Source organism: Paenibacillus sp. JT22N15, assembly GCF_059383755.1.
In genome coordinates, this window is record NZ_JBXENV010000005.1 from 403700 (window position 1) to 450182 (window position 46483).

39 protein-coding genes and 1 CRISPR repeat array are annotated in these 46483 nt (G+C 49.5%); of the genes, 26 read left to right on the forward strand and 13 right to left on the reverse strand.

Annotation, left to right across the window (positions count from 1 at the left end; translation table 11 throughout):
- Positions 1-34: 34 nt before the first annotated feature.
- A complete protein-coding gene (gene serC, locus AC50X8_RS12640) occupies positions 35-1120 on the forward strand; it encodes a 3-phosphoserine/phosphohydroxythreonine transaminase (RefSeq protein ID WP_056039606.1) in 1086 nt (361 codons plus the stop codon).
- 81 nt (positions 1121-1201) lie between these two features.
- On the opposite strand, the gene AC50X8_RS12645 is transcribed toward serC, so the two are convergent.
- On the reverse strand, positions 1202-1921 hold the full coding sequence (locus tag AC50X8_RS12645; RefSeq protein WP_046228682.1) for a response regulator: 720 nt from the start codon (positions 1919-1921) through the stop codon (positions 1202-1204).
- A 177-nt stretch (positions 1922-2098) separates the two neighbouring features.
- Here AC50X8_RS12645 and trmL point away from each other — a divergent pair, with 177 nt between their 5' ends.
- The 3 genes from trmL to AC50X8_RS12660 all read left to right on the forward strand — a co-directional run bounded on the left by trmL (position 2099) and on the right by AC50X8_RS12660 (position 4570).
- The gene (trmL, locus tag AC50X8_RS12650; protein ID WP_056039608.1) at positions 2099-2563 is read left to right on the forward strand and encodes a tRNA (uridine(34)/cytosine(34)/5-carboxymethylaminomethyluridine(34)-2'-O)-methyltransferase TrmL; all 465 of its coding nucleotides are present in this window, start codon (positions 2099-2101) and stop codon (positions 2561-2563) included.
- 214 nt (positions 2564-2777) lie between these two features.
- A complete protein-coding gene (locus AC50X8_RS12655) occupies positions 2778-3026 on the forward strand; it encodes an AbrB/MazE/SpoVT family DNA-binding domain-containing protein (RefSeq protein ID WP_046228684.1) in 249 nt (82 codons plus the stop codon).
- A 344-nt stretch (positions 3027-3370) separates the two neighbouring features.
- Complete coding sequence (locus AC50X8_RS12660; protein WP_494879985.1) at positions 3371-4570, forward strand: aminotransferase-like domain-containing protein; 1200 nt, start codon at positions 3371-3373, stop codon at positions 4568-4570.
- A gap of 84 nt (positions 4571-4654) precedes the next feature.
- Here AC50X8_RS12660 and AC50X8_RS12665 read toward each other — a convergent pair whose 3' ends face one another.
- Positions 4655-5479, reverse strand: coding sequence for a DUF2161 family putative PD-(D/E)XK-type phosphodiesterase (locus AC50X8_RS12665; protein WP_494864098.1), 825 nt, complete (start codon positions 5477-5479; stop codon positions 4655-4657).
- Between the two features lie 269 nt (positions 5480-5748).
- On the opposite strand from AC50X8_RS12665, the gene AC50X8_RS12670 reads away from it, so the two are divergent.
- The 5 genes from AC50X8_RS12670 to AC50X8_RS12690 all read left to right on the forward strand — a co-directional run bounded on the left by AC50X8_RS12670 (position 5749) and on the right by AC50X8_RS12690 (position 12620).
- A complete protein-coding gene (locus AC50X8_RS12670; RefSeq protein ID WP_056039617.1) occupies positions 5749-7644 on the forward strand; it encodes a PrkA family serine protein kinase in 1896 nt (631 codons plus the stop codon).
- 270 nt (positions 7645-7914) lie between these two features.
- Complete coding sequence (locus AC50X8_RS12675; RefSeq protein WP_056039620.1) at positions 7915-8925, forward strand: globin-coupled sensor protein; 1011 nt, start codon at positions 7915-7917, stop codon at positions 8923-8925.
- A 248-nt stretch (positions 8926-9173) separates the two neighbouring features.
- Complete coding sequence (locus AC50X8_RS12680; RefSeq protein WP_056039623.1) at positions 9174-10631, forward strand: circularly permuted type 2 ATP-grasp protein; 1458 nt, start codon at positions 9174-9176, stop codon at positions 10629-10631.
- A gap of 97 nt (positions 10632-10728) precedes the next feature.
- A complete protein-coding gene (locus tag AC50X8_RS12685; RefSeq protein WP_494864097.1) occupies positions 10729-11733 on the forward strand; it encodes an alpha-E domain-containing protein in 1005 nt (334 codons plus the stop codon).
- Positions 11730-12620 (forward strand): transglutaminase family protein, encoded by an 891-nt coding sequence (locus tag AC50X8_RS12690; RefSeq protein WP_494864096.1) that lies wholly within the window; start codon positions 11730-11732, stop codon positions 12618-12620. Before AC50X8_RS12685 ends, AC50X8_RS12690 begins: the two co-directional genes overlap by 4 nt.
- A 150-nt stretch (positions 12621-12770) precedes the next feature.
- Here AC50X8_RS12690 and AC50X8_RS12695 read toward each other — a convergent pair whose 3' ends face one another.
- Together AC50X8_RS12695 and AC50X8_RS12700 are read right to left on the reverse strand one after the other, a co-directional pair.
- Positions 12771-14417: an Ig domain protein group 2 domain protein gene (locus AC50X8_RS12695; protein WP_494864095.1), complete on the reverse strand. Its 1647-nt coding sequence runs from the start codon at positions 14415-14417 to the stop codon at positions 12771-12773.
- Positions 14418-14574: 157 nt separating this feature from the next.
- Positions 14575-15288, reverse strand: a complete 714-nt coding sequence (locus AC50X8_RS12700; RefSeq protein WP_056039628.1) for an AAA family ATPase — start codon at positions 15286-15288, stop codon at positions 14575-14577.
- 264 nt (positions 15289-15552) lie between these two features.
- Between AC50X8_RS12700 and AC50X8_RS12705 the strand changes: the two genes are divergently transcribed.
- Positions 15553-15984 carry a hypothetical protein gene (locus AC50X8_RS12705; RefSeq protein WP_494879986.1) on the forward strand — a complete coding sequence of 144 codons (432 nt, stop codon included), beginning with the start codon at positions 15553-15555 and terminating at the stop codon, positions 15982-15984.
- A gap of 57 nt (positions 15985-16041) precedes the next feature.
- Here AC50X8_RS12705 and AC50X8_RS12710 read toward each other — a convergent pair whose 3' ends face one another.
- Together AC50X8_RS12710 and AC50X8_RS12715 are read right to left on the reverse strand one after the other, a co-directional pair.
- On the reverse strand, positions 16042-16440 hold the full coding sequence (locus AC50X8_RS12710) for a RidA family protein (protein ID WP_494879987.1): 399 nt from the start codon (positions 16438-16440) through the stop codon (positions 16042-16044).
- Positions 16441-17076: 636 nt separating this feature from the next.
- A complete protein-coding gene (locus AC50X8_RS12715; protein WP_056039635.1) occupies positions 17077-18513 on the reverse strand; it encodes a SpoVR family protein in 1437 nt (478 codons plus the stop codon).
- A 147-nt stretch (positions 18514-18660) separates the two neighbouring features.
- On the opposite strand from AC50X8_RS12715, the gene AC50X8_RS12720 reads away from it, so the two are divergent.
- The 6 genes from AC50X8_RS12720 (at position 18661) to AC50X8_RS12745 (ending at position 25844) form a co-directional block, all read left to right on the forward strand.
- The gene (locus tag AC50X8_RS12720; protein WP_056039637.1) at positions 18661-19257 is read left to right on the forward strand and encodes a Uma2 family endonuclease; all 597 of its coding nucleotides are present in this window, start codon (positions 18661-18663) and stop codon (positions 19255-19257) included.
- A 151-nt stretch (positions 19258-19408) separates the two neighbouring features.
- On the forward strand, positions 19409-20587 hold the full coding sequence (locus AC50X8_RS12725) for an oxalate decarboxylase family bicupin (RefSeq protein WP_494879988.1): 1179 nt from the start codon (positions 19409-19411) through the stop codon (positions 20585-20587).
- 130 nt (positions 20588-20717) lie between these two features.
- Entirely contained in the window at positions 20718-21629 is a 912-nt protein-coding gene (locus AC50X8_RS12730) for an ornithine carbamoyltransferase (RefSeq protein ID WP_056039643.1), read from the forward strand.
- 205 nt (positions 21630-21834) lie between these two features.
- Positions 21835-23097: an ATP-binding protein gene (locus tag AC50X8_RS12735; RefSeq protein ID WP_056039647.1), complete on the forward strand. Its 1263-nt coding sequence runs from the start codon at positions 21835-21837 to the stop codon at positions 23095-23097.
- A 219-nt stretch (positions 23098-23316) separates the two neighbouring features.
- Positions 23317-24825: an arabinosylfuranosidase ArfA gene (gene arfA / locus AC50X8_RS12740; protein WP_494864089.1), complete on the forward strand. Its 1509-nt coding sequence runs from the start codon at positions 23317-23319 to the stop codon at positions 24823-24825.
- A 110-nt stretch (positions 24826-24935) separates the two neighbouring features.
- A complete protein-coding gene (locus AC50X8_RS12745) occupies positions 24936-25844 on the forward strand; it encodes an ArsR/SmtB family transcription factor (protein WP_494879989.1) in 909 nt (302 codons plus the stop codon).
- Between the two features lie 91 nt (positions 25845-25935).
- Here the strand turns inward: AC50X8_RS12745 and AC50X8_RS12750 are convergent, their stop codons facing one another.
- The 3 genes from AC50X8_RS12750 to AC50X8_RS12760 form a co-directional block, all read right to left on the reverse strand.
- Entirely contained in the window at positions 25936-26409 is a 474-nt protein-coding gene (locus AC50X8_RS12750) for a C40 family peptidase (RefSeq protein WP_056039652.1), read from the reverse strand.
- Between the two features lie 305 nt (positions 26410-26714).
- A complete protein-coding gene (gene odhB, locus AC50X8_RS12755; RefSeq protein ID WP_473762035.1) occupies positions 26715-27968 on the reverse strand; it encodes a 2-oxoglutarate dehydrogenase complex dihydrolipoyllysine-residue succinyltransferase in 1254 nt (417 codons plus the stop codon).
- A gap of 5 nt (positions 27969-27973) precedes the next feature.
- Positions 27974-30847, reverse strand: coding sequence for a 2-oxoglutarate dehydrogenase E1 component (locus AC50X8_RS12760; RefSeq protein ID WP_494879990.1), 2874 nt, complete (start codon positions 30845-30847; stop codon positions 27974-27976).
- 561 nt (positions 30848-31408) lie between these two features.
- Between AC50X8_RS12760 and AC50X8_RS12765 the strand changes: the two genes are divergently transcribed.
- The 4 genes from AC50X8_RS12765 (at position 31409) to AC50X8_RS12780 (ending at position 34947) form a co-directional block, all read left to right on the forward strand.
- Complete coding sequence (locus AC50X8_RS12765; RefSeq protein ID WP_056039660.1) at positions 31409-32119, forward strand: S-layer homology domain-containing protein; 711 nt, start codon at positions 31409-31411, stop codon at positions 32117-32119.
- 287 nt (positions 32120-32406) lie between these two features.
- Positions 32407-32967 (forward strand): HD domain-containing protein, encoded by a 561-nt coding sequence (locus AC50X8_RS12770; RefSeq protein WP_056039663.1) that lies wholly within the window; start codon positions 32407-32409, stop codon positions 32965-32967.
- Entirely contained in the window at positions 32967-33923 is a 957-nt protein-coding gene (locus AC50X8_RS12775) for a 3'-5' exoribonuclease YhaM family protein (protein WP_056039667.1), read from the forward strand. The genes AC50X8_RS12770 and AC50X8_RS12775 overlap by 1 nt, the downstream gene beginning before the upstream one ends.
- Positions 33924-34020: 97 nt before the next feature.
- Positions 34021-34947, forward strand: a complete 927-nt coding sequence (locus AC50X8_RS12780) for an HNH endonuclease (protein ID WP_494864085.1) — start codon at positions 34021-34023, stop codon at positions 34945-34947.
- A 98-nt stretch (positions 34948-35045) separates the two neighbouring features.
- Here the strand turns inward: AC50X8_RS12780 and AC50X8_RS12785 are convergent, their stop codons facing one another.
- The 3 genes from AC50X8_RS12785 to AC50X8_RS12795 form a co-directional block, all read right to left on the reverse strand.
- Entirely contained in the window at positions 35046-35426 is a 381-nt protein-coding gene (locus AC50X8_RS12785; RefSeq protein ID WP_494864084.1) for a DUF4190 domain-containing protein, read from the reverse strand.
- Positions 35427-35570: 144 nt separating this feature from the next.
- Complete coding sequence (locus tag AC50X8_RS12790) at positions 35571-36380, reverse strand: WYL domain-containing protein (protein ID WP_056039671.1); 810 nt, start codon at positions 36378-36380, stop codon at positions 35571-35573.
- Positions 36367-37686 (reverse strand): WYL domain-containing protein, encoded by a 1320-nt coding sequence (locus AC50X8_RS12795; RefSeq protein WP_494879991.1) that lies wholly within the window; start codon positions 37684-37686, stop codon positions 36367-36369. The genes AC50X8_RS12790 and AC50X8_RS12795 overlap by 14 nt, the downstream gene beginning before the upstream one ends.
- Before the next feature lie 221 nt (positions 37687-37907).
- On the opposite strand from AC50X8_RS12795, the gene AC50X8_RS12800 reads away from it, so the two are divergent.
- The 3 genes from AC50X8_RS12800 to AC50X8_RS12810 all read left to right on the forward strand — a co-directional run bounded on the left by AC50X8_RS12800 (position 37908) and on the right by AC50X8_RS12810 (position 41094).
- On the forward strand, positions 37908-39362 hold the full coding sequence (locus AC50X8_RS12800) for an RtcB family protein (RefSeq protein WP_494879992.1): 1455 nt from the start codon (positions 37908-37910) through the stop codon (positions 39360-39362).
- Between the two features lie 368 nt (positions 39363-39730).
- Entirely contained in the window at positions 39731-39952 is a 222-nt protein-coding gene (locus AC50X8_RS12805; RefSeq protein ID WP_494879993.1) for a hypothetical protein, read from the forward strand.
- A gap of 23 nt (positions 39953-39975) precedes the next feature.
- Positions 39976-41094 carry a slipin family protein gene (locus tag AC50X8_RS12810; protein WP_056039679.1) on the forward strand — a complete coding sequence of 373 codons (1119 nt, stop codon included), beginning with the start codon at positions 39976-39978 and terminating at the stop codon, positions 41092-41094.
- A gap of 18 nt (positions 41095-41112) precedes the next feature.
- Here AC50X8_RS12810 and cysK read toward each other — a convergent pair whose 3' ends face one another.
- Positions 41113-42051 (reverse strand): cysteine synthase A, encoded by a 939-nt coding sequence (gene cysK, locus AC50X8_RS12815; RefSeq protein WP_056039682.1) that lies wholly within the window; start codon positions 42049-42051, stop codon positions 41113-41115.
- Positions 42052-42446: 395 nt separating this feature from the next.
- On the opposite strand from cysK, the gene AC50X8_RS12820 reads away from it, so the two are divergent.
- From AC50X8_RS12820 to AC50X8_RS12830, 3 genes are read left to right on the forward strand one after another with little or no spacing between them, the layout of a single operon-like run.
- Positions 42447-43238 carry a nucleotidyltransferase domain-containing protein gene (locus AC50X8_RS12820; protein WP_494879994.1) on the forward strand — a complete coding sequence of 264 codons (792 nt, stop codon included), beginning with the start codon at positions 42447-42449 and terminating at the stop codon, positions 43236-43238.
- Positions 43239-43296: 58 nt separating this feature from the next.
- Complete coding sequence (locus tag AC50X8_RS12825) at positions 43297-44715, forward strand: RtcB family protein (protein WP_494880003.1); 1419 nt, start codon at positions 43297-43299, stop codon at positions 44713-44715.
- Positions 44716-44718: 3 nt separating this feature from the next.
- A complete protein-coding gene (locus AC50X8_RS12830) occupies positions 44719-45294 on the forward strand; it encodes an RNA 2'-phosphotransferase (RefSeq protein ID WP_056039686.1) in 576 nt (191 codons plus the stop codon).
- A 227-nt stretch (positions 45295-45521) separates the two neighbouring features.
- A CRISPR array of direct repeats spans positions 45522-46363; the repeat unit is 33 nt; unit sequence GTCGCACTCCGTATGGAGTGCGTGGATTGAAAT.
- Positions 46364-46483: the final 120 nt, after the last annotated feature.

Sequence of the window (46483 nt, forward strand, 5' to 3'; positions counted from 1 at the left end):
TATCATGTTAATAACTAAAGGTGGTTATCCGAAGATGAAGAGAGCATTCAATTTTAATGCAGGACCGGCCGCTTTACCGCTCGAAGTACTTGAGCAGGCTCAGCAGCAATTCGTGGAGTATCAAGGCGCTGGCATGTCCATTATGGAAATGTCGCACCGCAGCGAGCTGTATGAGCAAGTTAACAATGAGACACAGGCTCTTTTTCGCGAAATTTACGGCATTCCTGACAATTATCATGTTCTGCTGCTGCAAGGCGGCGCAAGTACGCAGTTTGCAACCATTCCAATGAATTTCCTTACCCCAGGCAAAGTCGGCGCTTATGTAATGACTGGCGCATGGGCAGAGAAAGCAATCAAGGAAGCGAAGCTTCTTGGCGAGACAGCCGTAGCTGCTACTTCCGAAGCTCACAAGTTCAACCGCATTCCGGCACTTTCCGACATTCAGCTGCCAGATCAAGCTGCTTATTTGCACATTACGACAAATGAGACCATTGGCGGCACGCAATTTGCTGAATTCCCGCAAACGGGCAATGTTCCACTAATCGCGGACATGTCGAGTGATATTTTGAGCCGTCCGGTAGATGTCAGCCAGTTTGGTCTGATTTATGCAGGCGCCCAGAAAAACCTCGGTCCTTCGGGTGTGACGGTTGTCATCGTTCGCGATGATCTTATTAAAGAAAGCCCTAAGACGATTCCAGCTATTTTCCGCTATGATACCCATGCGAAAGCAGGCTCGTTGTACAACACGCCGCCTTCCTTCTCGGTTTATATGGTCAATCTGGTGCTGAAATGGATTAAAGCAAGAGGCGGAGTCGCCCAAATCAATCAATACAACCGCGACAAAACAAAGCTCATTTACGATACGATTGATCAAAGCGGCGGTTTCTATTATGGCTTTGCTGCTCCAGAGAGCCGTTCGCTTATGAACATTACATTCCGCTTGCAGGATGCAGAGCTTGAGAAGAAATTTATTAAGCAATCCGAAGCAGAAGGTTTTGTTGGCTTGAAAGGACATCGTGATGTTGGCGGGCTTCGCGCTTCGACTTACAATGCGGTTCCACTGGAAAGCTGCAAGGCGCTTGCTGAGTTTATGGCAGAATTCCAAAAAAACAACGGCTAATTGCGGCTGTCCGTAATTAAAAGATAGAAAAACCGCCCGCTCCTTTCGCTTATGAAAGGAACGGGCGGTTCTTTCGTGTAATTAGGCAAGGGTTTGCTCCAGAGCGCTTGGGCCATGCAGCTTATAGCCTACGTTACGAACGGTCATAATATATTCGGGGGTCCGGGCGTTTTTTTCGATTTTATCGCGGAGATGGCTAATATGGACGTCTACGATACGGGTATCGCCGAGGAAGTGATAGTCCCATACGCCATGAAGCAGCTGCTGGCGGCTCAGCACCTTGCCTTTATGCTTGCAGAGGAAGACGAGCAGCTCGAATTCCTTCGGCGTCAGCTCGATCAGCTTGCCATCAATCAGCACTTCTCGTTCATCGGGACGTACCGACATGCGGCCAATGTCAATGGCGCTTGACGGTGCTGCGCCAGGCAGCGATTGCAGTCTGCGGAAAATCGCTTGGATGCGCGAAATCAGCTCCTGCGGGCTAAACGGCTTGGTCATATAGTCGTCAGCGCCATTATCGAGGCCAGCAATTTTATCGGTAACATCCTGCAGGGCGGTCAGCATGACGATGGGAACGGCGTTGTTTTGCTTGCGCAGCTCGCGGCACACTTGAATGCCATCCATCTTCGGCAGCATTAAATCGAGAACGATGAGATCTGGCCGAAAGGGGCGCAGCATATCAAAAACGGCTTCTCCGTCATCTACGCATCTGACGTCGTATCCGGCTAGCTTCAGGTTGAATTCAATCAGCATGGAGATGGAGGGCTCGTCATCGACGACGAGAATTTTCTTCTTCAACATGTTGTCTTATTAAGCCTCCCTTATCCTAAACATGTCTTTGCTCATGACTACATTATGAAGTTAGACGTTCAAGTAGGGATTAAGAGTACGTTAACGGGATGTAAAATTTCATTCCTATTTTAAATAAAATAGTAATTCATGTATAATAGGCAAGGGACAAGGGGTGACAACAAGAAGATGGCATTTCATATTGTGTTAGTAGAACCGGAAATACCCGCTAACACGGGCAATATTGCGCGGACATGTGCGGCAACCGGTGCGCATCTGCATCTGGTGCGTCCGCTGGGCTTTCAAACGGATGACAAGACGCTGAAGCGCGCAGGCCTGGATTATTGGCATGCGGTTCATGTCGAGTACCATGATTCCTTTCAGGAGCTGCAGGAGCAGTATGCTGATGGGCGGTATTTCTATGCCAGCACGCGGGCGGTCAAAGCCTATAATGAGTTTCAATACCAGGATGGGGATTTTTTCGTATTCGGCAAGGAAACGAAAGGTTTGCCTCAAGAGCTGATTGAAGCTAATTTAAGTACATGCATTCGGATGCCAATGACGGATAAGGTCAGATCGCTTAATTTATCCAATTCGGCGGCAATCATCGTGTACGAGGCGCTTAGACAGAACGATTTTCCAGGACTGTCTTAAAATAGAGGCGGCTTACGAACAGTTTTAGTTCTAGCAGATTCAAAGCTTGGCGGCAAGGTGAAGAATTTACTTAAGGGTTTAATTTAGGAATTACTTAAAGCATTACCTAAAGAGAGAAGCAGAATGGGGAAACAGAGGCAGAGCGTTAAAGAAATGAACTGTCGGGGTTTCACGAAAAAGGCTTGCAAACTAGACACAGGAGAGGTGAACAACGATGAAACCAGCAGGTGTAGTAAGAAAAGTAGATCAACTCGGACGTATCGTTCTTCCAAAATCGTTGCGTAAACGTTACCAGATGAATGAGGGAGATCCGGTTGAAATTTTAGTGCAGGGCGACCATATTATTTTGGAGCGTTACCGTCCGAAATGTGTGTTCTGTGGTTCTATGGAAGAAGTCCGCGAGTTTAAAGAACGTTTTTTATGCGGCGTTTGTGTGGCTGAAATGAGCCAGCTCGCCCGCTAACCTCATACATGCATAATAGGTGGTATCAAAAAGAAGCTTCCCCATGGAGCAGCCTTAGCTGCATTCCTTCGGAGAAGCTTCTTTTGGTGCAAGCTGATAGTTCAGCTTACAGGCCTTTGGTTTTGTCATCGTTGTAAGAAGACGTGAACATAGCCGTCAAGAACAAGACGAATACAGTCATTACAATAATGAATGTGATGGACATTAATGGCACCTCCAAAATCCTCATGCAACTGTTTTCATTATACCCAACCTGCCCGAAAAAGAAAACTTTAAATATGGGCTGTACCTTGATAACATAGAACTATAAGCGTTAAAGCTTGTATCTTAGGAGGAGTCGAACCATGGATTACCGTTTTTCATCACGAGTGACCGCTCTCAAATCATCGGTCGTAAGAGATATTCTCAAGCTGACGCAGGGCAAGGATATGATTTCATTCGCTGGAGGGCTGCCGGCCGAGGAGCTGTTTCCGGTGCAGGCGATTCGCGATGCTGCCGATCGCGTGTTTACGAAGGGCGCAAGCGCTCTGCAATACGGATTGACCGAGGGCTTTATGCCGCTGCGTGAACAGCTGTGCGAGCGTATGGGACATAAGGGCATGAACGTACGCCCTGACGAAATGCTGCTGACGACAGGCTCCCAGCAGGCGATCAGCCTCATTGTTGAAGTGCTGACCGAGCCTGGCGATACGATATTGGTAGAAAGGCCGACATATCTCGCTTGCTTGCAGGTGTTTGAGATGAATGGCTTAAATGTCATTGCTGCGGACAGCGATGAGCATGGCATTGTAGCGGAGGATGCGGAGCGGCTTATTCGCGAGCATCGTCCAAAGCTAGTGTACGCCGTGCCTACCTTCGGCAATCCGACGGGGCGCGTCTGGAGCACGGAGCGCAGGCAGCAGCTGCTGGCGCTTTGCAGCTCTTATGGTGTGCCAATCTTGGAAGATGATCCATACGGGGAAATAAAATATGATGTAAATGCTGTTTATCCGACATTGTTTGCGCTTGACCAGCAAGCGGGCCGTTCAGGCTCGGTTATTTATACGAGTACCTTTTCGAAGACGGTTGCGCCAGGGCTGCGCACAGGTTGGGCAATGGGTCCAGCGGAAGTCATTGCTATGATGGCTAAAGCGAAGCAGGCGGCAGATTTGCATTCCAGCGCGATTGATCAGCAAATCGTCAGCGAGCTGCTGGATAACTTCCCGCTCGATGAGCATATTAAAGTTATCTCAGCTTCCTACGGGGAGCGGATGCGCGAAATGCAAGGGCTGCTTGTGCAGCAGCATATTGAAGGATTGCGCTGGATTGAGCCGAAGGGCGGCATGTTCCTATGGGTGGAGCTGCCGGAAGGTCTTGATGCAGAGGCGCTTCTCCGGGCTTCCGTTCAGAAGGGCGTTGCTTTCGTACCCGGAAGCTCCTTCTATGCTTATGACCCGCAGCGTAATACGGCGAGGCTTAACTTTACCTATAACATCGGAGCCAAGACAGCACTCGGCGTAGAGCGCTTTGCGGAAGCGATCCGCGAGTTTACGGCCCGCTCCTAACCTTGCAGCTCGCAGAAGCATCGAGTTTGCGGTTGCATGCCCGATGCCAATATGCCCAGTACATGATGCCCGATGTCTTGGCCATTAGCGGGACGATGAACGCCGCTTGCTAGGACGGCGAGGAGCACGGGAGACCAAAGCTGCCTGCGATTCGCCAGGTGCAGCAGTTGTGCTTGGCCCCGCTTGATTGCTTGGCAAAGCGGCCACCCAATCGGCGATGACTTCGGCGTATTCGGTCAAGGCGGCTGCTCCGGCAGGCAGCAGGCGGTATTTACCGCGCTGCTGTCGCTCAAACCAGCCATAGTAATTGTCGCGCAGCACAGCGCCGCTGCGCGGGAAGCTCGTCAGCGCAGCAACCTGGCTAGGCGAGTGCGCCTCTCCCAGCTGCTGGAGCGCGTAGGCGCAGCGCAGCGCCTTCTCGCGATAGGCGGTCACCAGCTTGCGGCCGGTACTGCCGCCTACATTATAATCGCCGCTGCGCTCGCGAAATTCAAGAAGCAGCCTCGCCTGCTTCTTGCGGCGCGTTCCGCGCTGCGGCGCCTCGCCGGGCTCGCATAGCACATCAATGACAGGCGCCTTCGTCTTGAAGAAGGTGACGGTCATAAGGCCGATGCCGAGCATGCGGCACAGCTCGGTAATTTCACCGAAGCGCTGGTTGTGCGCGCCGTTTTTTTTACGATTGCGCTCGACTACGAGCACAACCTGATCATTTATACGAAGGCGTTCAATCCCCTGCAGCAGCAGGGCGAGATTGAACGTCTTTTTCATTTCCACGATAATGGTTTCTTCGGTATCCGCGTGCATCGCGACGAGATCGCAGTGCAGCACCTCGCTTTTGACGACGAAGCCGCGCGCTTCATAATAAGCTTTTACCGGGCCGTAAAGCTCCTCTTCCTTACTGACTGCCACGTGCATTCCCCCACTTTCTTCTAACTATTATAACAAAGGATAGGGAGTGCGGGCAGATCGAATCTATTTGTCCAAGCAAACCCGCGCTGCAAGCGTATTTGTCGCAATATGCATGATTACCGCCTAAAATAGTGGTCAATTTCCACGCGGAATAAGCATAGACATGTAATACTTCAATAAAGTTAGTTCCACTCGCTGAGGTTCTTGCAAGCAAATGCCGAGCGAAGTGAAAAATTGCGTATTGCGGAAGCGATGGGAGGAGGCACGGCATGGACATTTTCAAGCGAATATCGGAATATCAAGCAGAGAGTGAGAAGCTGGCCTGGAGTGGATCTTTCAAGGATTATATTGAACTGCTGAGACAGGATCCAACCCCGGCCATGACGGCGCACGCGCGTGTCTATGAAATGATTGAATCCTATGGAGTCGAGGAGAGGGATGGGAAGAAGCGGTACAAATTTTTCGAGCAGGAAATTTATGGGCTGGACCGCTCTGTTGAAAAGCTGGTGGAGGAATATTTCCACTCCTCGGCGCGAAGGCTTGATGTGCGCAAACGGATTTTGCTTCTAATGGGTCCTGTCAGCGGAGGGAAATCGACGCTGGTTACGATGCTCAAAAAGGGGCTTGAGAAATATTCCAGAACGAAACGCGGCGCCGTCTATGCGATTAAAGGCTGCCCGATGCACGAAGAGCCGCTGCATCTCATTCCGCATGAGCTGAGAGGCGAGATTGAGCAGGAGATTGGCGTTAGGATTGAAGGCAATCTATGCCCCTCCTGCCAGATGAGGCTGCAAACCGAATACGGCGGCGATATTCAAAATGTTCAGGTGGAGCGCGTATTCATCTCGGAGGATAACCGCGTGGGCATCGGTACGTTCAGCCCATCTGATCCAAAGTCGCAGGACATTGCCGATCTAACCGGCAGCATCGATTTTTCCACGATTACAGAATTTGGCTCGGAATCCGATCCGCGTGCTTATCGTTTTGACGGCGAGCTGAACAAGGCGAACCGGGGGCTTATGGAGTTTCAGGAGATGCTGAAATGCGACGAGAAGTTTTTGTGGAACCTGCTGTCCTTAACGCAGGAGGGCAATTTTAAAGCGGGGCGGTTTGCGCTTATTTCCGCTGATGAATTAATTATTGCCCACACGAACGAGACGGAGTACAAATCCTTCATTAGCAATAAGAAAAATGAAGCGCTCCAGTCTCGGATGATCGTCATGCCGATTCCATATAACCTGAAGGTGTCCGAGGAAGAAAAAATTTATACGAAGCTCATTGGCCAGAGCGACATGAAGCATATTCATATTGCTCCGCATGCACTTCGCGCTGCTGCTATTTTCTCCATACTTACCCGTCTGAAGGAGACGAAGAAGCAGGGCATGGATTTGGTGAAGAAGATGCGGATGTACGACGGCGAGGAAATCGAAGGCTTCAAGGATGCCGATCTTAAGGAAATGCAGACCGAATATACCGAGGAAGGCATGTCCGGCATCGACCCGCGTTATGTCATCAACCGGATTTCGAGCGCGCTGATCAAGCAGGATATGCAGTGCATTAATGCGCTCGATGTGCTTCGCGGCTTGAAGGACGGCCTCGACCAGCATCCATCCATTACGAAGGAGGAGCGGGAGCGTTATTTGAACTTTATTTCGGTTGCGCGCAAGGAATACGATGGCCTGGCCAAAAAAGAAATTCAGAAGGCATTCGTCTATTCCTATGAGGAGTCGGCGCGTACGTTGTTCGAAAACTATCTTGACAACATTGAGGCTTATTGCAACTGGGCTAAAATCAAAGATCCGCTCACCGGCGAGGAGCTTGATCCGGATGAGCGCCTGATGCGTTCCATTGAGGAGCAGATTGGCGTTTCTGAAAATGCGAAAAAAGCGTTCCGCGAAGAAATTTTGATTCGCATCTCGTCGTATTCCCGGAAAGGGAAAAAATTCGATTTCACCAGCCACGAGCGGCTGCGTGAAGCGGTGGAGAAAAAGCTGTTCACCGATCTTAAGGACATCGTGAAAATTACGACCTCCACGAAGACGCCGGATGAAATCCAGCTCAAGCGGATAAACGAAGTGACGAAGCGGTTGATTGATGACCACGGTTATTGCCCCGTATGTGCTAATGAGCTGCTGCGTTATGTAGGCAGCCTGCTTAATCGCTAACGATCCAAATAAGAGAAGATCAAGAAGTTCGGTGGAGCAGCTGCCCGCCGAACTTCTTGTCGCTGTCTGGGTGAAAATAAAGCGCGAATAAGCTAGAATAGGTTAGGAGGACTGGAAAAATGGGACTATGGATTCAGCTTTTTCGGTGAATTTTGTAGAGATCTCAACAAATTCTCTTGAATTATTAAAGAAATGTCTACCTTTATGAAGCTGAATGCCGATATACTTAATATAGCAGTTGGTATTTATTTAGAGACTGGGGGTTGTTCAATGATTAATGTCACAGTAGAACGTAAGCGTCAGTTGGACTATACAGGAATCAAGGAACAGGATTTGCAGCTGCTCGCGGAGTGCAGGCCTATTTTTAAGCAGGTAGTCGACGAGGTTGTTGATCGTTTCTATGATAATGTGGGACTCTATCCCGAAATGGTAGCTTTAATGAAGAAATTTAGCAATGTGGATCGTTTGAAAGGGACGCAGCGCGAATATTGGCTGTCTCTTGCGGACGGCGTTATTGATGAAGCATTTATTGAAAACCGGATAAAAATCGGGCTTGTGCATTCCCGGATTGGCCTGACAACCGACTGGTATTTAGGTACATACATGACTTACTTGAACATTGCGACGGATGTATTTGAGCGTGTGCTTCCAGATGGATGGAAGCCGGTTATTCACTCCTTGTCCAAAATGTTCAATTTGGACTCGCAATTTGTGCTTGAAGCGTATAACCGCGCAGAGCAGACGAAGGTGCAGGAGCTGGCGGATGAGCGTGCAACGATGCTGTCGACTGTAACGGAAGCGGTGCAGCAGCTGGCTGGTTTAATGGTTGAGCTGGAAGAAGGCGCCCAATCGATTGCAGCTACAGCATTGTCTACTTCAGATTCACAAGAGAAAGCGCATTCTTTGCTTGGCGAGCTGCAGGGCGAGCTGGATGGCATTACAGAAATGGGTACGATGATTCGGGAAATTGCCGATCAGACGCATTTGCTTGGGCTGAATGCGGCCATTGAAGCAGCAAGAGCCGGAGATCATGGTCGGGGCTTCGAGGTTGTTGCCAATGAGGTGCGCAAGCTGGCTGCATCGTCACGAGGAGCACAAGAAACGATTCAAAATAAGCTTAGTGAAATTGAGAAAAAGGTTAATTCGGTTCGGAGGGAGTCCGATCAGACTTCGGCGGAGGCGCGTAATCAAGCGGCAAAATCACAGGAGCTTGCTGCTTTTGTGAAAATGGTCGATGATGTCGCCAAAGATTTGAACAAGCTTAATGCAACCTCTTCATAGGCCGCATTTTATAGTAGATAACATTAAGAAGAAGCCGAAATTCTCGCGTCTGAGGATTTCGGCTTTTTTGTATGATATATAAGTTGACATGAATATTCGGTTTTAGTATGATTGAGCTACAGAAATGGACGATTTTATGAAATTTAACGTCATAAAAACTAACATTAATCTGCCGTTGGATCAAAAACGATCATTATTGTTACAGGATTTACATGTGAGGTTGAGCCATCTTGGAGGAGGCGGTTGGCATGTCGACGGCCAGACAGTCGCAGTCGCATTTTTACGATTCACAATCTTTTTATGATGAAATGTTTGAAAAGGATTTTTCAGTTCGTCCCCACTATGAAAGCGTTCATCGCATGTTCGGAAAAATGAAGCCCTCTGAGCTAGGTATTCGCCAGCATGCTCTTAATCAGCGAATGATGGAGGAAGGTATTACCTTCACGCTGTACAGCAGCAATCAAAATGAGCCTCTGGAGCGGACGATTCCGTTCGACTATATTCCCCGTGTCATTCCCCGGCATGAGTGGGACAATATTGACCGCGGCGTACGCCAGCGCATCCGCGCGCTGAACGCCTTCACCCATGACATCTACCACCAACAGCACATTGTAAAAGATGGCGTTATCCCCCGCAAAATGATCGTGTCCAATACTTATTTCCGCCCGGAAATGGTGGGGCTGGATGTGCCGTCAGGCGTGTACATTACAGCTTCTGGCATCGATTTGATCCGAGATGAGAAGGGGCGTTATTTTGTGCTGGAGGACAATTTGCGTTCCCCTTCCGGCTTCTCTTACTTATTCAAGGGCAGAACGCTAATGAGCGAGCTGTTTCATGACCTGTATTTGTCCTCGTCTGTCCAAAGCATCGAGCGCAGCCTCAACTGCTTCCTCAGCTCGCTTCGCTCTCTTGCGCCAAGCGGCAAAAGAGATCCTCTTATAGTGCTGCTTACGCCGGGCTCCTACAATTCGGCCTATTACGAGCATACTTTCCTCGCTCAGCAGCTTGGCATTCATCTTGTGGAAGGCCGCGATCTCGTTTATAAGGATCACAACATTTATTTGCGGGACTTGCGCGGGCTTCGCAAAGTGGATGTTATTTATCGGCGGATCGATGATGAGTTTATAGATCCGCTTGCTTTTCAGCCGGATTCCCTGCTTGGGGTTCCAGGGCTGATGAATGCGTATCGCGCAGGCAATGTGGCGATTGCTAATGCCCCGGGTACCGGCGTTGCTGACGATAAGGCGGTGTATGCGTATGTCCCGGATATGATTCGCTATTATTTGGGCGAAGAGCCGATTTTGCATAATGTGCCAACCTATATTTTGTCGCGCAAGGAAGAGCGGGAATACGTGCTGGACCACCTCGCGGAGCTGGTTGTCAAGGAAACCTCGCTTTCCGGCGGCTACGGCATGTTAATTGGCCCTAGCGCGACGCCAGCGGAAATCAAAGCGTTCGCTGAGGCGATTAAGCTCGATCCAGAGCGGTATATCGCCCAGACGACGATGAGGCTTTCTCGAGCGCCGGTAATGATGGATGGCATTATGGCACCGCGCCATATCGATTTAAGAGCTTTTGCGTTGATGGGCGAGGAGACGCATGTCATACCGGGCGGGCTGACGCGTGTGGCAATGACGGAAGGCTCGCTCGTCGTGAATTCATCGCAAGGCGGCGGGGTTAAAGATACGTGGGTGCTCAGCCGCTAGGCCCATATATTTCGAAGCCTCTAAGCGGTAAAGCTGCTAAGCCGGTAAGCCGGCACGGAACAATGAGGCGGGGAGCCTAATAATCGGAGGGATGGCTATGCTTAATCGGAATGCGGAGGCGCTGTTTTGGATTGGACGCTACATGGAGCGGGCGGAAAACCATGCGCGATTGATCGATGTTCACTATCATTTGCAAGCGGAGGATGGCGCAGAATCGGAGGCGGCCGAGCAAGGGCAAGGAATGGCAGCTCCGACCTGCAAATGGTCGCGCATCGTAGATGCGCTGGGCAGCAGAGAGTCCTATGTCCAGCAATATGGCAGCTACAGCGAGCAGGATGTGCTGCGGTACATGACGCTTGACCGCGACAATCCGAATTCGCTTGTGTCCTGCGTCAGCCATGCGCGGGGCAATCTGCGCACGCTGCGCGAGAAGGCGCCGAGCGAGATGTGGGATGCGGTCAACGGCTTTTATTTGTGGCTGCGGGAGAAGCAGCCCGAGGATTTAATGTCGGAATCGCCGCATTTGTTTTTCGGCAAAATCAAGGAATGGACGGCGCTGTTCCAAGGCATCAGCCAGTCCGTCATGCCTCGTGAGAATGAGTGGCATTTTATTGAATGCGGCCGTTATTTGGAACGGGCTGAAAATACGCTGCGAATTATTAAAGCCGCTTATAATACGGTTCTTGCGAGCGGCGAGAGCTGGAGCAATGCGTCTGGCGCATACTCGTACTTGCAGGCTATGCTGCGTTCGCTGAGTGGCTATCAGGTATTCCGGCGCTATTATGCCGATGGCATGTCGGTGGAGTCCATTGTTGATTTTGTCATCTTAAATGAAGTGTTTCCAAGGTCCGTGCATTTCGCGCTGCATACGCTCGATGAGCATATGCGTTATATCCGCTTTCAGGATATGCAGCTGCGCTCAGCGCATGACAAGGTTATTCGCCAAGTAAGCAAGGTGAAGGCGGATCTCGCCTGCCTGGATCGGGAAGATATACTGCTGGACCGCGAAGGGGCCATTGTCGGTCATTTGCTGGAGGCTTGCCAGACGCTGGGCGGCACCTTCGCCAAAACCTTTTTTCGCATGGGGGAGGCCAGTGCATGAAGCTGAATATTTCGCATGTGACGCAATACGATTATGGGACGCCGGTTACGGACAGTGTCAATGAAATTCGTCTGACGCCGAGTACAGATGAACGCCAGTCCTGCTACCAGCAATCCATTGCGGTAGAGCCGAATGCGCCGCTGTTCAGCTATGAGGATTTTTTCGGCAATCGGGTGCATTCGTTTTCGGTGAACGGCTCGCACCGGAAGCTGACGATCCGCTCGCAAATGACGGTTGTGACGAAGGAGGCTCTTACACCAGAGCAGCAGGCAGCTGCTCTGAATGGCGGCGGAGCGGCTGAAGTCGCTTGGGAATGGCTGCAATCAGAGGATGCGGGTAATCGTTTCGTAGAGTTTCTGCTGCCTACTGCTTACACGGCGCTCAGCCCGGAAGTGGAGACATATGCAGTGGGCGTAGAGGATCGGAAAAACGACGGCATGAGCGTATATGGCTGGCTGCTAGCGCTATCCCAAAAAATCCGCAACGAGTTCGTCTATGATCCGGATGCTACAACGGTGGATACGAAAGCGAGCGACATGTTCGAACGCAGGCGCGGCGTCTGCCAGGATTTTGCCCATCTCATGATTGCCTGCTGCCGCTCGCAGCAGGTTCCGGCCCGCTATGTGAGCGGCTACCACTTTGTTGGCGATTTGCAAGGCGGAACGGCAGATTTTGAGCAGGCGTCCCATGCATGGGTGGAGGCTTACGTGCCGTCGCTTGGCTGGTGCAGCTTCGATCCGACGAATGAAGCTCCTGTCGGCGAGCGTTACGTCAAGCTGGGCCATGGACGCGATTATAAAGATATCGTTCCGGTAAAGGGCGTGTATCGTGGTAGCGGGCAGCAGACGTTGAAGGTGACGGTGGATGTGCGCAAGGTAGAGGAATGAAGCGGAATATCCATCAGAAATTCAATGAAAAATTCAATGAGAAAAAAAGCCCTTCGGGCGCTGGCTGGCTGCTTAAGCTTTCATGCAGCTGCACAAGTGCCTGAAGGGCTTCTTTGTTGTATTTTGTTGTATTTCCTTGGGAGGCTGGAATTACTGGACGATTGTAAAATCGTCGAAGTTCAAGCGGCTGCCGGATGTGCCGGCAACTACAATTTTGAAGCGTACCGCTGCGGTTTCATTTACAGTAATCGTCTGCTCCGTCAATGACTGGATGCTGGAGTAGGTGCTTCCGACATCCGTCCAGGTGGAGCCGCTATTAAGCGACTTTTGAAGCTTCCATGTCGCTCCCGTGTCGCTGCCAAAGCTCGCATGCTTCACCTTGACGGTAGTCGCGCCGCCTGTCACATTGAAATTCATATAGATGGAGCCTGCCGCTCTGACTCGTGCGGATTTGGTGCCATTTTTCTTGTCTGTAGATAGATCGCCAAGCAGCGCATTATCGAAGGTCCACGAGCCTGAACCGAGCGTAACCGAAGCGGCTGTATAGGCTGCTTTCGTGCCTGTCTCGAAGGTTTCGTTTACAGCGCCAGAGGTTGGCGGCTGCGACGTTGAGGCATAGCCGTAGGAGCCTTGCTTGAAGGTGGAGCTGTCCCACCATTTGTATCCGGCCGCTGGTGCTGCCCATGGCTCAGCTTGCGGTTGGGTTGACGTTTGTGGCGATTCTATAGCAAGCAAAGCTGTTGCATTGTCAAGCGTAAGGCCGCTTACTTGATTCAGTGCCGTGTAGCTTTCTTTAACAGCAAGCCAGTCCACTAGTTGTACGAGCAGTGCGCCATTGCTCGCTTCTGTAAAGCCGTCGTACGTCGTTTTGGAGCCGCCTGTTTCCTCGCGCAAATATTTAGGCGTGCTGTCTTCGACAGGGGAAGAGTCGCCGATCACGGCTACTTTGCCAAGACTATTCTTGCCGATCGCGACATAAGGTCCTTCAGCAATTCCTCCACCATTATAGACGCCCTGATCCACCGCATTGCCCCAAGCGGCAGAAGTCTGCTGCATGTATACGATTCCCTTTGCCTTAGTCGGGTCTGTAATGGCGATGGTCGATCCGGCATGCATCGTCACGGAAGTAACGCCGCTAGTAATGCCGAAAGATTGCGAGGAAGGAACGATTGTTCCTGAGTTTACGTTGCCTAGTGCATTGTAACGGATGCGCATGCCGAAGTTGTTCGACAGCCAGTCGGAGCTGGCTACACCCTGCATAGCAGCTGAACTGGCTTCTTCTGTACTCATGCCCAGCGCGGGATTCGACCAAGCTCCTCGTCTATAGCCGTTGAATACTTCAGAGGAATCCCATCTGTTTTTATTTCGATCTGCGTTATAGTGGTCTGCGATGAAGAAAATGCTGCCTCCGCCCTGCACATACGAAAGCATAGCCTGCTGCTCGCTCGTCTTGAACGGCACGTTCGCTTCAGGAATAACGAAGACGTCATAGCTGCTTAAGTCTGCCAGCGTAATAGGGCCGCTTTTGCGAAGCTCCTTGACGTAATAGCCTTTGCCTGCAAGAGCTTGTCCAAAATCGGAAAAGCCGCCGTCAATGACCCAATCTGCCGCACCTGCTGTTTGGGCATGGGCGTTGTCGAACAGAATTTTTTTGCCATTGGCGCTTCCTGCGGGCTGTAGGACGGGAGCCGGATCAGACGGCCCCTCCGCTAAGGAAACTGCTGTGCCTGCCGATAAAGACATTGCAAAGATGAGTGCTCCTGCCGTCAATCGCTTCAAAAAATTACCCTTCATCATCAAACCTCCGCTTCTAGTAGTTGGTTTAATTAGAGTGGCTTCCTTGTTTGGAAGCACAAGGCAATTGTACTATTTTTTCTAAATAATAGAAATAGATTCGCGTAAGAAAACCAGTACATATAGTGTTAAGTTTATGTAAGGAATATTGAAAGAGTTGCTAGTCGTTGCTGAACAGCTCGTTCAATACATTTTTTCTGTTTTCGAGAAAGCGTCGAGTTAGCTGGTAATGTGCTGTGTCCTCGTAGCGAATTTCTTCAACGGGCTTGGCGTCAAAATTGTAAATTTGCGCGTTCGGATATCCAAGCAAAATAGGCGAGTGAGTCGCAATAATGAACTGGGCATCGCGCTCCAAATCTTTAATGACGCGAAGCAGCGCGAGCTGACGGGCAGGAGAAAGCGCGGCCTCGGGCTCGTCGAGCAAATAGATCGCTTTTTTGCCAAAACGGTGCTTGAACAACGATAGAAAGGCTTCGCCATGCGACTGCTCATGCAGCGATTTGCCGCCGTAATAGGGCAAGCTTTCAGGCACTGTATCGAGGTAAGAGGCGAATTGGTAAAACGTTTCTGCGCGCAGAAAAAAGCCGTTCGTGAGCTTGGGCATCCAGGAAAGCCGAACGTAGGGACCTAGTGCAGATTCAGAGGCATCTACGTCGTAGCTGTTGTTGCGCCCTCCGCCAGCAGTGTTAAAGCTGCATTGATAGGCTATAGCTTCTAGAAAGGTGGACTTGCCGGAACCATTTTCGCCTACAAAGAAGGTGATATGGGTATGGAAATGAAGCTTGCTCATTGACTGGATGACAGGAATGGAAAAGGGATACTTGCTGTAATTGGGAATGCGCTCCTTGAGCAGCTCTGCACTCCGTAAATACAAGGCGTTCAGCTCCTTTGGCAGAAGAGGTCGTTTTTTTTATTTTAACATGTGGAATGTTTGGGCGCATGTGGAGTGGGAAGGGAGAGGAGCAATTTGCGACTTATTGTGATAGTCCAAGGTCTGGCAAACATATGACCTAATAGAGGTGCAAGAGTATTTGGAGGTGTGGGGAAGCATTGAAAGCAGCGATAGTGCCGTTACCCATATTAGCCTTACCACGAGAAATATGAACAAGCGATTTTGTATTATGAAAAATTTCTTACGATGGGCGAAGGGTGGGTGGAGGATAATGCTGCGACATGCGGCAAGCTGGCGGATTGCTCTAACCGGCTTGGAGATACAGAGCGGGAGCTTGAATCGATATTAAGATCGTTTCAATATGGCAGTCCGCGGGCGGAATTTTGCTGCCGGCTAGGGTATTATTTTTTGCAGCAAAAAGATTTCGAGACGGCTGGTTTCTGGTATAACCTCGCAATTGAGCGTGGGCAGTCCGACCAACGGCTGGGCTTTGTCAATATGGCCTGCTCCACCTGGCTGCCGCATCTTCAGCTATGCGTCTGCTACGCTCGTCTAGGTGAATACGAGCTGGCCTATCGGCATAATGAGGCTGACCGAACTTTCCGTCCAGAGGACCCCAGAGTGCTGCAAAACAAAGGTTATTTGGAGTCATTACGGCAAAAAGCGGAATTACCCTAATCAAATATAAGAAAACAGCAGCGGACTAAGTATAGCCTTAGTCTGCTGCTGCTGTTTTTAAGCTTTAGCCGCCCATAGTTCAATTTCTATTTTTATTTCTGGCAGCCCTAATTCCGAAAGATAACCAATCGTCATAGATGGATAGTGAATGCCAAAAAGTTCCGCCCATTTTTCGTAGAAATGCTCCCAGTCTATTTTTTCAGTGGCCCATATGTTCACCTTAATAATATGATCGGAGGTTAATTGTTCGGAGTTCAGTAAAATGTTGATATTAGCAAACGTATTGTTGATTTGTTCATTTAAAGTATTCGGAATGCTGCCGTTTTGGTCTGTTCCGATTTGGCCAGAAGTAACATACAGCTCAGCGTTTCTCGGAATTTTAGTAAGGTGGCTGTAATTCCCTACTGGACTAGGCATTCCTGCTGGATTTTTTCTAGTGATCCCTAAATTGTTCATGCATCTTCGCCTCTCATTTTAAGATTTCTGCCATTTTCATCCAACTATTTTGGGCACACTTCACCCGTTAAATGGATTTTAGAAAAAAACAGCAGTCGAGTATCCGTAGCCGGAGGATATGAAATGCAAGGATCTTTTCTTCATGAACGGACACTCCTTTCTCTTAAAATTAGGAAGATGTAATCTATGGTAAAGTTTAAGCGAAACAAAATACGAAGTCAAATTCCAGTGATCTCTAAAGCCAAATCAATCTATCTGCTGTTTAATAAATCCGGAATAATAGAGGGCTACAGAGGGGGAGGGTTCCCCTTAGCTCAGAAACGCGAATAGGATAATTGCAAATAGGTTAATGGCCTGCTCGAGAAAGGTTTTTTATCTCCGATGTAAGGAGCGACGCTCGTTCTGAGCTAAGGGGATAACCTGCAAAAGCAAAACGAATAGGTAAGAGAAAGAGAAAGAGAAAGAGAAAGTTCTGGTTATGGGGATAGGTATAGATAGGGGCAGAGGAAATAGGGGAGAGCCGACGCGCGGTCGGACTGAGCTTTCAATTTATAAAAAAAGGCGGGAAGCTGCCCCAAAGCAGCTTCTCGCCTTTTTGCTCCCAAACGCCATTAAACGCCATTAAGCGCCATTAAGTTACACAAACTTGCGGCTCGTTTTTTTGCCGTCGCAGCTGAATACGATCTTTTTGTCCTCGACGACGGTTTCGAGATGGACCGATTTGCCCCAGAGATGGACGACATGCGGCAGCGTGCGCTCAACATATTTCAGATCGAGCTCCATGCCCTCGTACTTGTGAAGCAGGTAGAGCTCGCCTACACGGTTAAAATCGCCATCTGTGACGAAGAGGCTGGGGAAGCCGCCGTTTACTTTAGAGTAAACAAGCTGGTCGCGGATATTTTCCCACGATTTATCGGTTATTTTCCACTCCGGCCCCTTCTTCTCGAAAACATACAGGTCCAAATCCTTGACCAAATCCTTGGTCAAATAGTTGCGGAGAAACGAAATATCCGAATCGAGCTCGCGCACCTCGAACATTTTTTCCCGGCCTTTGCCCGGTACGCGCCCGAAGCGCCGCTGCTCTTCTATCGTTGGCTTATCCCAGCGCTTCTCAATATCCTCGAAAATTTTCAGCCCCAAATAATACGGATTCAGCGTATGCCGGGAAGGCACGACGACGGAGGAGTTCAGCTTGGCAAATTCAATCGTTTCCTCGCTTGTCAGGTCAAGCTCGCGAATAATGCGCTGATGCCAGTACGACGCCCAGCCTTCGTTCATAATTTTCGTTTCCAGCTGCGGCCAAAAATAAAGCATCTCATCGCGCATCATCGACATAATATCGCGCTGCCAGTCCGTAAGCTGAGGCGAGTACTCCTCAATAAACCAGATCAAGTCCTTTTCCGGTGCTGGCGGAAAATGTTTTGGCGGCGGCGTTTGATCCTGACGATTGGCATCATCCGGGTCAAGCCCCCATAGATCCTCGTATTCGGAAGGGATAGCCGTGATGACCGAACGGTTCTGCTCCGTCGTCAGCATTTCAATATAACGGGTTTTATCGAGCTGGTATGGCTTAATAATCGCGGAGTCCACATGCTCCTGAATGGCAAGCACGGCATCGATAAATTTTTCGACGGCTTCCAGGCCATAATCCATTTCATATTGCTGAATGCGTTCAGCTGTAGCGGACATGCTCTCGACCATATTGCGGTTGGAAGTGCTGAAACGAGCGTTATTTTTGAAAAAATCACAATGGGCGAGTACGTGCGCGACGATCAGCTTGTTCTGAATAAGTGAATTGCCCTGCAGCAGGAAGGCGTAGCAGGGGTTGGAGTTAATGACGAGCTCATAAATTTTGCTAAGGCCAAAATCATATTGCATCTTCATTTTGTTGAAGGTTTTCCCAAAGCTCCAGTGGCTGTAGCGCGTCGGCATGCCGTAAGCGCCAAACGTATAAATAATGTCGGCTGGGCAAATCTCATACCTCATCGGGTAGAAATCGAGGCCAAAGCCTTGAGCGATTTCCGTAATTTCATCGATGGACCGCTCCAATGCGCGGATCTCATCCTGGTTCATCAGCCATCCCCCCGTACTTGATAATACCGTTCATACCATAGGTATGTGCAGTGGGCCAAGTTTATGACGGGAAGGGGGAGATGCTTGTAAAGATGGATTTTGGTTAGAGCCGGGAACATGCTACAATACTAATATAGGAAAGATATAATGAACGTTTTAGTTGAGGGGGCGAGTATCTTGTCACATCCGGATGAGAAAAAAACGCATACCTACGAGGATTGGCTAACTTGGGATGGATCATGGGAACTTATTGATGGGAAAGTCTTTAATATGTCTCCGGCTCCGACCTCGCTGCATCAATATATTGTCGGGGAGCTTTATTTTGCCCTTCGTACGTTTTTTCAAAATCGGAACTGCTATGTATTTATGGCACCCTTTGATGTGTTTTTCAGTGAAAGCGGGGATTTTCAATCACCTGATCATATCGTGCAGCCGGACCTTTCAGTCGTTTGTTCCAAGGACCAAATTTCAAAGAGGGGTTGTAATGGTGCTCCCGCATTAATCATTGAGGTGCTGTCACCATCAACCGCATTGAAGGACTTTAATGAAAAGTTCAATCTCTATCAAAAATTTGGGGTGCAGGAATATTGGATTGTCGACCCGGGAAACCGGACGGTTCATGTTTATGCGCTGCAGGACGGCAGCTATCAGGTGCGTCATTTGTTTACGGAGCAGGAAGTGGTTCAGTCCAGTGTCTTTAAAGATTTACAAGTGCCGATGAACAAGCTGTTTCATATGGAGTAATTTATAGTTAAAACCGGTTGGAGCTGCGCTAGCCGGTTTTTTTTTGCCTACAGCGATTTTATTGAAAAACTCATAATTTCAGTCTCCAAGCATATATTGGCAGATAGTGACTGCTGGTGCAGTCTACCTATGTACAGGAGGATGGTCATTAATGAGCGAATCTGAAAATACGAGACCCAAATACCCGCACATCCCTCAGCCGATTCGGAGTGACGGTGCTGGAGGTCCGGATTTAGGGCCGCGCGATGTGATGCGGGATTTGGAAAATCCGGATATGCTAGTTCCGCCTGTAACGGATGCAGGTCTCGTTCCCAATATGAAATTTTCATTTTCGGATGTCCATATGCAGTTGAATCAAGGGGGTTGGTCTCGTGAGGTGACGGCTCGAGAGCTGCCGATTGCAACAACGCTGGCAGGAGTCAATATGTCGCTAATAGCGGGCGGAGTCAGGGAAATGCATTGGCATCAACAGGCAGAATGGTCCTACATGCTGCTTGGAAATGCAAGGGTTACAGCGGTGGACCAGAACGGGAAAAATTTCATAGCTGATATCGGGCCGGGCGACTTGTGGTATTTTCCACCGGGCATTCCTCATTCCATTCAAGGGCTGGAAGGGGGCTGCGAGTTTCTGCTCGTGTTTGACGATGGGAATTTCTCGGATTTAAACACCTTGTCGATTTCCGATTGGTTTGCCCATACGCCGAAGGAAGTGCTGTCGGCCAATTTTGGCGTACCTGTTAGTGAGTTTGACCATATTCCCGATGATCAGGTTTATATTTATAAAAGCGCGGTTCCCGGTTCCATAGAGAGCCAGAAGGTAGAATCTCCATACGGAACAATCCCGCAGTCCTTTAAGTTTGAGTTGTTGAAGCAGACGCCTATCCTTACGCCAGGAGGCAGTGTAAGAATCGTCGATTCTTCCAACTTTCCAGCATCCAAAGCGATTGCAGCAGCACTTGTAGAAATTAAGCCTGGCGCTATGCGCGAGCTCCATTGGCATCCGAATAACGACGAGTGGCAATATTATTTATCGGGCCAAGGCCGAATGACTGTATTTACCGGCAATGGAAATGCACGAACGTATGATGTGCGGGCTGGCGATGTGGGATATGTGCCGTTTGCCTGCGGTCATTATGTGCAAAATACCGGAAACACAACTTTATGGTTTCTGGAAATGTTCAAAAGCGACCGCTTCGCCGACGTTTCCCTTAATCAATGGATGGCGCTCACTCCAACCGAGCTTGTAAAAAGCAATCTCAACGTAGGGGACGCGTTTGTATCCAAGCTGCGCAAAGAGAAATGGCCAGTGGTCAAATATCCCGGCTTTTAAAGTCGGACTAGGGCTGGACTATGTCCGGTTGAGCTTGGTCTATGGAAGAGGCTGGACAAAAGCAAGCAAACTCGCTATTATGAATAATAATTCAAATTTATGAATATTTATTCACAAAGGAGTGTTATGCTTGCAGCATTTTTTATCTTTTGAGCACATAACGAAGGAGCAGCTTCAGAGTATCATTGAACAGGCGGTTGAAATAAAGCGCAATCCGCAAGCCTACAGCAAGGCGGCCGACAATAAGGGGCTGCTGATGCTTTTTCAAAAAAGCTCAACAAGGACGAATCTTTCGTTTCAATCCGGCATGAACCAGCTTGGCGGCTATGTCGTTCCGATGGACTGGAACAGCAGTAACTTCAGCCTGTCGCCCATTCAGTACGAGTCGCGCTACGTCTCAAGAAACAGCGATATCATTATGGCGCGGCTCAAAAATCATGTCGATTTGCTGGAGCTGGCACGTTATGCAACCGTCCCGGTCATCAATGGCTGCTGTGACAAATATCATCCATGCCAGGCTCTGGCTGATCTGATGACGATCTATGAGGTGGCGGGTACGTTTTCTGGTGTAACGCTCACCTATGTGGGGATTCACAACAATGTGGCCAATTCGCTTGTGGAAGGCTGCATGCTGCTCGGCATTAAGCTGCTGCTTGTTACTCCGATCATTAATGAACCATCGTGGGATCAGTTGCTGATGGATAACGCGCTGCAAAGCGGCTGGGTGGAACGGCTCGACAGCTTGCAGGATGCAGCCGCACAATCACAATTTGTATATACAGATACATGGATTGATATGGAGTTTTATCAAGAGGAATTTTATCAGGAGGAGAAGCGGCGCCGAATTAAGGTGATGCTTCCGTATCAATTAAACAGCAGCACTCTTGCGGGCTGTACGCCTTACATTATGCATGATATGCCGATTCATCCGGGCTTTGAAATATCAGAGGAGCTGGTAGAATCGGAGCATTCGGTCATTTACCAGCAGGCGGAAAATCGGATGCATGCTCAAAAAGCGCTGCTGCTTCATCTCCTTCCATAAGTTTCCGGCTTCGCCAGCGGGACATGCCTTCAAATAAAGTTGAAGGGCATATCCTGCTGGCGAGCCGGATTTTTTTGTAATTGAAACAAGCTGCCATTGGCAATGAAAGGTTATGTATAGTAATATAAAATTGTGATCTTATCAAATTTTTAAATACAATTTTTGTAAGAAATTATTATATGAGAGAGAGTATGAGGATAAAATTGTGCTTCATCTTACGTTAGAATCAATCGTTCACGGGCTGTTGTATATTATGGCGGCTGCACTCATGTTTATTGTTTTTACCCCTAGATCGCTGGCCTCTACATTGAAGCGGAGGCTGCTTTTTTTGGGACTGCTCGTCGTATTTACAACGGTATTCCTGAGCTTGGAGGAAATTGACTCCCTTGTCTATGCGCTGCATCTGACCTCCGTCTCTCTGGCGCTCGCTGTGCTTTATGAAGGATTGCTCCAAGGCGTAGTTACGGGAATGGTGTTATTCTTTGGCGGTACTTTGCTCTATGGCAACCACTGGCTGCCAACAGGAATAGCTATCACTGTGCTGCTGCTGACAGGATTGCTGTTCCATTTTAAAATAAAGCCAAATACCCAGCAGAAGCTAAGCGTTGTTAATCTGTTCCTAGTCTTGTTATACATGCTGGCTTATATTGGTGTTTCTCTAGCGCTTGGACATGCTTTAAATGTGCTGCAGCTCAGTATAATTGCTGTTGGGGCGGCTTTTTCATCTTTACTGATCAGCTTTATTTATTTTAATGTGAAAAATCGGGAATGGTACGAGCAAATGCTCATCATCTCCGAAAAAAATCAAATCGTTGGCCAGCTCGCTGCCTCTATTTCGCATGAAATCCGCAACCCGCTTACTACGACGCGAGGTTTTCTGCAACTAATGAGCAAGGAGCCGCTCGACCGCGAGACGTTCGAGCGCTACCGCACCTATGCTTTTGAAGGGATCGATCATGCCAATGCCATTATTACCGACTATTTGAATTTTTCGAAGCCTAGTGAAGAAGAGCAGCGGCTGCTGAATGTGAAGGATGAAATCGACGGAGTCATTCCTTGGCTGAAGCCTTATTCGGCGCTGTCGAACATATCCGTTGAGGTGTATCATTTATCGAAGGAGCCGCTCATTATTTGCGGCGAGGTCAAGAAATTTCAGCAGTGTATGCTCAACATCATGAAAAATGGCATTGAGGCTATGCCTGAAGGAGGCAAGCTGACGGTGCAGACCGAGCTGGTGCGCAATAAAATTCAAATTCTCGTCCGCGATACGGGCTGCGGGATGAATCGCTCCCAGGTTAAGCGGTTAGGCTTGCCCTATTATACGACGAAGGAGCGCGGCACCGGGCTCGGGCTAATGGTTGTCATGAATATGGTCAAGGAAATGAACGGCAAAATTTTTTTCCACAGTAAAATGAATCAAGGCACGATATGCGAGCTTCAGCTCGAGCGGGCTGCTGCTCCTGAATGATGAAGCAAGCAAGTTTGGCAGGAAGCGAATAACGGATAAAGACGGTTGAAGGAGGCTGCGAAGGCAGCTCTTTCAACCGTTTTTTCATAGGGACAAAAAGGTTGGAAGCGTTATGAATTCGTGCTTGCGTTCTGCTGCTGCATAGTGTTTAATGAAATTATACATTGTAATTTTATTAGTCGGTTAATAAAAACATTAATCTTATGAGGTGAGCTGAACATGTCCAAACAAGCAAAGCTGATCGTTGATAAGGATTTTGTAGTAGGTGAAGTCGATAAAAGAATTTATGGCTCGTTTATCGAGCATTTGGGCCGGGCAGTATATGGCGGTATTTATGAAAAGGACCATCCGCAGGCGGATGAACAGGGCTTTCGCTCCGATGTGCTGGAGCTTGTAAAAGGGCTGGATGTGCCGATTGTGCGTTATCCCGGCGGCAACTTCGTCTCAGGCTACAACTGGGAGGATGGCGTAGGCCCGCTTGATCAGCGTCCGCGGCGTTTGGAGCTTGCTTGGCGCACCATTGAGCCGAACTGGATCGGCTTTAATGAATTTATGGACTGGTGCCGCAAAGCGAATACGGACGCGATGATGGCGGTCAATTTGGGGACGAGAGGCCCTGATGAGGCGCGCAACCTGCTCGAATATTCCAATCACCCGTCAGGCACGTATTGGAGCGATTTGCGCGTGCAGCACGGCTACAAGGAGCCGCACAACGTCAAAACCTGGTGCCTCGGCAATGAAATGGACGGCCCTTGGCAGATCGGCGCTAAAACCGCCGTCGAGTATGGACGTATCGCCAGCGAGACTGCAAAGGTTATGCGCTGGGTTGATCCAACGATCGAGCTTGTCGCTTGCGGCAGCTCAGCGATCGGCATGCCGACCTTCCCGGATTGGGAAGCGACGGTGCTTGATTTAGCTTATAATGACGTGGATTATATTTCACTGCATCAGTATTACGGCAACCGCGAGAAGGATACGGCGAATTTCCTTGCGCAATCCGTGGGAATGGACTCCTTCATTAATACGGTCATTTCGACAGCTGACTTCGTACAGGCGAAGAAACGCAGCAAGAAAAAGATCAACCTTTCCTTCGATGAGTGGAACGTGTGGTTCCATTCCAATGAATCGGACAAAAAGCTTGATCCTTGGCAAATTGCCCCTCCACAGCTGGAAGATATTTATACGCAGGAGGATGCGCTGGTCGTTGGCTGTATGCTGATCAGCCTGCTCAAGCGTGCCGATCGAGTGAAGATGGCTTGTATCGCGCAGCTCGTCAATGTCATCGCTCCTATTATGACGACGAACGGCGGAGACGCATGGAAGCAGACGATTTATTATCCGTATATGCACGCAAGCCTGTTTGGCAGAGGCGAGGTGCTAGTGCCGCTCATGAGCTCGCCTAAGCATGACACTAAAGATTTTACAGATGTGCCTTATATTGAAGCTGTAGCGGTGCATAATGAAGAGAAGCAAGAGGTTACCGTTTTTGCGGTGAATCGTCATCTGGAAGAAAGCATTTCGTTCGATATCGACCTGCGCAGCTTCGGTCAAGGACGCATTTTGGAGCATATTGTTTTGGAAAATGAGGATTTGTCCGCTTCCAATACAGCAGATGCGCCTAACCGCGTAACGCCGCACACGAATGGCAGCGCGACATTAACGGATAAAGGCCAAATCCAAGCTGTACTGAACAAAGCGTCATGGAATGTCATTCGAATTAAACTGTAAAGGCTAATGGGGAACAATCGCAAGCTTAGCTCGGGTGAGACGGGCTAATCAGGCGGTTGTTCCCTCTCGTTTCATTTTATGCGATGATAAGAGGAAGGAGGGGGAACACAATGATTAAAGCCAATACAGATATAGCTTGGCTGCCGCTCTATGAGGCGCTGTCGAGCCATGTGCGGCTTCATATTATAGATTTGCTGGCAGTAAGCCCGATGAATGTCAAAGAGCTTGCAGAGGCGCTGGGGCTCAGCAGCGCGATTGTAACAATGCATATCCGCAAGCTGGAGAAGGCGCATCTCATTGAGACGAAGATGGTGCGCAAGCAGGGAGGCACACATAAAATATGTACGCTCGCCGAGCAGCATATTGAAATCGAGCTGCCCCATCACACACGCGAAGTGAAAAAAATGCATGAGAGCATGGTGCCGATTGGACATTACACCGAATATGAAGTGCATCCGACCTGCGGCATCGCGACGGTGGAGAAGGCCATTGGCCAATTCGATGACCCGCGCTTTTTTCTAGAGCCGGAGCGGATGAATGCGGGCATTTTATGGTTTGGCCGAGGATACGTCGAATATAAAATCCCTAATTATTTGCTGCCGGGGCAGCGCCCGAGCGCATTCGAGCTTGTGCTGGAGCTGGGCTCCGAGGCTCCAGGCTATAATCCGAACTGGCTGTCTGATATCAGCTTCAGCCTGAATGGAACGACCATTGGCAAGTGGACAAGCCCTGGTGATTACGGGGGTACCCGCGGCAAGTTTTCTCCTTCCTGGTGGCATAGCAACCTGAATCAATATGGCTTGCTCAAAGTCATTCGCGTGCAGGAGGATGGCACCTTTGTAGATGGGCAGCAGGTAAGCGACACTAGCGTGCAGCAGATTACACTGGATCGCAATCACTGGACGCTGCGTATCGCGGTAGATAAGGATGCTGCGCATGTAGGCGGCCTTACCCTGTATGGCAAAGGCTTTGGCAATTACAATCAGGATATGATGTTTCGGGTTTATTACGAGGAATAAGCAAATGAATAAAAGCCGTATCGCAGTCAGGTTGGGGGAAACGCTGACGATTGCGATACGGCTTTTATTATTAGAGGCGTTTGTGATTGTGCTAAAGCACGCGACGTGCAGTTGCGTAATTTTTGCTCCACCAGCTGGAGCTTAAACTCGTAACGGTCACTCCAGGAGCGCCGTATGTATGAATGATCTGATTATTGCCGATATAAATGCCGACGTGATGAATAGGGGAATAGAAGAAAACGAGATCGCCAACCTTCAAATTGCTTCGAGATACGAACGAACCGACTTTCGATTGATCCTTCGAGCTTCTAGGCAAAGAAACGCCAACCTTAGCAAAAACATATTTGGTGAAGGAAGAGCAGTCAAAAACGCGAGTCGAACTAGTGGGAGCGCTGAATTGATAAGGAGTTCCCATAAAGCCTTTTGCCACTGACACGATTTTGGATTGGGTGGAAGCGGATGCCGCATAAGCTGCCGGTGCTTGTGTAAAAGGAACAGCAGATAAAGTAAGTGATGCGGCAAGTGCAAGGGATGCAGCCATTTTGCCAAAACGAAGTTTTTTCATGATGTGAATGCCTCTCTTCTCTGGGTTGATAGCTTGTCTATTCATATGTTTATAGCTATACAATACCACAATTAAAATTGAGAGTAATTTCCTCTGAGACCATAAAACTAGATTTAATGGTGTTTTGATACCAATTGTTAAAAATAGATGAGAAACTTCTCATTCAATTCCAGGCTAAAATGAGAAGGGAAATGAATGATTACGCATTCATTAGTTATTTTTTGTAAGTAAAAAATAACCCCCAGGACCTTTAAGGTCATGGGGGTTATGCGTGTTTTCCTTTATTCATTCACCGCTTCTGCTTATTAACCTTCAAGCAGAAGCGTTTCTGGGTCTTCAAGCATGGCTTTCACTTTAACGAGGAAGCGTACCGCTTCAGCGCCGTCTACGATGCGATGATCGTAGGAAAGGGCAATGTACATCATTGGACGGTTCTCGGAGCGCTCAGCGTCGATCGCAACTGGACGAAGCTGGATTTTGTGCATGCCCAGAATACCAACTTGCGGTGCATTAATGATTGGCGTGGACAGCAGCGAGCCGAACGTGCCACCATTCGTAATTGTGAATGTACCGCCTTGCAGATCAGACAATCCGAGCGAGTTCGTACGGGCTTTGCCAGCAAGGTCAACGATCGAGCGTTCGATCTCAGCGAAGCTCAGGCGGTCTGCATCACGGACAACCGGAACAACAAGACCTTCCTTAGCTGATACGGCAATACCGATATCGTAGAACTGCTTCACAATAATATCTTCGCCTTCAATTTCAGCGTTTAGCAGCGGGAATTCTTTCAGTGCGCCAACGACAGCTTTCGTGAAGAAGGACATAAAACCAAGACCAACCTCATGCTTGTCCAAGAACGATTGTTTCCGGCGTTTACGGATGTCCATAATTGCGGTCATATCCACTTCATTGAACGTTGTCAGCATAGCTGCTGTTCTTTGAGCTTCAACCAGGCGATTCGCAATCGTTGCCCGGCGACGCGACATTTTTTTGCGCTCGTAAGGCTTAGCCGATTGGAATTTAGGTGCAGCTGGCGCTTTAGCAGCAGGAGCAGCCGGTGCTTGCGGCGCTGCCGGCTGAGTGCCGTGCGAGCGAACATCATCGGAGCTAACGCGGCTAAGCGGATCGCGGGATTGAACCTGCGTCAGGTCGATTCCTTTTTCTCTTGCAAGCTTTCTTGCAGCAGGGGAAGCGGCAACTTGACCGCCTTTGCTGTCTGCTTCTGCTACAGGAGGCGCAATAGGTGCCGCTTGCGCTGGAGCAGCCGCTTCAACAGCAGGAGCTGCTTTCGCTGGCTCAGCTGCAGGGGCGGACGGAGCCGCTCCGCCTGCTGCAATGGAGCCAATAGCTTCGCCGATTTGAACGGTATCGCCTTCGCTGCGTGTAATCTCTTGAATCGTGCCATCCTGCTCGGCGCTGATCTCGATGTTGACTTTATCTGTCTCAAGCTCCAGCAGCACATCGCCTTGCTTAACCGAATCTCCTACCTTAACAATCCACTTGGAAATCGTGCCTTCCGTAATCGATTCTCCCATTGCGGGTACTATAATTTGTTGCACAGTGGCTACCTCCCTGAGTTGTATGTCAATGACGGACTATGTTTCAATGTTTGCAAAATAATATGCTGCTGCTCAAAAGCGTGTACTTGCTGGAAGCCGCTCGCTGTGCTGGAACGCTCTGGGCGTCCAATGTAGCTTACGCTTGTACCTTCTGGCGCAATCGCACGGATGCGCGGATCGGCATAATGCCACGAGCCCATGTTTTTCGGCTCTTCTTGAACCCACACAATTTCCTTCAGTTGAGGGAAGCGGGCGATAATTTCAGCAATTTCCTTCTCAGGGAAAGGATACAACTGCTCGACACGAATAATGTGCAGCCAATCCAGGTCTTTCCCTTGCTCCTTCTCGATTGCATCTTCCAGATCGATTGCAATCTTGCCTGTGCACAAAATCAGGCGCTCTACGCGCTCCGGCTTGCTGCCGAGGCTCGGCTGCTCAACGACCAGCTTGAACGAGCCATTGCTAAGCTCGGAAGCGCTGGAAGCGACGCGCGGGTTACGAATCAAGCTCTTAGGAGCCATAATAATCAACGGACGTGCAGCTTCGCTTTCCGTAATGGAAGCTTGGCGGCGCAAAATATGATAATACTGCGCAGCGCTCGTCAAGTTGGCAACCGTCCAGTTTTCTTCGCCTGACAGCTGCAGGAAACGCTCCAGACGCGCACTGGAATGCTCAGGTCCTTGACCTTCATAGCCATGCGGCAGCAGCATAACGATGCTGGATTTTTGCGACCATTTCGAACGGCCTGCGGAAATGAACTGGTCAATAAGCACTTGCGCGACGTTGGTGAAATCGCCATATTGCGCTTCCCAAATAACCATCGTTTCCGGCGCGTGTACGTTATAGCCATATTCAAAGCCTAGAACAGCAGCTTCGGAAAGCGGGCTGTTATGGATGGCGAACGATGCTTTCGCCTGCGGCATTTGGTGCAGCGGGCAGAACGTTTCGCCTGTTTCAGCATCATGCAGCACGAGATTGCGGTGAGCAAATGTAGCGCGCTCGACATCTTGGCCGCTAAGTCTGATCGGCTTGCCGTCAGCGAGAATCGTAGCAAAGGCAAGCGTCTCCGCATGGCCCCAATCAAGCTTCTCGCCTTCGTTCAATGCATTTGTGCGGCGCTCCAAAATCTTCTGCAGCTTCGGATATACAGTGAAGCTTTCAGGGAAACGAAGCAGCTCGGTATTAATCGATTGCAAGGTTTCAATGGATACAGGGGAAACGGAAGTCGTGTTATCCTTTTCTCCTTGCAGTCCTTGTGTCTGATGAACAGGCTCTTGGCCATCACGTGCCTTCACTTCGTCATAAGCAGATTTCAGGCGGTCTACGACGCCTTGCTTAAGCTCCGCTACTTCAGCCTCTGTAATAGCGCCAGCTGCAATCAGTCTATCAGAGTAGATTTTGCTTACCGTTGCGTGAGCCCGTACTTTCTTATAGATAAGAGGTTGAGTCGTTTCCGGATCATCCGTCTCATTGTGTCCATATTTACGGTAGCCAATCAGGTCAACTAGGAAATCCTTCTTGAAAAGAGTACGGTATTCGCTGGCCATCCGCGCTGCAAAAATACAAGCTTCAGGATCATCAGCATTAACGTGCACGATTGGAATTTCATAGCCTTTAGCCACATCGCTTGCGTATTGCGTCGAACGGGAATCATGGCTTTCTGTAGTAAATCCAATGCGGTTGTTGACGATCACATGAAGCGTACCGCCGCTGGTATAGCCTCTCAGCTGAGCGATATTCAAGGTTTCCGCTACGATGCCTTCGCCAGGGAATGCTGCATCACCATGCATAACAATAGAAGCAGCTGTGTCCAGGTTCGTTACCGGATAACCAGGCTTGCTGCGATCATCCTGTGCTGCACGAGCAAAGCCGCCGACAACCGGGTTGACGAATTCAAGATGGCTCGGGTTGTTCGCAAGCGTAATGCGAGTTTCAACCGTTTCGCCAGTCTTGAACGAACGATTGGCGCCCAAGTGGTACTTCACATCGCCAGTCCAGCCGTAGTTGATGCCGATCGAGCCTTCGGACGGAATAAGCTTCTTGTTCGGCGAATTGTAGAACTCGGAGAAAATTTTGGTATATGGCTTGCCCAGTACATGCGCCAAAATATTAAGGCGCCCACGGTGTGCCATGCCCATCGCAATTTGGCTCACACCGTCATTGGACAGCTCGTGAACCAATTCATCGACTATGGCTACAAGCACGTCGTTGCCTTCAACGGAAAACCGTTTTTGACCGACGAAGGTGCGCTGCAGAAAATCTTCAAATTGCTCTGCTTCGAATAGCTTGACGAGCAGCTTCTTGCGTTCTTCCTTGTTGAGTGCGGCAGAAGGCAGCTCGCGCTCAACGCGCTTCTTGAGCCAAGCGCGCTCCGCTTCATCATGCACATGGCTGAATTCGAAAGCAAGCGTACCTGTGTAAGCTTTAAGCAGCTTCTGGATGGCTTCCCATGCATTAGCAACATCGGAAGGGGCATTCGTCCATACGAGCTCGGCAGGCAGAGCCAGCAGATCCGTCTGAGTGATGCCATACGTTTCCGGGCTTAGCATCTTCGTATTTGATTTAGGTCCGATATCGAGCGGATCAATATCAGCCGCCAAATGACCGAAAGCGCGAATGTTCCATACAAGCTTGCCGGCAGCGACCAAATTTTGAAGCGTTTTCGCATCGATTGAAGCAGCGCCCACCGTTTGAGGTGCAGCGGCAGTTTGACCTGCATAAGCAGGCGGCTCGCCAAAGCGAGCAAATAAATCGCGGTATTCAGATGTTACGGTTTCAGGGTTTTGTTTAAATAGCTCATATTGTTCTTGGATGTACCCATAGTTGGGGCCATAATAGCCTTCCCACGGGTTTGGGTTAGTTTCATTGCCAATCGACATTTTCGACAGATACCTCCGTCTTTGAATTTTGTAAGTTTATGGACGGAATCAGAACTAGCATATGACTTCATTATAGTACAGAACGACATGGAAACTTAAATAACGATTATGTATCATAACTATCTTGAAAATAGATCAATCGGTGAGCCGCTAGTCCATCTTCTCAGTCTCTCCCATTTATCGGTTATTCAAAACCGATTGTTAAGGGCTTTGAGCAAAAAATGTATGCCCTTTCAATTTATACGAAGCAGCCTGCCTAAAGTTTCAATTGTCCATTCTTAGGGGCAGCGGTAAATTTCTCTTTTGCCGGTTATCCCCTTAGCTCAGAAAAGGGTGGGACGATGTGGGTTTTTGTTAACGTATCACTATCTAATCAGAGCTTTATTTCAGATGGCGTTTAGGCGTTTTGGATGGTTTGCGCTGCTTGTGCTGCAAGCGGCGAGCTGTTTCTGAGCTAAGGGGATAATGGCTCAAAGCGAAAGGAAGAGGCTGCAACCTTTTTGAAACAGGCATCGTTTATAGGAATAGAACGCGTTCAACAACTAAAGGAGATTGATTCTAATGAAGAAACGTATCGCAACAGCATCTATTTCTGCTGCCGTAGCTCTATCGGTAGCGCTGACAGGTCAGGCTTTCGCAGCAAGTTCATTTACGGATATCGCAACCTCCCCGCAAAAGGCGCAAATTGAGACGCTTCAAGGGCTCGGAATTGTAAATGGCGTATCGCAATCGCTGTTCCAGCCGGAAGAAAACTTAACAAATGCACAAGGTATTTCGCTTATTGTAAAGACGACGCAAATTAGCCTTGCCGCCATTTCATTTAATAAAGCTCCAGAAGCAGAAGGCATTTTTAGCAATGTGAAAAATAATGCCTGGTACGCGGACAGCTTCATCATCGCGCACTACAACGAACTCGACATTCCAGCTGATATTGACCCGAATGCCCCAATGACACGCGAGCAGTTCACGCATTACCTCGTGCAGGCGCTGGAAAAGACCGGACAATACCCGCTGATCAAAATGTATGTCGTCATTTCGGACGAGAGCGACATTACGACTGAATATCAAGGCACCATTCAGCGCGCTTTGCTATACAAGCTTACTGCATTGGATGATAAAGGCGAATTCCATCCACAGCAAATTTTAAACCGTGCTGAATCCACAGCGATGCTGTACAATGCGCATCAATTTATTAAGGAACATAACGAGCAGCTTGAAGGAGAGACTGGTGACCAATCTCTAGAAGAGCAAGGGGTAAAGCCAGCACAGTAATAAACGTTTAAATGCAGCATAGAAACCTCCAACCCTACTGTAAGTAGCGGGTTCGGAGGTTTTTTTTCGTTTATGCCATGAAAACGCTGTTTTATTGACGGATTTTTTGGTTCAGGCCTAAACGCGTGCTTGTTTGCATATACAGGAAGATGCTAGACTAAAGTTGTAGGGAATTTATCTGAATAACTCCGGCTTTTCAAACATAAAAAATCAAAAGCAGCTTGCGTGAAATCACGATGCATCTATAGATAAAAGCAGGACGATCTTGAACCTGGAGGTGTACATTCATGAGCCTGATTCAAAAAGCAATTGATTATGCAGCGGTGCTGCATGGGAATCAGCTTCGCAAAGGGTCAAATATTCCTTATATTTCACATCCGTTCGGTGTGGGTATGATATTAATGGAGGCGGGTTGCCAAGCGGAGTGGGTGGCTGCGGGCATTTTGCATGATACGCTCGAAGATACGGAGGCGACGGAGGAAGCGCTGCTGGAGCTTTTTGGCCCGGAAGTGACGCGAATTGTCGTCGGCTGTACGGAGCCCGACAAATCCTTGTCTTGGGAAGAGCGCAAGCAATATAAACTGGATTATTTGAAAAAGGCGCCGCTAGACATCAAGACGGTAGCCTGCGCAGATAAGCTGCATAATATGGGCTCGACGCTTGCCGCTTATGAGCGGGAGGGCGAGAAGGTATGGGAACGCTTCAACCGCGGCAGGGAGCAGCAGGAATGGTATTACAAGGCGGTGGCGGACAGCCTTGGCCATGAAGGCAGCTTTCCGCTGCTGGACGTTTTAAATCAAAAAATTGAGGCGATGTTTGGTCAAAGGGAAAGCGGGGACAGGGCATAATGACATTGATTAACCAACTGGTGAGCGGAGACGATTTTACCGGATTTTATTTGCTTAGAGAGCTGGAAGTGAAGCAGACGAACGGGGCAACGCCGAAAGATTATTTTGACATCGTATTATGCGATGCCAGCGGCCAGCTTTCCGCTAAATATTGGGACGTATCGAGTGCGGATAAGGAAACCTTTTTCCCAATGGGATTGGTAAAAATCCAAGGCAACGCTCATACATACCGGGAGAAGCTGCAAATAAAAATTTCGCGCATGCGCAAGGTTACGGAAGAGGACGGGGTAGCGCTGACGGATTTCATCCGCTCGGCGCCGGTTCGTCCAGTCGATCTCGTGCATACGATTAAACAGGTAACGGAGAGCATTGCTGATCAGGAAATTAGAACCATCGTCACGTATTGCGTTGATAAGGTCGAGGACAGACTGATGCATTATCCGGCTGCGAAAACGCATCATCACGCTTATTTTGCCGGTCTTGCTTATCATATTGTACGGATGCTGGAAATAGGCGCTTTTATTTGCAAGCAGCGTCCATTCTTGAATGCCGATTTAATCAAGGCAGGCATTGTGCTGCATGATATTGCGAAGCCGGAGGAGATGGTTGCCCAGCTAGGGATCGTATCCGAATACAGCCTGTCTGGCAAGCTGATGGGGCATATTTCGCTCGCATCCAACTGGATTACGGAAGCGGCTATTCGCTGCGACATTGATCTGGAGTCGGAAAAGGTGCTCGGTCTGCAGCATTTGGTGCTCTCCCATCACAATTTGGGTGAATGGGGCAGCCCGGTGCAGCCTCAGACAGCAGAAGCGGTCGCGCTGCATCATATTGATGCCATGGATGCCAAGCTGCAAATGGTCGAGGATGCGCTGGACACGACGCCGGACACGGAACCGTGGACACCCTTTATTCGCGGGCTCGAAAATAAGCCTATTTATCGGATGAAGCTGTAACTCTGCTTAGAATAACAGGGAACAAACATATCTATAAAAATTTGAGGTGACAATAACGGGTACGCAGGCTCATGCTTGCCAGGCCCGTTCAATACCAATGGCAGAAATCATACAAACGCCGATTAAGCAGTGCGCGTACTGTAACGAAGACAAGCCGCTTGGCGATTTTTTGCGCCGTACCGGCCGGCGCTCGGGCCCTGACTCGCGGCGCGGCGCCTGCCGCTCCTGCAGGAAAGAACGGGCGAGCTCGCAGGCCGCGCCAGCAGCTGTTGTGGAGGCGCCAGTTGTACAAGCAGGCGCCGCGGATGAGTCTAGGCTGGAAGCGGCGGCTGCTGGCGTCCAGAAGAAGTCCCGCCGGAAGCGCGGCGGGAGAAGAAGGCGGGCGAAGGCCGCAGCGGCAGTAGCCGCCGCAGCTGAGCAAGCGGCGAAGGAAACGGGCGGCAGGGAAGCGGCGAAAGCCAGCGCAGCTGCCCCGAGAGCAGCCGCCCAGCCGCCAGGAACGGATTCAGCAGTGGCGGCAGTGGTGCAGGAAGCCGGCGCAGTTAGCAGGCCAGGCGTCGTTCGCAAGCCGGAGAAGAAGGCGCCGCGGGCGAAGACGGCTGCCCGCTCGCCGAAGCAGCGTCCTTTGCCGAAGCCGTCTAATCATTCGCCGACGGACCCTGCCTATTTGCGTCCTTCCGGGCAAGGCACGGTATGGATGAGAGGCAAAACCGACAAGGGCAGGCAGTGGTATCAGGAAATTGAACTAGAGCTGGCCGTTATACTCGTTAACGAGCATGCCGCCGTTGTCGTGAATCGCCGGACGATTCGCAGGCTATTCAGCAATAAAGATTTTCGTAAATATATTTTAACGCGGGATAATTATACTTGCTTTTTCTGCAAGCAGTATGGCGATACGATCGACCATATGCTTCCGCGCGCCAAGGGCGGCCATACGACGCCGGACAATTGTGTTTGCGCTTGCCATATGTGCAACCAGTCGAAGGCAGACAAAAACCTGGAGGATTTTATGCGGGAAGTATAGTCCCATTAACAAAAAGCGCCAACATACGAGCGGGCAGCCATGCTGCACGGTATGTTGGCGCTTATTTGTGTAGGAAAAAGTTAGACGTGGAACAGCTTCTACAAGTTCAGTGCGTTGACAAGCTGGATCGAGGCATTGTAGTAGCCTTCGTTCCAGCCATAGTTATACATGCTGTCCTCGTAGCTCATGATGCCAATTATAAAAAGTAAAAACACCAGCAAGCTGAGGAATAGGCTAATAGCTCCGCAAATGAGGCCGGCTATCGCCATGCCGCGTCCTTGCTCTCGCGTTTTTGGAATTTGGTTAAGCGAAACGATGCCCATTACGACAGCGACAATGCCTAATAGTATACCGATGAACGGGATGAAGGATGTAATGCCGCACACGAGCGCGGCAATTGCAGCACCGTTCGTCTTCTGCACTGGTGGCTGGAATGGCGCATGGTTTTGATAATTATGCCCATTGTTATAGTCGTTCAAGGATGGTTCCTCCTAAGCTTGGAAATATGATGAAATCAGGGTTTCCATTATTATACGTCTCTTTTTACCCGAAGGCTATACATTACTTGGTAAAGAGAGGGACATCTAATCCGTTTTTTGAACCAATCGAACGATTTGGAGTGCTTACTGATCTGGCGACGCTCCATATCTTGCGAGCGCAAGGGACGATGCCTCACGCATGCGGCGCTGCAAATAATCGCCTTCGGTCACTTTAATTCGCTTGCCGAGGAAGCGGATTTTTGACAAAACATATTCTGCTTCATTACTTGGAAACGTCAGCTTAATCGTATAACGGTTGAGCTGGTCATCGTAGGACACAACCTTCTCAAAGCAGGAAAAAGCGTACAAAATTCGCGACAGCTCCGCATTATACGTTTCCATAACCTGAATGACTGCACTCGTGCTGCGCTTAGTGAGCAGCGCCTCAATAGAGGCGGAAAGCTGTACATAACGCTCAGGCTCACAAGGCATATCTTGAATGGCGAGAATCGTTTGCAGCTTCGTGCTCATTAATGTCCTGTGGCGCTGGTGATACCAGAGCAAATACCATTCTTTTTTCACCATGGAATATTCCAGCTTATAGGGCACGCCGGCTTGTTGTTCGTGCTGTCTGCCGTTTTTGATCATGTAGCTCAGCTTGATTTGGTTGCGATGCATAATTGAGCGTCTAAGCTGGCGCAGCAGCGGGTGGTACACTTGCAGCTCTTTGCTGGCGGCTTTCTGAATGAGCGGACCGGCTGTTTCCATAACGCTGTCCTGCTCAAGCAGGCTTTCAAGCTTCGCGAGTGTTCCGGGCGCAAAAGCCTGCACCGCTTCAGGATGCTGCAGCATCGCCTTGAGCCAGCTTCGTTCATTCCCCGTCACCATAAAGGTGCCGGAGTCTTCAAGGCGGGACATGAGCTGATAGTTGAATATTTTCTCAAACGGATTCATAGTAACCAGCAATCTCCTTCCATTCGTCAATCATCTCATTGCGCAAACGGAGAGGCTCCAGCACCTCGCAGCTTGAACCGAAGCTGCGCAGCCAAGGCCTGATTTCGAACGTGCCGTTCACTTCGATTTCATATATGAAGGAATCTACGCCAGCCTCCTCGATAATGCGTCCCCACTGGCCTTGCAGCAACACGCGTTCCTTAATGAAGTTGTGCGGTGCCCCTACAGGGTGAAAGAAACGGGCACGCACCGTAACGGTTCTTCCCGTATCAATGAGCCAGCTTTGCGCCGTGCGCGCTTCGAGCTGTGCCAAATGCTGCTCAAATTGCTCCTGCGGCACAGCCTCGCCCTCCTCAATTTGCGTCATGCCCTCCATCCTGTATTTCACAATCACTTTGTCTGAACGAAAGCCGAGCAAATACCAGCGTCCATACTGGTGGTCATATACGACTTTAATCGGAATGGCGACCTCTTCCTTGCCCGTTGTATCGCGCTCGAACAAAGGGTTCGTGTTGCGAGAGGCATAGCTGGTTTCTTTTTTCGGTGAAAAATAAAGAAATTTCACCTTCCGGCGCTGGCGAATGGCGGCCAGCAGGCTGAATAAATGAGCTTCATCCAGCAGGCGGGAGTAAAAGTGATATTTATATAAAAAAGCGTCCAGCGTGACGTTGTCCTCCTGCGTGCGCTGCAAATGTTTTTTCAAGCTGTCGCGCAGCATGTAGCCCTGCACGGATGGAACATGCGTATTTGCCATGACGTCGGCAAAATCGTATAAATCCAGCAGCTCCTCCTCCGTCAGCTCCTGCACCAGCTCGTTTGCCAGCCTGTAGCGGTACGGGCGAGGCCCCGGTTCTTTGCGGATGACGCCGACCTCTTCCAAATATTTCAGATCGCTGCGCACCGTTTTCTCATCCGGTGGCGCCAGCTCAGCGGGCATATTGCCGCAGCAAGCGTCCATCAGCTCCATGGCGGTCATGGCACTGCCGCTTTGCAGCGTCTCCAGCAGCAGGGAAATACGCTTGCTCTCGGTTTCCTTCAGCGACTTGGCGCGGAATAGAAAGAGCAGCATAGGATCGGCGGAATCAAAATAGCTATAACGAACGGTCTCTGCAAATTCCTTGCCCTGTTCCTCAGGAAGCTGCTGGTAGACGGCGTTTACAATTTCCTTGAGCTTTTTAATCGTTTTATCAAATGTATGAATGGAGATGCCGAGTCGATCTGCGAATTGCTGCCGATTATAGGCTCCGCTTGTTAACACAAGCATGCGCAGAAACTGAATCTCTTTATCGAAACTTTCTTTAGCCAACGGTGGTCCCCTGCCTTCCAGCTTACTCTCGCTTTCTATTGTTTTATTCTATGAAGGATTAGTAGCGTTGTCAAAAAAGACCATAGGCGTGAAAAAAGTTATATTTTTCCTGGTCGTAATACTTTCGCCATGTTCGAGGGGGGATTTTTAAGGCAAAATCAGATCCATAAGAGCGGCTACGGAGCGTCAGTGACGCAGGGCAGAATGAAGGAGGAACAGCAATGGCCAACACAATGAATGACATGACAAAACAAGTACTGCAGAAGACGATTCAGCTTAAAGGAACCAATCACCGCGAGCTCAGCCTTCCAAACGGAAAGCTGCATGTATACGCAAATGATGAAGTGTTTGCATCACTTGAGCCTAATGTATATCAAATGGCTGACAACAATTTGCGCATTCCGCGCAATCAATATATGGGTTATACGCCGGATGCGCATATTGGAGTAGGAACGTGCATTGGAACGACGGCCGTCTGGAATATGAAGGATGGCTTTATCTCGCCGTCGATTGTGGGATCGGATATCGGCTGCGGCATGAGGGTGCATACAACGCCGCTGCATAAGCGCGATATTCAGGATAAAGAGGTGCGCCGCGCACTAATTAGAGCGATTGAACAATACGTGCCAACCCACGAGCGGACGAATACAAATTACGCGGATATCGATATTATGAGCGTTGTGCAGCACGGGCTAAAAGGGCTTCCGGCCCAGTATGTGCCTAATGAGCAATGGCTGACGCATGTCGAGCAAGCGGCATTCGCCTTCGACCATGCTGCGCTGGAGCATTTGCCGCCCCGTATTATGCGTAATGCCCATGGGCAGTTGGGATCGCTCGGCAACGGCAACCATTTTATTGAAATTCAATATTTGGACATCAACGACGAATACGGCGAATTGGCGGAAAAATGGGGCTTGTTCGACGGCCAGGTCGTCGTCATGATCCATTCCGGCTCGCGCTCCTGGGGCGCTGCCGTTGGCCGTGAATATAACAAGGTCATCAAAGAAGCGATGTACCAGTGGGGAATTAGCAACCCTGATCCAAATCTGGTGTATGCACCGATTGAAAGCCGCGAGGGACAAATGTATTTGAATCTCATGTATTCGGCGCTGAATTTCGCCGTCAGCAATCGCCATATGATTGCGTTTGGCGTCCAGCAAGCGTTCCGGGATGTTTTTGGCCCGGAGATGCAGCTGCCTGTGCTTTATGATCTGATGCATAATTACGCGCTCAAGGAGTTTCACCGCAAGCAGCCGATGCTCGTTCATCGGAAGGGTGCGACGCGTGCGCTGCCGCCGAACCATTTTTTAAATACGCCTGCTTATAAGGAGACGGGGCATCCTGCCCTTATTCCAGGCTCGATGGGAACGGCATCCTATATTATGGTCGGCAAGGATGAAGGGGTGAAAAACTTCTATTCCATCTGCCATGGGGCGGGGCGCGCCAGATCGAGACGGGCGACGAAGGAACTCGTCACCGTCGATCAATTTGAGCAATCGCTGCGTGTCGGGAGCGACGATGAAATTTTGGTCAACCACCGCTCATTGAAGGATATTCTCGATGAATGTCCGCAGGCTTACAAGGATGTGGATCAAATTATCGATAGTGTGGTCGGCGCTTCGCTTGCCGCTGTCGTTGCCAAATGCCAGCCGATGGCTGCCATTAAAGGCACTTAGAGACTGCGACGAAATAAAGTACCGCTAATTTCCTCGCAGCTCCTTAACTTTGCTATTTAAGATAACTTCAATAATAGATTGGGCTGCATAGCTTATGGCTTGCCATGGCATGGATTTCAGTATGATCCAGCAGTACGGGCGTACACTGTGCGCTTGTGTGCTGCAAAGCGCATGAAGCTTGGGCCCCACCAGCTTTAGAATCGGGTTCGAATCCCAACCGTTTTGATACGGAGCATTGGAGCAGCTGTAGCTACGCTATAGCACACACATCAAAACTCCCTTTCAAGGAGCAAAAAAATGAGAGACTCTTGCAGCAGGAATGCTCATGCCGGCCTTTACGGCGGCGCTGCGGCACGGCTATGCAATCGGTGGATACCGAGCAGGGAAAGCGGGTAAATTTTGCGGTTAGCAAAGCGAAGGATCGGCCTGTTGAAGTTGAACACGGCCGCTATGCTTCGCAGAGCACCGCGCAGATTGCTGCGCTTGATGATGCTCTTAAGCCTGATTCCGCTTTAACCGCAGGAAGCATTCCTGATTGTAAGAATCACAACGACTCAAATGACAAATCAATCAATCAATCTAACGTTTAACTAACCTGAATGAGGTGGCTTATATGACGACTAAATTTAAAAATCCATTGATTATACAGGATGATGAGCGCGCGCTTCTGTTCCGTAAAGGCGGATATATCAAGCTTTTGCAGCCAGGCAAATACCGGTTGTCCGCATGGCGCGAGGAAACGGCGACTGTACTGAATGTGACGAAGCGTTTTCAAGTTACGGGCAAGGATGCCGATATGTTTCTGCATGATCAGGAGCTGCTCGCCCAGCTTACTATCGTTGAGGTGCAGGATTTTGAATATGTGCTGCATTATGTAGATGGGAAATTTAATTCCTTGTTGACGGCAGGCAAGCATATTTTCTGGAATGTGCTGAAAAAGCATACGTTCGTTCATGCGGATATTCGCCAGCCTGAGATCGGCAAGGACATTAATCTCGCGATTATGTCTAAGCTTAATGGCTACTACCAGTGCGTGGAGGTCGCGAATTATGAGACAGCGGCACTGTTTTATAACAATGTGATGCAGCGGGAGCTGGCGCCGGGCAAATATTATTTCTGGAATGGCCCGACGACGGTGCTCGTCCGCAAGACGGATTTGCGCCAGCAGCAGCTTGATTTGACGGGACAGGAAATGATGACGGAGGACAAGGTAACGCTGCGGCTTAACTTCGTCTGCCAATACAAAATCACCGATCCGATTAAAGTGCTGATGATTAAATCGTTTGAAGATCAGGTGTACATTGTGCTGCAGCTGATTTTGCGGGAATATGTCGGTACGCTGCGCCTCGATGATTTGCTGAAGATGAAGCAGGAAATCGCCGCATTCGTGCTTTCCCGGCTCAATGAGAAGGGCGACGATTACGGCGTCCAGTTTCTGTCGGCAGGCGTGAAGGACATTATTTTGCCAGGCGATATTAAGGATATTATGAACACGGTGCTCATTGCGGAGAAGAAGGCGCAAGCCAATCTCATCACCCGCCGCGAGGAGACGGCTTCTACCCGCAGCCTGCTGAACACAGCGAAGCTGATGGATGAAAATACGACGCTGTACCGCCTCAAAGAGCTTGAGTTCATGGAAAAAATTTGCGAGAAAATCGGCACGATTTCGCTGTCCAGCGGCGGCAACATGCTGGAGCAGCTCAATTCGCTGCTGAGTGCAAAGCAAGAATGATAAGGTGAAGCCCTTTTACTAATCGATAGAAGGGAATAGCGATGTAGATAAATAACGCTCTCCGCTGTCTGGAAGCAAAGCGACGATGGTTTTGCCAGCATTGCTTGGCCGATTGGCAATTTGTGCTGCTGCATATGCAGCGGCGCCGGAGGAGATTCCGGCCAGCAGGCCCTCGGTTCTTGCAAGCAGTCGTGCAGTTGCAAATGCATCTTCTTTTTTAACTTTAAAAATCTCATCGACATATTGGCTGTGGAAATTGTCTGGAATAAATCCGGCTCCAAGTCCCTGAATAGCATGTCTACCCGGATTGCCTCCAGACAATACAGGCGAATCGTAGGGCTCGATCGCAATGATCTGCACAGCGGGCTTGCGTTCCTTCAAGAGCCGTCCTACACCAGATATGGTACCGCCTGTTCCTACACCAGCGATGAAAATATCAACTTCACCGTCCGTATCGCGCCAAATTTCTTCTGCGGTTGTGCTTAGGTGAATTTCCGGGTTGGCAGGATTGTTGAACTGTTGGGGGATAAAAGAATTTGGCGTCTCGGCAGCAAGCTGCTCGGCCCGTCTAATGGCGCCCGTCATGCCTTCCGCTTCCGGTGTTAAAATCAACTCGGCACCAAGCGCAAGCAGCAGCTTTCGCCGTTCAATGCTGAACGTTTCAGGAAGGGTAATGATTAGCTTATAGCCAAGAGCTGCGGCGGCAAACGCTAGCCCGATTCCGGTATTGCCGCTCGTTGGCTCGATAATGACCGAGTTTTTATGAATGAGACCTTTTTCTTCGGCATCTTTAATCATGGCAAAGCCTATACGATCCTTTACGCTTCCAGCTGGATTTAAATACTCCAGTTTTGCGATTACAGTTGCTTGCAAGTTTTGTGAATTTCTAAAATTAACAAGCTCAAGCAGCGGCGTATTTCCAATTAGTTCGGTTAAGTTTTTATGAATATTAGCCAATTTTTCTCCTCCTGCTTTGTTTAATCCTACTGTTTAACTGTGATTTAAACAGTACTAAATAATCAAATGATTTGCAATAGAACAGTATCGATCGTGAATTAGTTAAAAATGGGTTGACAATTGCTGGGTACGCGAGTAAGATGAACGAAATAACTTGAAGGGAGGCCGAAACAAATGTCCGTAAATATGATGATTATCCGACAAACCAACTTCATAGCTAACGTCCATGCGGGTCGGCCTCAGCGGAACCAACTGCTGTAAGTCGAAGGATTATAGGTCAGCTGTGCGCTGTCTATACTGACTTGCAATAGCTCTAATTACTTAAGAAGCTATGGACGATGCTCGAATGTCCGTAGCTTCTTTTTTGTTGCCAAAAAAACAAAGGAGGGCTTCGGATGAGCGATTATAAAGCTAAAATAGCAGCGGAGCTGCGCAAAATAGAAGCGGAGGAACGCGTGCGTATCGTGTATGCCTGTGAGTCAGGCAGCCGCGCATGGGGCTTCCCGTCGAAGGACAGTGATTACGATGTAAGATTTATTTATGTACGGGAGACAAATTGGTATTTATCGATTTTTGAGCAGCGCGATGTGATTGAACGCCCAATCAGCGACATGCTCGATATTAACGGCTGGGATTTGAAAAAAGCGCTGAATTTATTCCGCAAATCGAATCCGCCGCTGCTGGAATGGCTGCAGTCGCCAATCAACTATATGGAGGAGACGACGGTAGCGGAGCAAATTCGCGAGGCTGCTCCGGCGAGCTTCTCGCCGCGCTCCAGCATCTATCATTATTTGCATATGGCGAAAGGGAACTTTCGCGAGTATTTGCAGGGCGACCAAGTGAAAATTAAAAAATATTTCTACGTGCTGCGCCCGGTGCTCGCCTGCCAATGGGTTGAAGAGCGAGGCACCGTACCTCCTCTGTCATTTGAGGAGCTGGTGCATGAGCTGCTGCCGGATTCTTCGCTTAAACGCGAGGTGCTCACGCTGCTTGAACGCAAGAAAGCAGGCATCGAGCTGGATTTGGAGCCGAAAATCAGCGTAATTAACGATTTTCTCGCGAGGCGTATCGCCTATTACGAGGAAGTGGCAAAGCAAGCGCCAGCTTCGGGGCAGAAGCAGGATCAAGCACTGGATGAACTATTTCGCTCGGCACTCCGGGAAGTATGGGGACCGGGCACGGAATAGAGCGGCAGGCAAGGCGGCAGGGCGCAGCCGCAGCATAAGAAACGAGGAAATTTAATTGATGTTACACAACTATTATCAACAAGTGAAGCTGCCATCGGGGCAGGTGCATGTATATGCGGGGCCGGAGCTGTTTGCTGCGCTGGATTATAAAGTTTTTGAGCTTGCCAACAACAATTTGCAAATACCGAATCAAGTTTATATGGGCTACACGCCTGACGTTCATGTTGGCGTAGGTACGTGCATTGGAACGACTGCAGTATGGAATATGGAAGACGGCTATGTCTCGCCTTCCATTGTCGGCAGCGATATTGGCTGCGGCATGCGGGTTCATTTGACCAATTTGCACAAGGATGAATTGAAGGATGTGAAGCTTCGCCGCAAGCTGGTGAAGGCGATTGAGAAATATTTGCCGATGGAAGAGCATGGGCGGGGCCATTTTTCAGATATTCGCTTAGAGCATGTTGTGAAAAAAGGATTGCACGGCTTGCCGAAAAAATATATTCCGGATGCTTATACACCGCGCAAAGCGACTTCGCTGACGCATGTGGAAAGCAGCAATTTTTATGTGGATGGCGGCGCGCTGGGCTTATTCCCGGAACGGGTATGGCATCGCTCGCATCGCCAGCTCGGCACGCTTGGCGGGGGCAATCATTTTGCTGAAATTCAGGCGATTGAAATTCCTGAGGAAAACCGCGAAATCGCGGATGCTTGGGGCTTGAAGGACGGTCAGGTCGTCATCATGATTCATTCCGGCTCGCGCGCATGGGGTGGCTCGGTAAGCCAATATTGCAGCAGCAATATGACTAAAATGATGAAAGCCGAAGGGCTGGGCACCGCTGATCCCAAGCTGGTGTTTGCGCCGCTTGCACATCAACTGGGCAAAGATTATGTAGAGCTGATGTATTCCGCTCTGAATTATGCGGTCGTCAACCGCCATCTCATCGCTTATGCGATTCGCGAGGCGGGGAAGGATGTTTTTGGCAGCAAATTTGAAATGTCGACGCTCTATGATCTCATGCACAATTATGCATGGGAGGAAGAGCATGACGGGCATTCGTATTTCGTCCATCGCAAAGGGGCGACAAGAGCGCTCCCTGCACAGCATCCGGATAACCCTGAGCCATACAAGGAAACAGGGCATCCGGCGCTCATTCCCGGCTCGATGGGCTCCTCCTCCTACATTATGGTTGGCAAGGCGGGTGGACGCGACAATTACCACTCCATCTGCCATGGCGCTGGTCGTATCCGCTCGCGGAGTGCGAGCAAACGGCTCATTACAGTTGAAGAGTTTGCCGCATCAATGCGGGTAGGGATGGAGGACGAAATTGTTCTTAACCAGCGTTCGCTAGAGTCGATGGTCGACGAGTCGCCGCAGGCGTACAAGGATGTTGATCAAATTATTGAGAGTGTCGTTGGAGCCGGACTTGCCGAGGTTGTGGCCAAATGCAAGCCGCTGGCGACAATTAAGGGGGCTTAAGCGATGTTAACGGATAAAAGGGAAAAAAGCCTCAGCAAGATGATGACCAAAATATTGCGGCATGCGCCCGAAAAGTTCGGCATCCTGCTCGATGAAGCGGATGGCTCCTGCTTGCTTAGCGAGCTGCTGGCCGCCATTAATCGGCAGCCGGATTGGAGCAGCATGACGGAAGCGCATATCCGCTATGTTGTGGAGCGCTCCTCGAAGCAGCGCTTTGAGCTTGCAGACGGGCGCATCCGCGCCCGTTATGGGCATAGCGTGCAAAAGGTGAGCTATCCGGCTGCGGTGCCGCCGGAAGTTTTGTATCATGGCACGAATGAAGCGGTGGTGGCGGCTATTTTGCGCGAGGGCATTCAAGCGATGGGCCGCCAGTATTGCCATCTGTCGGAGGGGCTGGATTTTGCAGCCCTTGCGGGCAGCCGAAGGGGCAAACTTGTGATTTTGGCAGTGGATACGCAGCTTGCCGCGGAGCTCGGGGTTGTTTTTTATTATGCTGGCAATGAGGTGTGGCTGGCTGAGGAAATTCCGGCGGCATGCTGCCGGAAATATGATTTGCCGATTGATACGGTGAAAAATTAGGTAAAAGAATTACAATTTTCGCTGAGGTAATCGCAGCCATTTTTTGGTGCGAATGTGAAGCTCCCATGAAATCCCTAGGGGATTCGCACCTCAGAAAATGTCGATACGTGTCGAATTTGAATAACTCTCTAAAATGTCAAGGTTTTAATCATATACGCTTAGCATTATTGTTCTTGAAAAGATCGTGAATTGATGCCATGATTGGATCAATTGTATGTAATTTCGCTGTCGCACTCCGTATGGAGTGCGTGGATTGAAATCTTTAGCCCAACCAAAGGCAAGTGTTTTAGTTATGTCGCACTCCGTATGGAGTGCGTGGATTGAAATACACGGCAACTGTCAACAATCGCACGGTTACGGAAGGTCGCACTCCGTATGGAGTGCGTGGATTGAAATGAGTGCAGGGAATTGGGGGACGTGTATCTCAATGTCGCACTCCGTATGGAGTGCGTGGATTGAAATAACTATATTATTAACGTCTTGATCTGCCAGTTTTACGTCGCACTCCGTATGGAGTGCGTGGATTGAAATCAAGTTGACGCACCATAGTCCACGCCGTCATTGGCGTCGCACTCCGTATGGAGTGCGTGGATTGAAATAGGCGTGATTGATTAACTCCGATCTACCCTAATCGTCGCACTCCGTATGGAGTGCGTGGATTGAAATAGACGATGATTAATACCTTTGGGACTGCTGGTACGTCGCACTCCGTATGGAGTGCGTGGATTGAAATTTCTGAGAATTTTTTTCGTGCTAGCGCCTACTACGTCGCACTCCGTATGGAGTGCGTGGATTGAAATAAAATGAGGATAGTCCTTGAACGATGTCCAATCGGTCGCACTCCGTATGGAGTGCGTGGATTGAAATATGCTTGCGAACGTGGACAGGCTGGTCGTCGGCGTCGCACTCCGTATGGAGTGCGTGGATTGAAATTCCTTGCTAATCTCCGTGTCATGAAGATGGGCGAGTCGCACTCCGTATGGAGTGCGTGGATTGAAATCAATTACAGACGTCGAGTATCCTACATCTATACCGGGTCGCACTCCGTATGGAGTGCGTGGATTGAAATGCACTCTACTGTTGTTAGACTAAAAAGTAGACACGTAGAACCGAGAATCGGATAAAATAGACCTATCCAAATTCGAGGTGAACGAAGTGACAAAGAAACATTATGATCAAGCCTTTAAAA

What these genes read in the sequence shown, in the direction of transcription:
- AC50X8_RS12810 (WP_056039679.1), top strand. Translation starts at nt 39,976, where the DNA reads ATGACGACTAAATTTAAAAATCCATTGATTATACAGGATGATGAGCGC.
- AC50X8_RS12670 (WP_056039617.1), top strand. Translation starts at nt 5,749, where the DNA reads ATGGACATTTTCAAGCGAATATCGGAATATCAAGCAGAGAGTGAGAAG.
- AC50X8_RS12720 (WP_056039637.1), top strand. Translation starts at nt 18,661, where the DNA reads ATGAACGTTTTAGTTGAGGGGGCGAGTATCTTGTCACATCCGGATGAG.
- AC50X8_RS12690 (WP_494864096.1), top strand. Translation starts at nt 11,730, where the DNA reads ATGAAGCTGAATATTTCGCATGTGACGCAATACGATTATGGGACGCCG.
- AC50X8_RS12790 (WP_056039671.1), bottom strand. Translation starts at nt 36,380, where the DNA reads ATGAATCCGTTTGAGAAAATATTCAACTATCAGCTCATGTCCCGCCTT.
- AC50X8_RS12655 (WP_046228684.1), top strand. Translation starts at nt 2,778, where the DNA reads ATGAAACCAGCAGGTGTAGTAAGAAAAGTAGATCAACTCGGACGTATC.
- AC50X8_RS12725 (WP_494879988.1), top strand. Translation starts at nt 19,409, where the DNA reads ATGAGCGAATCTGAAAATACGAGACCCAAATACCCGCACATCCCTCAG.
- AC50X8_RS12685 (WP_494864097.1), top strand. Translation starts at nt 10,729, where the DNA reads ATGCTTAATCGGAATGCGGAGGCGCTGTTTTGGATTGGACGCTACATG.
- AC50X8_RS12830 (WP_056039686.1), top strand. Translation starts at nt 44,719, where the DNA reads ATGTTAACGGATAAAAGGGAAAAAAGCCTCAGCAAGATGATGACCAAA.
- arfA (WP_494864089.1), top strand. Translation starts at nt 23,317, where the DNA reads ATGTCCAAACAAGCAAAGCTGATCGTTGATAAGGATTTTGTAGTAGGT.
- AC50X8_RS12645 (WP_046228682.1), bottom strand. Translation starts at nt 1,921, where the DNA reads ATGTTGAAGAAGAAAATTCTCGTCGTCGATGACGAGCCCTCCATCTCC.
- AC50X8_RS12695 (WP_494864095.1), bottom strand. Translation starts at nt 14,417, where the DNA reads ATGATGAAGGGTAATTTTTTGAAGCGATTGACGGCAGGAGCACTCATC.
- AC50X8_RS12800 (WP_494879992.1), top strand. Translation starts at nt 37,908, where the DNA reads ATGGCCAACACAATGAATGACATGACAAAACAAGTACTGCAGAAGACG.
- serC (WP_056039606.1), top strand. Translation starts at nt 35, where the DNA reads ATGAAGAGAGCATTCAATTTTAATGCAGGACCGGCCGCTTTACCGCTC.
- AC50X8_RS12715 (WP_056039635.1), bottom strand. Translation starts at nt 18,513, where the DNA reads ATGAACCAGGATGAGATCCGCGCATTGGAGCGGTCCATCGATGAAATT.
- AC50X8_RS12780 (WP_494864085.1), top strand. Translation starts at nt 34,021, where the DNA reads ATGGCAGAAATCATACAAACGCCGATTAAGCAGTGCGCGTACTGTAAC.
- AC50X8_RS12765 (WP_056039660.1), top strand. Translation starts at nt 31,409, where the DNA reads ATGAAGAAACGTATCGCAACAGCATCTATTTCTGCTGCCGTAGCTCTA.
- AC50X8_RS12775 (WP_056039667.1), top strand. Translation starts at nt 32,967, where the DNA reads ATGACATTGATTAACCAACTGGTGAGCGGAGACGATTTTACCGGATTT.
- AC50X8_RS12660 (WP_494879985.1), top strand. Translation starts at nt 3,371, where the DNA reads ATGGATTACCGTTTTTCATCACGAGTGACCGCTCTCAAATCATCGGTC.
- AC50X8_RS12820 (WP_494879994.1), top strand. Translation starts at nt 42,447, where the DNA reads ATGAGCGATTATAAAGCTAAAATAGCAGCGGAGCTGCGCAAAATAGAA.
- AC50X8_RS12760 (WP_494879990.1), bottom strand. Translation starts at nt 30,847, where the DNA reads ATGTCGATTGGCAATGAAACTAACCCAAACCCGTGGGAAGGCTATTAT.
- AC50X8_RS12750 (WP_056039652.1), bottom strand. Translation starts at nt 26,409, where the DNA reads ATGAAAAAACTTCGTTTTGGCAAAATGGCTGCATCCCTTGCACTTGCC.
- AC50X8_RS12770 (WP_056039663.1), top strand. Translation starts at nt 32,407, where the DNA reads ATGAGCCTGATTCAAAAAGCAATTGATTATGCAGCGGTGCTGCATGGG.
- AC50X8_RS12675 (WP_056039620.1), top strand. Translation starts at nt 7,915, where the DNA reads ATGATTAATGTCACAGTAGAACGTAAGCGTCAGTTGGACTATACAGGA.
- AC50X8_RS12705 (WP_494879986.1), top strand. Translation starts at nt 15,553, where the DNA reads ATGGGCGAAGGGTGGGTGGAGGATAATGCTGCGACATGCGGCAAGCTG.
- AC50X8_RS12825 (WP_494880003.1), top strand. Translation starts at nt 43,297, where the DNA reads ATGTTACACAACTATTATCAACAAGTGAAGCTGCCATCGGGGCAGGTG.
- AC50X8_RS12680 (WP_056039623.1), top strand. Translation starts at nt 9,174, where the DNA reads ATGTCGACGGCCAGACAGTCGCAGTCGCATTTTTACGATTCACAATCT.
- AC50X8_RS12745 (WP_494879989.1), top strand. Translation starts at nt 24,936, where the DNA reads ATGATTAAAGCCAATACAGATATAGCTTGGCTGCCGCTCTATGAGGCG.
- trmL (WP_056039608.1), top strand. Translation starts at nt 2,099, where the DNA reads ATGGCATTTCATATTGTGTTAGTAGAACCGGAAATACCCGCTAACACG.
- AC50X8_RS12710 (WP_494879987.1), bottom strand. Translation starts at nt 16,440, where the DNA reads ATGAACAATTTAGGGATCACTAGAAAAAATCCAGCAGGAATGCCTAGT.